Genomic DNA, 57,671 nt, shown 5'->3' on the forward strand with positions numbered 1-57,671 from the left:
CGGATATATTGCCGGTATTAAGGCATTTACGGCCGCCGTTTTGGGTGGTATCGGGAGCATTCCCGGGGCGATGTTAGGCGGGCTCCTTCTGGGAATGGTTGAAAGCCTGGGAGCAGGTTATATTTCAAGCGAATATAAGGATCTTTTTGCATTTTTGATATTGATTCTGGTTCTCCTCTTCAGACCTTCCGGTTTATTGGGCTCTCCTCTTAAAGAAAAAGTGTAGGAAAACGAGCGTTGAAAACAAATGCAGCCTACACTATTATCGGCATTCCTCTTTGGTTTGGCCTGCTGGGTCTCCCCTTCTTAGGCGTTTCAGGAGGGATAAAGCTCTCCCTCGGTGTTTTGTTGCTTTTGGTATCGATTCGCCTCATTCGAAAAATCCCTACCCGGAACTTTAAACGAACTGCGTTTTACGGTATCACCTCAAGTCAGAATATACCTTATTTATGGGAGAGGATAAAGTGGCTCCTTGCTCTTTCTCTGATTATCGTTCCCTTATTTCTCGACAACTATCAGCTTGACGTGATGACCATGGCCGGACTCTATATTGTTCTAGCTCTCGGACTCAATGTCGTGGTCGGCTTTGCAGGTCTCCTTGATCTGGGGTATGCCGCTTTTTATGCCGTAGGGGCGTATAGCTATGCGCTCATGTCGGTTCATTTTCACATCAATTTCTGGCTGGCCATTCCTCTGGCAGGCATATTAGCGGGAGCTTTCGGCTTTTTGCTCGGTGTGATCACGCTTCGGTTGAGAGGTGACTATCTTGCGATCGTGACTCTTGGATTTATTCAGATTCTCCATCTCGTGCTCAACAATTGGGACTCCGTGACACGAGGACCTAAAGGAATATCAGGAATTCCCCATCCTAAAATAGGAAAGTTCATCTTCTATCAGCCGATCGATTACTACTACCTTATATTGGCCATAGTCGTGGTTGCATTATTCTTCATTCAACGAATTAAATCTTCCAGAATCGGTCGAGCCTGGGACGCGATCCGTGAAGACGAAATTGCCGCCGAAGCGATGGGAATCCATACGACGCAGATGAAAACTCTCGCGTTTGCCATTGGAGCGGCCTGGGCGGGCGTCTGCGGGACTTTTTTCTCGGCTAAATTCGGTTTTGTTTCGCCCGAAAGTTTTACTTTTTTTGAATCGATTTTGATTTTATCTATGGTAGTATTGGGTGGTATCGGGAGTATACCGGGGGTTATTTTGGGCGCGTTGGTCTTAATGATTCTGCCAGAAATGATGCGGGGATTTTCCAATTACCGAATGCTCCTTTTCGGATTGGCCATGATACTCATGATGGTCCTTAGGCCGCAGGGAATTCTCGGCAATTTTCGAAGAAAAATAGAATTATCATAAGAGAAAGGTCAATTTGACAGGCGAGATGGGGTTAGCTGCCCCCTGCCGAGGACTTCCGATATTGGATTTTCGTTGTGGGTCGCAGAGCCACAGGAGCGAGGAAAATGGAGCGTACAGATTCGGTACGTGAATATTTCCGAGTGATGAGAACGTAGCAGATGATCCCATATCGCCTGTCGGTGCTAATGATGGAATGTGGTGCGGTTGAGCGGGACCATCCCCTTGCTTTCAAAAGGGAATTCTCTTTTCGTCCAGAATTTCGATAAAACAACTTTCCCGGTTAGCTTATAATTCACGTCGCTTTCTCCCAAAATTGTTCTAAGAAGATGGGAAAGACCGTTAATCGAAGTTGAGAAGGGGAGTGTAACCACTTCGGACCCAGATTCCTTTAGAGAAATGGGGGTTATGAGTTCGCCGGCGCCGAGCGTCTCCTCATTTAATTCGAGACGATAATTCAATTTATCTACCGTGACCCCCACAGAATTGGGATTGGTCACTTTGATCAAAAAGGCAAGATCAATCGAAGAAAATGAGACGCCGGTCAGCTCAATTTCCTGGAGTGCCAGATCGGGCTTGATTAAATTCGGTGAGCAGCCGCCTGACGCAAGGGAAAGAAATAAAAGAGATAGGTAAAACCGTCGGACCATAAGGAGATACCCTATCAGATTTTTGCAAAACATTCAAAGCCGGATAGATAATTCATGACCGATCAAACGGATGATAAAATCAAAACGATTATGCAGCTCGCCATGGCAGAAAAGTGGGAAGAAGCCAGGTTCAGGGTTCGAGAATTGATCCAGAACGCGCCTCTGGATCCGGGAATCAAGGTCCTTCAGGCAGATATCGAAAATATATCCGGAAATGAAAAAGAAGCCTTGCGTCAGCTTAAGGAGATTTTGAGAGCCCACCCGGAATACGGTCCCGCTCATTATAGTACTGGCGTCCTTCATGCACGCCAGGGGCGATGGGACCAGGCAAAATCTTTTTTTATCAAATCGATCGGCCTCTTCGACCCAGATCAGAGGGAAATGCTCTCGGATGCCTGGCTTCAGTTAGGGGTGGCGCATTGGGAACAGCGGAATCCCGGCGAAGCCATTGAAGCCTGGTACCGCGCGCTTTCTTTTAATCCGGCTCAATGGAAAGCAAGAGAATACCTCGAAGAGTTTACTCCCGACTACAGTCAACCCAAAATGTTAGGAGCTCCGGAATATTTTCGGAAATTTCAGGAGATTCAGGTCCAAAGCTATCTTGTCCAACACGGTAAAACCGAATTCGACTCATTGGAAGAGGCCGATATGCTTTTTCGAAAAATGACGGAAGCCTGGAATGCAATTCCGGAAAAATGGAAACTTGAAGATCTGGCCGAGATTGAAAGGACGCGATATTTCAGATCCGTGACTTTAATTTGAAGCAAGTACTCAGGAGTCTCTTCTGGACACTCTGCTCGAAATAAAAAATCTTTCCAAATCGTTCGGAGGCCTCACTGCGATTTCAGAAGTCGACGCGAGTCTGAAGAAGAAGGAAATTACCAGCCTGATTGGTCCAAACGGAGCAGGCAAGACCACCTTTTTTAACTGCGTGACCGGAATGGTTCCTTTTTCGGCTGGAGAGATCATTTTTCAAGAGAAGAATCTCAAAGGCCTGAAACCGTTTCAGGTGACGAGAGCAGGCATTGCGCGCACCTTTCAAAATATCCGGCTCTTTGGTGGCCTGTCTGTTTTGGAAAATGTCATGGTCGGGGGAGACATTCATAGCCGGTATGGTCTGATTGCCGCCTTATCCCGTTCGGCGGAATCCCGGAGATTAGAGAGGGAACGGGTTGAACAGAGCACAGACCTCCTCGAATTTGTCGGTCTGGAAAATCAAAAATCAAAAAGGGCGCGGGAACTTTCCTATGGAGACCAGCGTAGACTTGAAATTGCCCGGGCACTTGCGACCGGGCCATTACTCCTTCTACTGGATGAGCCCGCCGCAGGCATGAATCCGAGTGAATCGAGGCGCTTGATGGATTTTATGCTCAAGATTCGAGAGAGGGAGATTACACTTCTTCTGATTGAACACGATATGAAAGTGGTCATGGGAATTTCAGATAAAATTATTGTTCTGGATCATGGTGTCAAGATAGCGGAAGGAAAACCCCGGGATGTCCAGCATGATCCAAAAGTGATTGAAGCCTACCTGGGAGGAGGGCTCTCTTCGCCATGCTGAAAGTGGAAAATCTTCGAGGAGGATATGGCGCCATCGAAGTATTGAAGGGAATAGACCTGGAAGTTGCCGAAGGAGAGACAGTTTCAATCATTGGTGCGAATGGCGCAGGCAAGTCAACCGCCTTAATGATGATCTCGGGAATATTACCATATCAATCCGGAAAAATTCTATTTAATGGAAAAGAAATTTCTGGGTTTTCGCCTTCTAAAATTGTATCATTAGGCATTTTGCAGGTTCCCGAAGGAAGAAGAATCTTCTCTCGACTGACCGTTCTCGAAAATCTTGAACTGGGAGGATTCGCTCTTAATAGAAAAAACGCATCCAAAAACCAATTTGAATATGTTTTTGCCCTGTTTCCACTTCTCTTTGAGAGAAAAAACCAGCTTGGGGGGACTTTGAGCGGAGGCGAGCAGCAGATGCTTGCGATCGGAAGAGCCCTTGTGGGACAACCGAAGTTACTGATTATCGATGAACCGTCTCTTGGATTAGCCCCCCTGATGGTGGAGAAGATTTTTAAAATGATCAAAATGCTGGGGGCGGAAGGATTGACCCTGCTCCTGGTTGAACAAAATGCGCGGCTCGCCCTTTCAATTTCCCAAAGAGCCTATGTCATGGAAACGGGACAAGTGACCCTGCAGGGAGAATCCGCCCAATTATTAAATGACCCAAGAATCAAGACAGCCTATTTAGGAGAATAAAAAAGTCGATTCATGAACCGGACGCCGCTTTTCGAAATTCATAAAAAATTGAATGGCAAATTAGTCGAGTTTGGAGGATGGGAAATGCCCCTCTTTTATTCCGGCGTCGTCGCGGAGCATAAAGGGGTCCGGACAGATGTGGGGCTCTTTGATATCTGCCATATGGGGAGATTGATCGTCCAAGGGGCTGACGCGGAATCTTTCCTGCAAAAAACGACGGTTAACAATGTCGCATTGCTTGTCCCGGGCAAAGCCCACTATTCGCTGGTCTGTAATCTTCAGGGAGGAGTGAAAGATGACATCTTCATTTACAAAAAAGGGGACAGTGATTTTTTTATCTGCGTGAATGCGTCTAACCGGGAAAAGATCTTTCGCTGGTTCTTAGACCAGAAAGGGCAATCCCGGGTTTCAATCGAAGATGCAAGCCAAAGGCTGGGAATGCTGGCGCTCCAGGGGCCAAAGGCGCCGCGACTTCTTGAAAAAATTCTGGGGAAAAAATTCCGGCCGTTAAAACATGCCGAATTTTTCGAAGAGGAGATATCAGGCGTTTCCGCAATGATTGCAAGGACCGGTTATACGGGAGAACGGGGTTATGAATTTTATTATCCGGCCTCCGAATCCGAAAAATTATGGGCCCTCTTTATGAAAATGGGCCAGGACGAAGGGATTATCCCGGTCGGCCTAGGGGCGAGAGATACGCTCAGGCTAGAGATGGGCTATGCCCTCTATGGGCATGAACTGGGAGAGGATATTTCTCCCCTGGAGGCCGATTTGGCAAAATTCGTCTATTTTGACAAGCCCTTTATTGGAAAAGAGTCTCTGCAGAAAATGCAGGAAAAAGAACTTTCGAGAATCTTAATCGGTTTCGAATTAAAGATAAAAAATGTTCCACGCCAGCATTGCCGGCTTTTTCAGGGTGACCAGGAGATCGGCGAGGTCACCAGTGGAAATTTAACTCCCTCTGTTCAGAAAGGAATAGGGATGGCCTTTATCCAGACCTCCTGGGCTCGCGAAGGGACCGAGTTTTCGGTTTTAATTCGAGACAAGAAGATTCCGGCGGTGGTAACCAAAAGGCCGTTTTACAAGAAGAAATAAAGGAAAAATCATGTATACACCTCATACAGAAGAAGAGATCCAGTCGATGCTCCAAATCATCGGGATTCCATCGATGGAAGGACTTTTTGCAGACATACCAAAATCGGTCCGATTAAACCGTATCCTTAAGACGGGCCGTCCCTTATCTGAACTTGAAATCCGTCAGGAGATGGGAGATTTGGTTCGGAAGAATTCACATTTGGAAGAATATACGTCTTTTCTCGGAGCCGGGTCCTACGATCATTATATTCCCGCGCTCATAGGACCCATTCTATTCCGATCGGAATTTTATACAGCCTATACCCCCTATCAAGCGGAATTGAGCCAGGGAATGTTGCAGGCCATCTATGAGTATCAAACCGCGATCTGTGAGTTGACCGGAATGGAGGTAGCAAATGCCTCGCTTTATGATGGCGCGTCTGCTCTGGCCGAAGCTGTTTTGATGATGGTTCGAATAGGTAAAAAAAGATCAGAGATTCTGATTTCAAAAACAATCCATCCCTTTTACCAGGATGTCGTCAGGACTTATTGCAAAGGGTTGGATCTTAAATTTATTGAGGTGGAATATCAGAATGGACAGGTTTCCCTCGATCAGGTCAAGAAACAAATCACGGATAATACTGCGGGCCTGCTTCTTCAATATCCCAATTTCTTCGGTTGTTTGGAGGAGATTCCGGAACTCATTCAGCTTGCGCATGATAAAGGAGCGAAGGTGGCTGTATCGGTTGATCCGATCGCATTGGGAATACTCAACTCCCCGGGAGAGCTTGGAGCCGATATTATCGTGGGAGAGGGACAAGGCATGGGGAACAGCATGAGTCTTGGCGGCCCCTATGTCGGTTTCTTTGCCACCCGGACAGAATTTATCCGACAGCTTCCCGGGAGAATTGTTGGGGTCGCCCATGACAAGGAGGGGAGGAGAGGATATACGTTAACGCTTCAGACGCGGGAACAACATATCAAGCGCGAGAGAGCCACTTCGAATATTTGTACGAATGAATCGCTAAATGCCCTTGCCTCTCTTTTCTACATGGTGACGTTGGGAAAAAAGGGGCTTGCGGAAGTTGCACGGCAATCGACTCTCAAGGCGCACTTTCTTCAAGATGCGTTGAGCCGTATCCCCGGCGTTGCTATTCCCTGGAGTGCCCCTTTCTTTAAAGAGTTTGCCGTGAAACTCGATCGCAGTCCGAAAGAGATCAACGAAGCATTATTAAAAGAGAGAATCATAGGCGGACTTGATCTGGGGCGGTATTATCCCGAATTAAAACAGCATTACCTTCTCTGTGTGACTGAAAAGAGAACAAAATCGGAATTGGAGAGACTTGTCGCTCTGATTTCCAGGAGATAAGGAGTTTATTATTTGGCAGAAGCAAAACGAGATAAATTAATTTTTGAAAAAAGTGTATCAGGACGAAAGGCTTATGCCCTTCCCCCCCTGGATGTACCGGAATCCTCCTTAGAATCGCTGTTTCCGTCAAAGTTCCTTAGAAAAGAGCCGCCCGGCCTTCCGGAAGTCAGTGAGCTCGACCTGGTGCGCCACTATGTCAAACTTTCTCAAAAAAATTTTTCAATCGATTCCGGTTTTTATCCTCTCGGGTCCTGTACCATGAAGTACAATCCGAAAATAAATGACGAAATCGCGAGACTTCCTGGCTTGGCAGCCCTCCACCCGCTCCAGCCAGAGGAGACCCTTCAAGGAGCGTTAGGACTTCTTTATGCGCTCGAAGAGCTTTTAAAAGAGATACTTGGATTTGACCGGATTTCCTTTCAACCGGTGGCCGGTGCACAGGGTGAGATGGTCGGCCTGATGATGATCCGCGCTTATCTTCAATCGAAAGGGGAGAACCGCCACAAAGTGTTGATTCCCGATTCAGCCCATGGCACGAACCCGGCAAGCGCCATGCTCGCCGGATTCGAAGTGGAAGAAATCCGGTCCAATAGCCAGGGATTGATCGATCTGGATGATTTAAAAAAACATATGGACCGGGATTGCGCTGCGCTGATGCTGACCAATCCCAATACGTTGGGGCTCTTTGAAAAAGATATCATCGATATCTCGAAGGTGGTTCATGAGGCAGGTGGCCTGATGTACATGGATGGGGCAAATTTAAACGCACTTCTTGGTTTGGTACGTCCCGGTGACATGGGGTTTGACGTCGTGCATTCCAATCTTCATAAAACTTTTTCAACACCCCATGGTGGCGGGGGACCGGGAGCCGGGGCCGTCGCCGTCAAGGCATTTCTCGCCCCCTTTCTTCCGAAGCCGACGATTGAAAAGAAGGGGGAACGCTATGTCCTAGACGACAACCGGCCCGATTCAATCGGAAAAGTGAGCACATTCTACGGAAATTTTGGAAATCTGGTCCGGGCCTATGTCTATATCCGGTCCAATGGGGCAGAGGGTTTGGCCAGGATCAGCCAAATGGCCATCCTCAATGCAAATTATGTCCGGTCAAAACTGGAGAAGGTTTTAAAAGTGGCTCAAGACCGGATCTGCATGCACGAGGTCGTATTTAGCGCGAAAAAATTTAAATCGAGAGAGATTCACGCCCGCGATATCTGCAAAAGACTAATGGACTATGGATTCCACCCCCCAACGGTCTATTTTCCTCTCATTGTCGAAGAAGCTCTGATGATCGAGCCGACTGAAACGGAATCTAAAGAGACCTTGGATTCCTTTTGTGATGCGCTCATCTCTATTTCGAAAGAGATTGAGTTGAATCCGGAACTTCTACTGAATGCGCCTTTCACCACCCCGGTCGGCCGGCTGGACGAGACCGAAGCGGTCAAAAAACTCAATGTCAGATGGAAGAAAGGCTGATAAAAAAAGGAATTCATGAAGTCTATTGGAATTTTATTGAGCCTTTTGGTCAGTGCAGTTGTCATATATTTGACATTGCAGAATGTCCGTTCGAGTAGTCAAAGCGTTGATCCATTGGGTTTAGTCGTACCGATCGAAAAGGCAAAAAAGGTTCAGTCGGCAATCGATCTTTCAGCCGTTCAGACGGCAGTGCAAAATTACCAGGCCCAGCAAGGGAGTTTTCCCAAAAGCCTCTCCGAACTGGTTAGTTCCGGGCTCCTGACCGAATCGCAATTAAAAGGGCTCGAGTACGATTCAGAGACCGGTAAGGTTACGTCGCGATCAGAATAATTCCCGAATGCCGAAAGCCTCTATTTCGCCAGTTTGGGTTCCATCAGCTATAATGACATATAGGCCATAAATAGAGAAGGGCTTGATTCCATGCTCAATTTTGATTTAATTATTGTCGGCGCAGGACTTTCTGGAATGAGAGCGGCCCTTGCAGCGGAACCGTCATTAAATGTCGCGCTAATTTCTAAAGTTCATCCGGTTCGAAGCCATTCCGTCGCTGCTCAAGGTGGAATTAATGGGGCGTTGAGTCCAAACGATTCCTGGGAAAGCCATGCGTTTGATACGATTAAGGGGAGCGACTATCTTGGCGATCAGGATGCCATTGAAACCATGTGTCAGGAGGCTCCGGCTGAAATTCTCGAGATGGAAAAAAGAGGTGTCATTTTTAGCCGGGACGAGCAGGGGAATATCGCCCAAAGGCCTTTTGGAGGCGCTGGGTACCCTCGTACAGCCTATGCGCAGGATCGGACTGGCCATGCCATGCTCCATGCGCTTTATGAACAGATATTAAAAAGGAAAATTAAGGTATTTGAAGAGTGGTATGTGACTTCCCTGGTGGTTGAAACGGGAATTTGCCGTGGCATCCTTGTACTAAATATCCTGACGGGCGAACTGGAGATGATCGGAGCCAAAGCGGTCATTCTCGCAACGGGCGGATATGGCAGGGTCTATTCAATCAGTACCAATGCAGTGATCAATACGGGGGACGGGATGAGTCTTGCCTATCGTTCGGGAGCTCCCCTGATGGATATGGAATTTGTACAGTTTCATCCGACTACGCTCAAAAAAAGCGGAATTCTGATTACGGAAGGGGCTCGCGGTGAAGGGGGATTTCTCATCAATTCTCTTGGAGAACGATTTATGGCCAAGTATGCCCCCAATGCCCTGGAGTTGGCAAGTCGCGATGTGGTCTCAAGAGCAGAAGGCGAAGAAATCGAGGAGGGAAGAGGGATTGACGGATGCGTCCTCCTTGATTTACGTCATTTGGGAAGGGAGAAAATCCTGGAACGATTGCCCCAGATTCGTAGTCTGTCGATTAGTTTCGCAGGAATCGATCCGATAGAAGCTCCGATTCCGATCCGTCCGGGGGCGCATTATTCCATGGGAGGGATCAAGACGAATGTCTGGGGAGAAACTGAAATTGCAGGTCTTTTTGCGTCAGGTGAATGCGCCTGCGTGAGTGTGCATGGTGCAAACCGGCTTGGCGGAAATTCTCTTCTGGACACTTTGATTTTTGGAAAAAGGAGCGGACTTCGGGCATCGGAGTATATTCAAAAATCGGCCCCACCTCCCCCTTCAGTTCAGTTCTTTGATCGGGAAAAGCAGCGATTGAACCGTTTGAAAGGGAGAAAAGCGGGTGAAAAAATCTGGACGATCAAAACAGACCTTGGCAATCTGATGGGCAGCCATGTCGGAGTCTTCCGCTTTAAAGAAAAACTGGAAGAAGCCGGACAGATGATTCGTCAATTGAAATTGCGTTACCAGGATATCGCCATTCACGATAAAGGAAACATCTTTAATACGGAATTGATCGCCGCGCTGGAACTCGGATCAATCCTGGACCTGGCGGAAGTCATTGTAAAAGGGGCCCTGGGACGGGAAGAATCGAGAGGAGCGCACTTCCGAAGGGATTTCCCTAAGCGAAACGATCAGGAATGGCTTAAACATACGCTGGTTTACTACCATGAGGAGACCCCTCGAATAGAATATGCGCCGGTCACCTTGACCAAATATCCTCCCAAAGAGAGGACCTATTAATGCGAATACGTCTCAGTATTAAACGATTCCATCCGGAAATTGACCGTGAGCCTCAGTTCAAAGAATATTTTCTGGAGATTCGTCCCGATTTAACCGTATTGGAACTGTTGATTCAACTTAAAGAAGAAGAGGAGGGGGGACTGGCCTTCCGTTATTCTTGCCGGAGTTCGATCTGCGGTTCCTGTGCCATGCGGATTAACGGAAGTGAAAAACTCGCCTGCCAAACTTCTGTGAGGGAGGAGTATGAAAAATACGAAAGCCTCCGAATAGAACCTCTTGCGAACAGCGCGGTGATCAAAGACCTTGTGGTCGATATGAAACCCTTCTGGGAAAAGGTAACTGAAATTACTCCCTGGCTCCATCCTGATTCAAAATCTGGCACTGGAAAGGCCAAAGGAGTATTTACCCAGGAAGCCTACCAGGCGCTCCACAATGTGGACGCCTGTATCTTATGTGGGGCCTGTGTCTCTTCCTGTAATTCCTTGGAGGTTTCCAGGGGTTTTGTCGGTCCCGCGGCGCTGGCAAAAGCGTATCGGTTTATAGCCGATCCGAGGGAATCGGATCAGGAAAAAAGAGAACGTCTGGAAGCGCTGATACTGCCGGATGGTATTTGGGACTGTGTGAGATGTAATTTTTGCGTCGAGGTCTGCCCGAAAGATGTTAAACCCATGGAGGCAATCGTGCGATTGAGGCGGGAAGCGATCAAAGCAGGGATGGCCGACTCTCCGGGCGGTCGGCATATTACCGCGTTTGTGGAGATCGTTAAAAAAGAGGGGAGATTGAACGAAGCCCAACAGCCGATGAGAATGCTCTGGAAATCCCCCCGACTTCTTCTTCAAGCGATGCCGGTCGGTTTAAGAATGGGATTGAAAGGAAAGCTTCCTTTTCTCTGGCACTTGCCGATCAAGGGAATCAAACAGATTCGAAAGATTTTCAAATCCCGGGGGTATCAATGAAATACGCATTTTACACAGGCTGTGCAGCCAAAGGTGCCACGCCTGAACTTTATGTCTCAACCCTTTTGGTTGCAGAAAGACTCGGAATCGAACTGGTCGAACTGAGGTCAGCTGCTTGCTGCGGAGCAGGCGTTATTACCGAAGCGGATCCGGAACTGGCTGTTGCACTGAACGCCCGGACCTTTGCGATGGCAGAAGCGGAAGGTCTTGATATCATGACCATCTGCGGAACCTGTCAGGGGGTCATGTCCCAAATGAATAAACAGCTGACTGATGATCCGGGACTTTTAAAAAGAATCAATCTCTTCCTTGAAAAGGAGGGGCTTCATTATAGCGGGAAAGTGAAAGTGAAACATTTTCTCTGGATCCTGCTGGATGATATTGGAATGGAATTATTAAAAGAAAAAGTGACGACACCGTTAAAAAAACTCCAAATTGCGCCATTTTATGGATGTTATATATTAAGGCCCTCCAGTGCGTTAGGTTACGATGATCCGAATAATCCATCATCGCTGGAAACCGTGATCGAAGCATTGGGGGGAGAAGCGGTAGAGTACGAAGGGAGAAATAAATGTTGCGGTTTTCCGGTTATCCTGGAAAATCCGGGTCTTGGATTGGCCATGACGGGAAAACGGCTTGGAGAGGCCAAGAGCGCGCATGCTGATGTCATGGTCACCCCATGTCCGCTTTGCCACATGAACCTCGATCTTCAGCAGGAACGGGCCGAGAAACATCTCAGTCAATCATTTGATATGCCGGTTCTCCATCTTCCTCAATTGGTGGGTTTGGCGATGGGATTTTCTCCGGTGGCCATGCAGATGATGCGCCATTTTATTCCCCTCGATTCCCTTGTGGCCAAGCTGAAATAAACAAGTCATTCCTCCATCTCGCCTGGTTTACAGCTCTTCGACGATTTTCAGAAGATCGTAATCGGTCAGAATGCCGACCAGTTTTCCATTATCGACGACTGGCAGACAGCCAATCTTTTGGGTGCGCATGAGACGTGCGGCATCTTGAATACTGGAGGAGGAACTGATAGAGGTGACCGGACTATGCATAACGGCCTGAAGAGGAATCGTACGTAATTTTTCAGCTCGTTCAAAAGTAGAAATATGGTCTCCGACTGATGATACGGAGGCGGCAAGAAGGTCACGATGACTCACCATTCCCACCAGTTCCTCCTTCTCGTTCACAACGGGAACGTGACGGCAATGTGCCCAATCCATCAGTTCCTTCACCACGATTAATTTCCTGTCAGATTTTATGGTAAAAACCTTTTTCGACATATATAAAAAAACAGACTGAAAAGTTGAAGTTTGGAGCATTGCCATATTCCTTTTCCTCCTCTATTAGAGATTCCGAGTGAACAGTTTAAAGTTAGCTCAAAAACTTGAATTGGTCAAACGAGACTGGATTGACAAGAGGCGGCGTGATAGACAGTCAATATTCATGGTAATACGTTAGATTCGCAAGATGTCGCAGAATTTTTTTGCGACATCCCTTTTCGCGGTTTGATGGAAGGAAACAAGTTTTATATCCAGGGGTATCAAAAAAATGGTTTAAGCTTGTCGAAGTGCAGGTACTAATTCCTTCTGGGAATGACCGTAATTCTTGGTAATGACCACTTTTTTAAATCTCTTGCTAAATCGGTTTGTTCTTTATTCACCCAGGCCATGATGTAATATGGCCCCGCTGGTGTCCCTGCCGGTAATGTTACGATGACCTTTCCCCTTTTGCCGGTACCGACATCCAATTTATCCAATTGCATTTTAGGAAAAAGAGGTATGTCGTCCTTATCTCCAATCGCTTTGTTCTTGGTTAGGAGAAATTCAATTTCCGATGCGGATGCGGTCGAACCCCCCCGATTATAAATCATGGCCTCGATCGCGAAATCCTCTCCACTCCGAACCTTTGAAACTTTGGTTGATAAGCTGGTTACCACCAAATCGGGTAAAGGAATTGTAACGGTATTTGAGGTGCATGCCCAATTATTCTCTTCATTTGATTCGGCCACACTATTATGGGCGTCTGCGATGGCACAAATATGATAATTACCTTCCGGCATATTTTCAGGAATTTGCATTAACAATGCAATCTTCTTCCTTTCTCCGGAATGCAAATGACCTAATTCGTTTTGGGTCCTGGATACGACATTATTCAAATTGGCAAATATCCCGCTGGTTGACAGGTAGAATGAAACGACAGAAGGTCCAGCAGCACCATTCCCTTCATTTAATAAAGTCAAGTTAATAGGAATCGAACTACCGGCAGATCCTCGTATGACCGAGCTGGTGATTGTGTTCACAATTAGGTCGGGCCGACGGACCACGATTTTTGAATATGAACAGAAGATATTGTTCTCCTCATCGGATTCGTTGATCCTGTTTTCGGGGTCTGCCTCGGAGCAGAGAAAATAAGAATTGCCCGGTGTATTCGGAGGTATTTCTAAAAGAGTCGTTGAAGTGTCCGATGTGTCCTGTCCAAGGGAATCGATTGCCCGAAATGAAGGCAGATCGATATAATCGGAAGGGTGATCAGACATGCTCGCCGAAAGATGATAAGCAATTGAAAATCGCTCGTTAATAGCGGTACCGTGATTTGTGACTTCATCCACAATGGACAAACGGCTTCCTGCATCGATGGCCGACTCATTTGGAATAGTCGATGTCACTTCAAGATCAGGCATAAATGTATTCAGATTAATCGTTGTGGCCTCGGAACGGGTTTCGATTTTTGGGAAATGCTTTTTGGGACTCTCACCGTCGCTGCTTCCAGGAACATTCTGATTCAAGATCCCGCCAAACGCGAAGTTTTGGATGATTTTCCCCCCTGCTGATACACTAATTCTTGCTTCTTGTTGTCCCAAAACTGGATGCCAGGCATGTATTTCATATTCTCCCGGAGGAATCCCGTCAATGCTAAATGTTCCGTCCGCACCTACGATCGCATAATAGGGATTTTCTACCGGATAATAGTAGCTGTTCATATAACTGTGTTGGTCACACTGCAAATGAAGAATGCTCTCTTTCTTCCGGATAATCGTCGGTTTGTTAATGACCTGGTCCTTGTTTGGAAGCGGAAGATTAAAAATTGTTGAGCTCGAAGAACCAGTTTCTTCAAACAGATGAGGGTTATGTAGTACGCCTGTGGATGTTTTAGGATCAGCCGGATCGGCATCCAGATTCCTGACACGGAATTCCGCCTTTTTTACCGCAACCCCGACAAATTTCGAGGGCGCTCCCTGTACCAGAAACCGGCAGATATCAGCATTCGTATCCGTTCCGGAAAAATTGAAAGGTTTCCCTTTTTCTACATGTTCGATCGCAACCACCACATCCTCTAACGATCCATCTTTTCCGACATTCACATCATGCAAAAGGCGATGTCCCTTTCCATCGTTATCTTCCTTTCCGCAATATTCTGACTGCGGGAATTTATTGAGTTCAAATGATTTAGGAATAGGAGCAAATCCGATGTAGGTAATCTTTCCTTTAACAAAACCGCCATGAACAACCGCCGTCACTTCATATCCAAATGTTCGAAAGCTCGTCAGGACGACGAACAGGACAGCCAGGAAACATTTTGAAGCAGGATTATATCGATGCATCAGGCATTCTCATTTCAATAGCAATTGAAGGCTTTTATTCTACCTTTATTTTGCGGGATTTCCGGTGAAAAGGTCAAATCAAAAAGCAGGACGAAATCCGAAGTAGGTCACATTGGAAAGCGATCTGCGGATGCTTCGGTGCAGGAAAAAATGAAAGTGACCTGAATCCGCCTATAAAGAGAAATGAGGTGACTCCGGAGTACTGGAAAAAGCCTTCGTGGCAGGAATTTAGGACAGGACCCGAATTTACATATGAGTATTACGTAGAGTTCGAAAAAAGCGATTTTGAGCGACGAGATCAAACATTCAGCGGTGGAAAATTAATACGAAGGGAGCATAGAAGGATTCCCGTAAGAACTGTAGAATTCAAGAATTAGATTATTCCAGTTAGCATAGGCTTCTTTAAGCTGAAATTGAGACGACTCCAGATCGTCTCTTAATTTATTCAAGATTTCAATACGGCGGTTTTCCAGGGAACTTTTTACAATCTTATATTCGACCTTCATTCGATTCCACCGTATGCCGGCTGCCAGAAGTTTCTCATGGGCCTGATTGAGTCTTTGTTCGAGTGCTTCGGGAAGGGTCTTTGAAAATCGATTCATGTTCTGCAAAACTCTTTCTCGTTGGACAAGAATCCGGGCTCTGAATATACTCTCATCAGATGCCTTTCTCAGTTTCTTGACAAAACGGAACGCTTCGAGCAGTTTAATCATCCATTTGGTGGGATCCCATTGATACCATTTAATCCCGTTCCGGTAGTCGAATTGGAATTGATGGTGGTAATTGTGATATCCCTCACCAAAGGTCAGTAGGGCCGTAAGCATGTTGTCGCGGGCAGAACTCTTGAGAGAATAAGGCTGTTTCCCTAAGTAGTGACTGAGCGAATTGATGAGAAATGTCGAATGATGGACCAAAACAGTACGGACAAAACCACCCCAGAGCAATCCGCCCCAGGGATCGTGATAAATCATACCTAAAAGAAAGGGAATTCCAAATCCCATCAATCCTGCAATGGGAAAATAATGGCAGTGTTGCCACCAAACCAGCTTGTCTTCTCGAAGATCTCGAACGTTTTCAAAGGTGCTTTCCCGATCTTTAAAAAAGACCCAACCGATATGAGCGTAAAAGAATCCTTTCTGAATACTATAGGGGTCATTCAGCTGGTCTACAAAACGGTGGTGATCCCGGTGATCTGAACACCATTTTACAGCTGACTTTTGAAAAGCCGCCGCGCCAAAAATGAGAAAGAAAAATTTGATCAAAGCATTGGCTTCATAGGATCGATGGCCAAAAAGCCGATGATATCCTCCCGTGATCGATAACCCGGTTGCCGCAAAAAATAATGCGCATAAAATCAAGTTGTTCCATGAAAAGCCGACGATTGCGAGATGGAGAGGAATTCCGATGAGAGAGACAAGGGGTGTTAGGATCAAAAAGATGCCGTTAAGCCAGTAAATATCAGAAGCTGACGGAAGTTTTTCGCCTGTATTGGACTTTTTGTTCATCTTTTTGTTTCCTTTCAAAAGGAGCAACTCTTTCTATCATACCACTTAATGGGTATTTATGCCATGGGAGAAAAAGAGAAATATCAAGAATGGGAAAATCCAATCCTGATCATAGCGGGAGAATCGGATTAAGGTCTGTAAAGTTTCAGGGCGTCGGGAAGCCAGGCCTTGATCTGGTCAATTCTTTTCTGATCGGCAGGGTGGGTCGATAAGAATTCAGGCGAATGATTTTTGTTTTCGGCAGACATCCGTTGCCAGAATGGGATCGCTGATTCAGGATTATAGCCGGCCATGGCCATAAGGTTAAGTCCGATGTGGTCTGCCTCCGATTCCTGCGATCTTTCGAAAGGGAGCATGACTCCGACATTCGTTCCGATTCCAAATGCCTGATGAATGACGCCTCTTTCCTGATCATTACCCGAACCCCCGAGTAAAATTTCCAATCCGGCGGCGCCAAGTTCCGCGAGTTGTCCCCGGCTCATTCGTTCGACGCCATGTCTGGCGATGGCATGGCCGATTTCATGTCCCAAAACTGTGGCCAATCCGGACTCATCTTTTGTAAAGGGGAGAATGCCTGTGTAAACGACCACTTTCCCCCCGGGGAGCGCAAAGGCATTGACGGTTTTAGGATCATCGATCACCGTGAATTCCCACGGATAGTGGGGAGGGACAGACAATCCGATCAGTCTTCCTTTTGCCGGGTCTTCGACGATTGCGGCGATCTTTTTTCCCACGCCTGCGACGAGATCCATTGTCTTCGGGTCCTTTGAAATGGGCCCTTTTTTTACAACGTCATTGTAGGCTTGTATCCCCATTCTGATTTCACTTTTGGAGTCGATTGTGGGGAGAATAAACTGGGAGCGGCCGCTGACAGGTGCCGTGGAACAGGCGTTAAGGAGTTCTAGAGAAAGCAGGGGGAAGAGAAAAAAGCGTGATAGGTTGATGGAAGTCATTCTTGTGAACAGAGGACTATTTCTTGGGTGATTTTTTCTCTTTGGGAAGAGGTTTGACGTAGAGTTTTTTGATAACAACTTTTCGAGCGACAATTACCCCTTTAATTCGTTCATATTCCAGGTGAACCGTTGACTGGAGCGGAATCTCCTTGAGTAGAATATCCTTTCCCTGGTATTGAATCAAGGTTTTACTGTTGACAATGGCCCTGACGGAACGAAGGCCCCCTTTTTTACCGCTTTTCTTAACCTGAATCGTGGACGACAGGAAGTGAATTTCAACCAGAGTTAATTTTCCCGTTAGCGATTGCAGTTCGGTCTCGGATGGCTCCTGGGTTCTTCCTTCAATCGGCTGGGAAATTATGAAAAGGAGGGAAAGTGCGATGAAGCTCGCTAAAGCATTTCGTATCATTGTTGTAAGTATATAGGCAAACCGTTTCTTTATCAAATTCGGTAGAATAGGTAAAACTTGACACCGGCAGAAACCGCGTTCTATGATGAATTTGATATTGTGCGCAATTGAAGCGGGTCTATTGGATAGACTCAACTTAAATTTGGAGATGGAATGGGAACCCACATGACAGAAGATTTAGTAATGAATTCATTGAAAAAGGTGATTGAGCCCGAGTTGTTTAAAGATATCGTTACCCTGAATATGGTGAAAGATCTCAAAATTAATGGCAAGGACATTTCATTAACCATTGTTCTGACGACCCCTGCTTGTCCCTTGAAAGGGGAAATTCAAAATCGAGTAGAAAAGGCGGTTAAAGAGGATTTCCCGGACGCGGGCAAGATTGATATTCACTGGACCTCCAATGTGACTTCTGGAAAAGCGGGAGGAAAAGAGAATCTCATTCCGACCATTAAAAACACGATTGCCGTGAGCAGTGGAAAGGGAGGCGTCGGTAAATCGACAGTTACAGTGAATCTGGCCGTGGCTTTGGCGCAAGCGGGCGCAAGAGTCGGCTTGCTCGATGCCGATGTCTATGGTCCGAATATTCCGTTGATGATGGGAGTTTCGAAGGCGCCTGTATCCGAAGGGGGAAAACTGGAGCCTGCAGAGAGCCACCAGGTCAAATTTATTTCGATGGCCTTCATGGTTGAAGATGATACCCCGATTGTCTGGCGCGGACCGATGATTCACGGAGCAATTCAGCAATTTCTTCGGGATGTGAACTGGGGAGAACTGGATTATCTATTGATCGATCTTCCACCTGGAACAGGTGACGCACAGCTCAGTATTACTCAACTGATTCCATTGACCGGGGCGATCATTGTGACCACGCCACAGGATGTGGCGCTTCTCGATTCAAAAAGAGGTCTCGCCATGTTTCAAAAGGTCCATGTTCCTCTTCTGGGAATCGTGGAGAATATGAGTTATTTCTGCTGTCCGCACTGCCACGAAAAAACTGAAATATTCAGTCGTGGGGGTGGTAAAACTGCAGCTGACAAGTTAAAAGTCCCGTTTCTTGGAGAGATCCCGATCGATCCGGCTATTCGGGTAGGGGGAGATACTGGCCGTCCGATTGTCGTTTCCGACCCCGACTCGCCCCAGGCCCGATCGTTTGTTCAGATCGCTGGTCTGCTGGCGGCCCAGATCAGCGTGATGAATGCAAAAGGATCTACGCTAAAAATCGTCACGGTCTGATTAAGCCAGTTTAAAAGATAAGGTCTGGTCGGCCGCATCGACTTTGACCTTGTTTCCTTCTTTGAATTCACCCGAAAGAATTCTAAATGCCAGAGGGTTCAGAATATCTCTCTGAATCAGTCTTTTTAACGGTCTGGCTCCATAGACCGGATCGTATCCTACTGATGCAAGATATTCTTTTGCCGCATCGGTCAGCGTAATCTCGATTTTCTTTTCTAAAAGGCGCTTCTTAAGTTGAACGAGCTGGATATCGACGATTGTTTTTAATTGTTTCATCGTGAGCGGGTGGAAAATAATAATATCGTCGATCCGGTTTAAGAATTCAGGTCTGAAATGCTCCCGTAGAACTCCCATAACCCGGGTTCTCATTTTTGTTTCGTCTTTGGCCAGTTCTGAAATCTCCTGGCTCCCGAGATTGGAGGTCATGATGATAACCGTGTTTTTAAAATCGACCGTTCTTCCCTGACCGTCTGTCAGCCGTCCATCGTCTAACAGCTGAAGCAGGACGTTGAAAACATCGGGATGCGCTTTTTCAATTTCATCGAATAACAGGACCGAATAAGGTTTCCGGCGGATCGCTTCCGTGAGCTGACCCCCTTCATCAAATCCGACATATCCGGGAGGCGCGCCGATCAGCCGTGAAACCGAGTGTTTTTCCATATATTCCGACATATCGATCCGGATCATCGCTTCATCCTGATCAAACAAAAATTCCGCTAAGGCCCGAGCAAGTTCTGTTTTCCCAACTCCGGTTGGACCGAGAAAAATAAATGAACCCAGTGGCCGATTGGGGTCTCCGACTCCCGCTCTTGAACGGCGTATTGCGTTAGAAACCGCTTCAATGGCCTCTTCCTGGCCGACGACTCTTTGTTTTAGCCGTTCTTCCATCTGAACCAGCTTTTCAATTTCCCCTTCCAGCATTTTCGAAACCGGAATGCCGGTCCATTTGGAAAGAATATGGGCGATATCCTCTTCATCCACCTCTTCTTTGAGCATTCTCTTGTCAAATCCCTGCAATTTCAGATTCGCGTTCTCAAGCGACCGGGTTAATTCAACCAGCCGGCCATATTTTAGTTCTGCGGCCCGGCCGAGATTACCCTCCCGTTCGGCCTTTTCGGCTTCCAGCTTTGCGTTTTCAATCTCCTCTTTTCTCTTCCTGATTTCCTGGATGATTTCTTTTTCCATCTGCCATTGAACTTTTAATCCGCCGCTTTCACTCTTGAGGGAGGCGATTTCCCGGCCAATCTTATCCAGTTTTTCAAGTGATTCAGAGTCTTTCTCTTTTTTAACCGCTTCCCGTTCGATTTCGAGCTGGAGTATTTTTCGCTCGATTTCATCCAGATCCGTTGGCATGCTGTCGATCTCCATTCTGAGTTTCGAAGCCGATTCATCAATCAGGTCAATTGCTTTATCAGGAAGGAAACGGTCTGAAATATAACGATTTGAGAGTACCGCTGCGCTGACGATTGCCGAATCCTTGATGCGTACGCCATGGTGGACCTCATAACGCTCTTTCAAACCCCTCAAGATGGAAATTGTCTCTTCCACGGTGGGTTCATCGGCTACGACCGGTTGAAAACGGCGTTCCAGCGCGGAGTCCTTTTCGATATATTTCCGGTACTCTTCAAGTGTGGTCGCTCCGACACAACGAAGTTCTCCTCTTGCCAAAGGGGGTTTGAGCATATTCGATGCATCCATAGCCCCTTCTGCGGCACCTGCTCCCACCAGCGTGTGAAGTTCGTCAATAAAAAGTATAATTTCTCCGGCCGCATCGACCACCTCTTTTAAGACGGCTTTCAGGCGTTCTTCAAACTCCCCCCGGAATTTAGCGCCGGCAATCAGCGCCCCCATATCGAGTGCAACGACTCTTTTATTTTTAAGTCCTTCCGGAACATCACCTTTGGAGATCCGCTGGGCCAATCCTTCGACTATGGCCGTTTTCCCAACTCCGGGTTCGCCAATTAATACAGGATTATTTTTTGTTCTGCGCGATAGCACCTGAATCACTCTTCGAATTTCCTCATCCCTTCCGATGACCGGATCGAGTTTTCCTCTTCGTGCGGCGTCAGTCAGGTCCCGGCTGTATTTTTGGAGCGCCTGATATTTGTCTTCTGCATGCGGATCGGTAACACGCTGTGAGCCCCGCACCTCTACCAGTGCTTTTAAAATAATTTCCTTGTAAATGCCCTGCGAACGAAGAATCTTTCCCGCTGCGCCCTGGTCTTCGGACGAGGCGATCAAAAGATGCTCGGTGCTGATATAGTCATCCTTGAGGTAATCCGCTTCTTTCTCAGCCTTTTCAAATGTTTGTAACAGACGTGGTGCGATAAAAATTTGTCCGGAAGAGATCCCTGCACCGGTGACTTGCGGCAGTTTTTTTATTTCTGATTCCAGATCCTTCTTTAATTTTTCGATGTTCGCGCCGAGTTTTTTAAGAATCGGGAGGATTATTCCGCCCTCCTGATCGATCAGGGTCAAAATAAGCTGTTCGAGGTCAAATTGCTGATGGTTTCGCTTTTCCGCCTCTTTTTGAGCATTTTGAAGCGCTTCCTGTGTTTTGACGGTGAGTTTCTCAGGCCGTATCATCTTGTTTTCCTTCCATTTTCAAGTCATAAAAAATACACTCATTCACTCTGTATGATAATGAGTATTTGAGGCTGAAATCCGGAAAGTCAAGGAACGAAAGATTAAATTGCACTTTTTGAGAGATTTAAGTACCTTATCTTCGATGAGCGGATCGTTTGACGAATTAGTGGACATCATGACGCGCCTGAGAGGTGAAAAGGGTTGTCCCTGGGATCAACTGCAGACCCACAAAAGTCTCATCCCCTATCTTATCGAAGAGAGCCACGAAGTCATCGAGGCGATCGATTCAGAGGATCGAGGTCATCTGACAGAGGAGCTGGGAGACCTTCTGCTTCAGGTCATATTTCACGCCGAGATCGCGAGGGAGAAGGGGGAATTTTCAATTGAGGAGGTACTGAAGGGATTGATTGAAAAATTAAAGTCGAGACATCCTCATGTCTTTGGTGATACCAAACTTCATTCCGCGGAACAGGTTCTTATGAACTGGGAAAAAAACAAAATGATGGAAAAAAGTGGAAGCCGGGAATCCTGTCTCGACGGGGTTCCTCCTTCACTTCCGGCGTTGATGCGGGCTCAAAAAATTCAGAAAAAGGCATCCAAAATCGGTTTCGACTGGACCCAAAAAAAGGAAGTTGTTGCCAAATTCGAAGAAGAGTGGAAAGAATTTAAAGGCGCGTTGGAAACAAATTGTTCTGAGGAGATTGAAGACGAAGCAGGAGACCTCTTCTTTACTCTGGTCAATCTCGCCAGAAGTTTAAAACTCGACTCCGAACAACTCCTGCGAGGATCAACGGAAAAATTCATCAAACGCTTTCGAAAGATGGAAGATGAATCCAAAAGAAGGGGTGTTTTGCTTGAAAATCTCACAGCCGAAGAATGGGATCAGCTCTGGTTAATGGCTAAGAAACAAGAGGGTTCGTCCTGAAGTTTTTGCCTAAAGTACCCGCCTAACTTGCATTTTCCTGGAATGTCTTCTATACTTTAAAAAAATGAAATACTTAGGAAAATAAACCACTTATGCCTACCTACACCTGCCGTCTCGCCACGGCAGATGGAATCATTAAAGAAGAAAAATACGAAGGTGTTAGCGAAGAGACTTTAAAGGAGTCCCTGGAAAAAAAGGGATTCCTTGTTTTTTGGGTTAAAAAGGAAGCGGGATTTAGCCCCAAAAATATCCAGTTTCTGTCGAACAAGAAAATCTCGTCTCAGGAATTTCTGATTTTTAACTATGAATTGTCCGCTTTGATCCGTTCCGGTCTTTCTATCCTGAAAGTATTTGATCTTCTCGAAGGAAGAGCGCTTATTCCCGGCTTTAAGCTGGCCCTCCAAGGCGTTCGAAAGGAGATTGCAGGAGGCTCCACCATCTCGGACGCGCTTGCGCATTATCCGCGCTATTTTCCTGAAATCTATATCTCTTCGATCCGGGCTGGAGAAAAAAGCGGAAATCTGGTTGAAATTTTAAATCGGTATATTCTCTTTTATAAGAAGATTCTGGCGGTTAGAAAAAAGATTGCGACCGCTTTAACCTACCCTCTTTTCTTAATGGTAGTTGGCGCGGGGGTCATCCTCTTCCTTCTGACGTATGTTTTGCCGACGTTTTCCGAAATATATTCCGATGCGAGACAAGAGCTCCCGTGGATCACCCAGGCGCTTATTTCGTTTGTTCATTTTTTAAAAGCCCGGTTCATCTGGATTATTCTCGCAGGAGGAGCATTTTTCTTTATTTCGAAAAAGTGGTTTTCGACGGAAAAGGGAATGGAATTGAAAGATACACTTATTCTCAATGTTCCTACTCTCGGAGAGATTGTCAAGACGCAGCAGGTGGTTACGATTGGACGTACGCTGGCGACCATCCTGAGCGGAGGAATAACCCTGGTCACAGGGCTGGAAATGGTCGCGCAGTCGCTCAACAACAGGAACTTTGCGAAAAGAGTTCATTTTTCCATCCAGAAAGTCCGTGAAGGATCTACGCTCTCGGCGGCCTTTGGTTCAGCAAACCTGATGCCCAAAATTGCGCTGGAAATGATCGATGTCGGCGAAACGACCGGATCGCTTGAAGATATGCTAAACCAGATCTCCGATTTTCAGGAAGAGTTGTTAGATCAGAAACTGACTCGAATTACGACCTGGGTTGAGCCGGTTTTACTACTCGTCATGGGCGTATTGGTTGCCATCATCCTTGTCGCGATGTATCTTCCCATATTCAATTTGGCGGGGACCCTCAAATGAGAATTGTACCGAAAAGCAGCGATTCAATCGTTAAAAAATTAATTGAAAAAGGATGGGTCAAAGAAGAGACGATCCAGACTCTTTTTCCTGATGGCGTCGGGGGCAAAAACATCAACGTCGTTGAAGAGCTTCTTAAATCTGAAACGGTCTCGCAGGAGCAGATGGCGACACTCTTTTCAGAATTGTTCCAGCTCCCTTATGAACCGCTCAAAGACTTCAGAATGGACCAGAAATTTTTCCAAACGATTCCGGTGGAGCTGATGTACCGGTACCCATTTGTCCCCTTTGAAGAAAATGACGGCATTTTGACCATTGTGATTTCGAATCCTATTCATGCGTCTGCCCTGGATGAATTAGAACTTGTCTTGAATAAAAGCCTGAAATTTAAAATTGGAACCCGGCAAAGTATCCTGGACACGCTTAAAAAATCGGAAGGTTCAAGCCAGGTTTTGAGAAAAATTGAGGAAGATTTTAAGCCCCAGCTAATTCGGGAAACGGACGAAGGGGAAGAGTCCCTTTCAATTGAAAAGCTTTCCAAAGATTCCAGTCCGGTCATCCGGTTGGTCGACACGATTATTTTAACGGCACTTCAGAAAAGGGCCAGCGATATACATATTGAAGCTTCTGACCGGCAGGTGGAAGTCAAATACCGAATCGACGGAGCCCTCTATCAGGCCATGGAACCGCTTGATGCTCAGTTTCATGCCCCTTTGATATCCAGAATCAAAGTTATGTCGGAACTCGATATTGCCGAAAGAAGAGTTCCGCAGGATGGCCGGTTTAAACTCAAACTGGATAATAAGAAGGTCGATTTCCGGGTGTCAATTTTGCCCAGCATTTTCGGTGAAGACGTGGTGATTCGAATTCTCGACAAAGAATATATTGCGACGGATATTAACGAACTCCGCCTGGAACGTCTCGGGTTCAATCCGGGAGATTTGAAAAAATTCCGAAAAGCCATCATCGAACCCTACGGCATGGTTCTTGTCACGGGACCGACCGGAAGCGGAAAGACGACCACATTATATGCCGCGATCACCGAAATCAAGAGCTCCGAAGATAAATTTATCACAATTGAAGATCCTGTCGAATATCAGTTGGGCCATGTCGTACAGATTCCGGTCAATGAGAAAAAGGGACTGACGTTTGCCCGGGGACTTAGGTCGATCCTCCGGCATGACCCGGATAAGATCATGGTTGGAGAAATCCGGGATGCTGAAACAGCGCAGATCGCAATTCAGTCGGCATTAACCGGTCATCTGGTTTTTACAACTGTTCATGCGAATAACGCGTTTGACGTGGTCGGTCGATTTACCAATATGGGAATTGAACCATACAATTTTGTGTCATCGCTCAATTGCATTCTGGCCCAAAGACTGGTCCGAACCCTCTGCATGGATTGCAGGGAAGAGGCCCCGATCTCAAGTCAGTTGATGGAAGATTCCGGATTAACACAGGATGTCGTATACACCCACAAGTTTTATCTTGCGAAAGGCTGCCCGGAGTGTAATGGAACCGGTTTTAAAGGAAGAAAAGCCATTACAGAATTTCTGGACCTCTCGGATACCATCCGGGAGATGATTCTTGTCCGTAGGCCGGCCTCTGAAATTAGAAAAGAAGCGGTAAAAGAAGGAATGACAACACTTCGGCAATCCGGTCTGGAAAAAGTATACCGGGGAGAGACCACGCTGAGAGAAATCAACCGGGTGACCTTTATAGAATAGGCGTTTGTTGAAAAGGCTTCATTTGCTTTGTTCTCGTCGCTCGGTAATCCTCACGTACGTTTTATGTGCGCTCCGGTTGCCTCGTTCCTGCGGCCTCGCAACTAAAGCCTTTTGATCAAGCGCTTTTCCAGGCACGGGATAAATCTATCTAAAATGATTAAACCTGGTTACATTTTAATCAGAAGCTTTTTGACAAGTTTGAAGAATTGAGTTGTATTTAGTGAGGTATAAAACATGACGCTCTTTTCATCCTTAAAAGCAGGATTGCATATTGGCAAGGATTACCTTTCTTTTGCTATTTTAAAACAGAAAAGAGGAGGATTCGAGATTCAGGATTTCGAGCTGATCTTTCTATCCAAGAATGCGGTCCGCCATTCGCCAACCGAATCAAATATTTTAAGCAGCCAGGAAATCCGGGATCATCTTCAGAAAGTATTTGCTGACCGGCCGGAAATCAAATCAATCTCTTTGAGTCTTCCCGATCTCAGTTCCCGTATGGTGCTCATTGAAATCAAGAACGAAATTCCTCCTCTGATTGAATTGAACCAGATGATTAAATGGAATATGGAGCAAAAATTCGTCACGGAAATCGGAGAATCCCGCTTCTCCCATCAGCTGATCGGCCAGTCGGACAAAAGTTTTAAAAATAAGGCTGAATCGGGAATTTCAAAAAAATACTTCCTTATTCTTGGAACCGCCGTTTTAAAGAATATCCTTGCTGAATACGAAGGCCCGCTGCTTTCATTTCAACGGATTCCAAAAGTCATCAATTCTGCATCGCTCAATATCTTTAACCTTTATCATGATCTCATCTTCGATCAGTATAAGAGCGAAAACTTCCTTTTTTTATCCGTATTGGACAACTATTTTACATTGATGGTTTTCGAAAAGAAAATTCTACAATATATTCGGACCGTCGGATTGCGGAGCTCCGAAGACGGTATGGAAGGAAAGATTGATGAGAACAACCAGCTCAAAATCGTCAATGAAATTGAAACCGCCTTGCAGTATCATTATCGAGACGCAGAGTTAATTTCCGAAGTTCAACTTTATATGACCGGTCTTCGGGAAATTCCGAATTCGGTTTTGGACGCCGCCGGGCGGCACCATTTAAAAGTCTTATTATTGACGCCGCGGCTCTTTCCCGGGTTGGATAGAAATGAACTGATTAGAAATGGGGATATGTTTCAGCTCTCTCCGGCCATTGCCGCTGCGGCAGGAGCAATCATTTGAAGTTTACGACCAATTTTTCAGAATTTCCCAACCGTTCAAAGCAAGTGTCGAAATGGGTTCTCGCAGTCCTGGCTCTGGTCACGGTCGGCTTCCTCTACTATTCCTATCGGCTATCGGAATGGAACCGGTTTGAGACGAACCACCTTCAGGCCAGCATCGATCGTCTACAACTTTTAATTGAAAAAGAAAAGAGTGGAGAAAAAGGGACCTCCGATGCCAAGAAACTCGACCAGAAAGTGGCATTGGTCAATGAAATTATCATAAAAAAGTCATTTTCTTGGACAGGGTTTCTAAATAGCCTTGAGAAAGCGACACCGAAAGACATCTCCATTAAGAAAATCGAACCGCATTTTAATGATTTTTCGGTTAACCTGTCGGGCGAGGCGTTGACTTTGAAAGAACTTACTAATCTGATTCTTTCCCTGGAGCGGAAGCCGCAATTCAGCAATGTCTTTCTATTAGATCAAAAACAGACGATCAACAACCGGACCGACTTTTTGATTCACCTGAATTATAAAGAAAAAGATAAAATATGAATTTGTTTAATCGTTTTGAAATGTATAAGAGAGAAGCCGTTGTCGCAATTATATTGATTGGGATCATATTTTTTTCCTTCTTTTTCTTTTTGCAGGCTTCAAAACAATCTCTTGAAAATAAGGAAGTACAATGGAAAGAGACGCGGAAACAGATGGATGCTGTTCTGCGGAGAAAAAAGGTGGAACGGGACCTCGACCAATTTGTCAATCTGCTTGAAGATCAGCAGAATTATGCGGACGTGATTAATCGGCCGATGGTCATCGCCAAAAAATATCATCTGACGGTTCCTTCGGTTATTTATCAGAAAGAGAAAGTGGAACAAGAATTCCTGCGGGTTTCTTTTGCTTTCTCGGTTATTGGCAAATACGAATCGATTCGGGAATTTATTGCGGATATTGAATCAGCTAAATCCCTCTATGTGATTGAAGATATGAATCTTGGTAAATCGAGCAAGGAGGGGAGCCTGCTTGAACTTCAATTGAAAATGATCACGTTGTTAAAAACAAATAAAATATGACACAGACTCGAAAAACGCTGGCACTCCTGTTTCTCATGGCACTCTGGGTGGCGGTATTTATTTATCAATACAACCATCAGCTGGAGGAGAAACATCTCCCTTTAAAATATAAAAAAGGAGATGTTTCTCCTCCAGCGGCTGTTTTCAATTCTACAGACTCCACGGTCCGCCTTGACCTGCTCAGGGCGTCCCCTCAGCCATTGACCATCACGAAGAACATATTTGAACCGATTCATATTTATGTTCCCCCTCCGCCCAAAGTGGAGCCTCCTCCTCCCCCACCTCCAGTTTATGTCCCCCCTCCTCCGACTCCTGAGGAGATTGCCAGGGCACAAGCAACAAAAAGTCTCTCGGAATTTAAATATTTGGGCTATCTCGACAGGGGAAAAAGCAAAGAACAAGGATTCTTTTCCCGCGGGGGTGAGCTTTTTAATGTCGGCAAGGGCGAGACAATTGTGGGGAGTTTTATCCTGAAAGATCTAAATCCCAATCAAGCTGTCCTAAGAGATAAAGCGACCGGCGTAGAATCGACGTTGATCCTTTCTCAATAAACCACTATGACCGAGTTTATTGTCATTTTGATTACCTGTCCATCGTCGGAAGAGGCCGAAAAAATTACCAGGATTCTCGTTTCGGAAAAACTAATTGCGTGTGGAAATATGATATCCGCGGTGAATTCTCTTTTTTACTGGCAAGGAGAAATTTCTCAAGAAAAAGAAACGCTGATTGTCGCAAAATCGGTAAAAAACCTCTTTCCTGCGATAGTTCAAAGAGTAAAATCGCTTCATTCCTATACGGTTCCGGAAATTATTGCACTTCCTCTGGTTGAAGGGTCGGAGGAGTATTTACACTGGATTGAAGAAACACTGCTATGATTTTGGATGCTCATTGAAACACCGCAGGCTGCCTACCTGCGTCAAAACTGCACCTACGAATCGTGTATTGAGAGTATGGACCAGAGTTGTGGAATTCTGGAAGAAAGAGAATATCCGGTTGCGGTTAGAGACTTAACATTTTCTGTCTTGGGTGGTACTTATTAATAGCTTGTGTTTTTGGTCCGAAGTCGATTATTCGGAAGCAGAATTTACTTCTGCGCGACATTAAATGAATTCATTTTTGGAACAAATGCTCGACGCTCAATAACGGTGGGATATTTAGTCTTATCGTCATCATTGGCAACATAATCCAGGTAAATATCCACCTCTAATTGTTTTGTGCCATGAATAATACTCAAGTAGTTTTGTTCATTAAAATAAGTAGTAATGATTTTGGTGTTATGGGGTGGTAAAAATATACTGTGATGAATATCGGTCTCAGCGTGATTATCTAAATTAATAACCAGGCGGGTTTTGACAAAAGCGCCGATAGCTCCGGAATTTTCAAGGATATTTACTAATTCGTACAGTCCCCCTTTTGTTTTCATTTCCGTTTTCAAAACATATACGTCTGGCTTGTCCTTAGATTTCGAAACAATTCGAGGGGACTTTTGACGTCGTTTTATTAACAAGCCTTGATTCGTCGCAGTTAGACTTTGAACGAAGTTATTTCTCTCCTCCAATTGATTACTTAATTGCACGTTGTTATTTTCTAGTTTTTCTGCCTTTATTTCAATTCTTGCAATCTCTTTATTTTTGTCCTGAATTTCTAATTCGTGTTCGCTCCAGGAAAAATAGGAAGAAAAAACAAAATAAATAGTAAATCCAAAGAACCAAAATAACATCTCATTAAGCTTTGGAAAGCTAAAATATTTTCTGAAAAAACGATTATAAACGAAGGAAATTGTTCCAAGGCTTATTAACGTATATATCGTATGCAGATGCCATACAATTGATTTGAGCCACAATTTGATCTCATATAGGTGTTGTAGCATCTTGGAATAGTACCAAAACCTTACCAGTGTATCAAAGATAATCACTTCTAACCTACACTGTTTATTGACGGAACAGGACTGAAGAGGTCTGGAAGAACTAAAATATTCCATCTTTTAGCTCCAGTTAATGATATTTAAAACTTGTTGGGAAAATAAAAGCTTTTCTAAAACCAAAAAATATATCATTCTGTTCAAGTAATACATTGGGGAATCGTAAATGAAGAAGAGTAGATGTTATTTCTTTTTGGCTATTCGCTTGGCAATTGTGTTTCTGATTAGTATTCCCTTTCCCAGAATGATAAGGGCGGGTGTCTCCAACAATGATTTAATCGCATCTGGAAGCGCTCACACATGTCGGACTCAATCAAGTGGGATAGTGGTCTGTTGGGGAGACAATCGGTATGGACAGCTTGGTGATGGATCAATGGTAAACTCATTAGTGCCTGTAAAAGTTATCGGATTAACTGAAGCTGTTGCAATTGCTGCAGGGGATTGGCATTCTTGTGCGGTGCTAAAAAATGGGGAAGTAAAATGTTGGGGAGCGAATAAATTGGGTCAGCTGGGATATACTGGTTCCCTCGAGCCTTCACCAAAGCCTATCTCAGTTCATATAAATTCGGCCACTCAAATTGTTGCGGGAAGAACGCACACCTGTGCTTTGTTAACCGACGGGACTGTTTCCTGTTGGGGGGACAATAGAAACAGCCAAACTGGAGTTCAAAGAGAGTCCATGGCAAAACCTTCTTTACCTGTCATCGTTCCTAAAATTATGAATGTTGTTTCGATAGCTGCTGGGAATGAACATTCCTGCGCCGCACAGTCAGATGGAAGTCTATTCTGCTGGGGAGATAATCATTTTGGGCAACTAGGTACAGGTATCCAAGCCCATCAATTTTTTCCACCGAGTAAGGTTCCGATATCTGGAGAAGCTCTTGTAGTTACGGCAGGGCGTCGCCATTCCTGTGCCCTGCTAAAGGATCATACAGTACAATGTTGGGGAAAGGGATTTGAGGGGCAGCTCGGCGATGGCAGAAAAAAAGATTCACTAACTCCTGTCAAGGTAACAAATCTAAATCCTAATGGAGTTTTAATTGCATTCAATCATATTTTGACCATTTCATCCGGGAGCCAACACACCTGCGCACTCTTGGAAAACCGGGAGGTTCATTGTTGGGGTAGCAATTATTCTGGTCAATTAGGCACATTTCATGAAGATTTTTCTCCCCAACCAGTGTTTTCAGGTCTATCCGATGTAGTCTCCTTGAGCGCAGGAGGATGGCACACCTGCGCGATTTTTTCAAATGGAGAAACTAAATGTGTTGGCAAATTACAACCAACAGGCCCCGAGGACTAGGTATCCTGGATTCAAACTTATAAAAGCCAAAAAAGACATGTGACGTTGCCATTTCCAAAGTTTCATGTGTTGTACACACATAGAATTGTCCCTAACATGGTCGCATTACCTCGGCCTTCCAGATATCGCTCGTTGTTGCGCAATTTGAAGTATTTCGATGTTTCATTTCCTTTTTCCCAATCGAATGAAATCACTTAATCTGCCCAATTAACGATTTCATAGCATTGTTTTCTTCCTTAGAGGTAAAATAATTGTAAGCTGAGATTTTCGCTATGGACGATATAGACCGTATACTTCAGAAGGTGAAAGAGGCTAGGGATTATATCGCAGAAACTAAATCCGGAGGCCTTAATTTCAGAGATTCTCCTGAGTTCAAAACCTGGTGGGACAGCACATATAAGTGGTTAAAGAAAGGGGCTGATCTCACCTCTAATGAATCAATCAGTTTTGCCAATCTTGACTTTACAGGTAAGACTAGCCACTTTCATCATGATCCCAAAAACGAACTTAAAAATTATCAAGAGGCTTGTGACAAGGCCAGGATTTACCTCAAATCTGCGATTGAAAATATTGAAAATAATCTTGCTGATAGACGTTCAGTGCATATTCAGTCGTCAGGCAAAGTTATTATTGGCGACCATAGCATCATTAAATTTGTACAATCAATTTCCATTGGTGAAATTTTAGAAGCTTTGGAAAATGAGATTGAAGCTAAAGTCTCAGATCCAGGGGAGAAAAAAAGCCTTCAAGAGAAAATCAAAGGGATTTTTCAAAGCCCTTTAAGCAATTCCGTGCTAAATCAATCTCTCTCTGAGTTTCTAAAAAAATATTTTAGCTGATGAACTGTCGCCCCTGGCATTTGAACAACCGAATTTGTCTTAATAGTGTGTCCACTTTTTATGGGACAAAGCGGAACGACTGAGTAATTCCCGCTATCAATCCACTTAATATTCAAATCTGGACCGATGCCAAGTACAGGGAGAATTTACCGGTTAAAGTTACGCTTATTGGCGAATCCTGCACTGCACATTGAGTTATTCAACAGGGGGTATAGAAGAGAGGTTCTTCAAAAGGACCGGCTTGGTTGATTCGTAAAACCCGAAAAGGAGTTCGTTTCCGAGATCAAAGATCGGGTAGCGGATTAAATCGGGGTTTTCCATTTGGAAGATGACGATCTTTTCTGGAAAAAGTTCCCGCGCAATTTCAGGGAGCCCGACCTTTCGGGCTCCTTTGGTGGCATAAAGATCAAAAATCCCATTTGGGACCTTTTCCGCAAGCTCTAATAGTTCTGTCCTGCCAAGCGGCTCTCTGAATATATCCCGAAACTGATAGGAGACTCCTTTCAGTTCAATCCATTCGATAGCGTCTTTGCACATGGGACAGCCGTCCCGGCCGTATATTTTAACCATAAAAAACCTAACCCCTCACGAATTGCACGTCCTGTATTAGGTCAGTCTACCTGAAGGACCGACGGGAATCATGTGGTAACGGAGAAAATCAAAACAGAATTCAGGATTACTTTGGGAAAGCCTGCTCCAAAATAATGATCGGTCCAAATCTTTAGCATGTAATGACAGAAGGAATCAATTCCAGGCTCATTTCAATTCAGTTCACACAATTATTCAAAACATAATAAAGACTTGGATGTCGGATAACAAAGAATGCGTGTGGAAGACTTCGACGAAATCAATTTTAACGAATTTCTTGATATTAAAATGGTCTCACTTAAAAAACAGGAATGCAACTTGTTCTTTCGTAACCCTCTGGTATACTTTTAAAAGATTCACTTTTACGAGGGTTATTTATGAATGAGAATAAAAACAGACGGGCTCACGAAAGAGTCCCCTATCATGAGTTTGCCGAAACAGAGGAAATGCCAGGCAAAAGAACAGAGATCACCAAACCATCCAAGTTTATACAAATTGCCTCCGGAAATGATCATCTCTATGCTCTAGACGAATTGGGAAAAATTTGGTCCTATAATCAATTAGAGAAAGTGTGGGATCGAGTCAGTGATATTAGAAAATTGTGACACAGGGAAGAAATACTTTAATCGACAGAAAATACCTGTTCCAACTAGACCTCCTTGCAGCATTAGCCTCCCATTCAATTCAACCTATTTAAAGTTCAGATTGTTTTAAGAAACAGTTTTATAGTAGCATTCGTGTCGTGTTACTTAAAATCGGAATGGTGACAAATTATGGAAAAGATAAGGAAATTTTGATGACTTACAAACAAATTATCATGAAACCTGACAAAAAAATCGCCCTGGTCGCGCATGACAATAAGAAACGAGATATCATAGAGTGGGCCAAATATAATCGAGACCTACTGGCCCATCACAGTCTGTATTCTACAGGGACCACAGGGACCATGCTCGAAAGGGAACTTGATATAAAAATCATCAAACTTCAAAGCGGACCTTTAGGAGGCGATCAGCAAATCGGGGCCAAGATTGCTGACGGAGAAATCGATTTTATTATCTTTTTCTCGGATCCACTTGAACCCATGCCCCATGATCCTGATGTCAAGGCGCTCTTGCGCATGGCTGTGGTGTGGAACATTCCGATTGCCTGCAACAGGGCTTCCGCTGACTTTATGATCTCATCTCCTCTCATGGATGGGGAATATTTTCGTTTGGTTCCGGACTATGATGAGTACCGCACGAGAAACATCAACAAGAAAGAGTGAGGTCGGTACCTACAGCATTGCTCCGGGTTTTTTTAGGGTGAGATTGAACCTCCGCAAGAAGATCCTGATCCCGCCGTACACCCATAGCAATGATTTCCGGTCACAATGCGTCTCCGTTCGAGTCGAACATTTTCAAAGTCCCTGATATGTCTGGGAGCATCGTAACCGACCGGAAGTTCCAGCATCTGGTTGAAATCACAATCATAAAGGGTCCCATCCCAACCAATCGAAATCATGTTCCGGCACATGACTCCTTGAGCGGCAGATGGATTAAAGGCATTTGCCAGACGGCCCATGTAATGTTCAAAGTTTCCGGTTTTGAGGAGAAATTCCAGAAACCGGCTGATTGGCATATTCGTAATGGTATAGAGTTCGTTAAAAAAAATGCCATAACGGTTTGCGAGATCCTTCCTAAACTGCGCTTCGACCTCTTTCTGTTTTGGAGGAAGAAACGCCCCGACCGGGTTATAAACCAGATTCAGCACCAAGCCTGAATCCTTAACTCCGTAACCCAGGCGATTGAGGAGTTGTAGCGCTAAAATTGATTTCTCAAACACCCCTTTTCCCCGTTGGGCATCCGTTTGCATCGGATGGCAAGACGGAAGAGATGCGACAATCTCAACAGAATGTTTGGCAAGAAATCCCCCCAGGTCGGCTTGTGAGGGAAGGAGAAGAACGCTTAGATTACATCGATCCATAACATGTCGTTCGAGATTTCGCGCCTGTTCGATCAGCCATCGAAAATTAGGATTAAGTTCCGGAGCGCCCCCGGTAATATCCACTATGGGGATCTCTGTCTCTGCCAGGGCATGGATACAGGCTTCGGCGGTTTCGCGCGTCATCATCTCCCGGCGATCCGGAGAAGCATCGACATGACAATGCCCGCACGTCTGGTTGCAAAGCTTTCCGACGTTGATCTGAAAAACACTTATTCCGGTTGAATGAAGCGGCTCCATCCCCGACTGTCCCAGCACATCATCAAATGAAGTACAGGCTGTTGTACCGCTCAATATCCGGTTTTGTTCCTCGGCTGATGCCAGCGGATTGGATCGGGCATTCAGGCTAAGTTGAGTTAATGCCATCGCTTTTTCTCACATGGAAAGTTTTTCTGCGACTTTACGCATTTGGACACCGTGAACCAGAGAGGCGCCGCCCCGGATTGCACAGGCGACATGAACCGCCTCAGTCATCTGTTCGACATTTGATCCCTTGTCGAGACAGGCTTGCGTATAGGCGTCGATGCAATAAGGGCATTGCACGGCGTGGCTGACTCCCAAAGCGATGAGTGCCTTTTCGCGCTCGGTTAGAGCACCTTCACTGAAAACAGCACTGTAATAACTCATGAATTTCTCCCATAACTCGGGATTCCCTTTTCCCATTTCAGCAAATTTTCCCAAGTCAGGGGGGTGGTAGTAAGTATCCATTCGTTCTCCTTTATAAATGGTTATAAAATGGCTGACAAATATGAATTCCTCAAAAATCACCTCAAAAGTTCATCTTGCTGCGACCTTAAAGCGTTGCTTAAAAATCTCATACTCCTTCAATGGAGTCAAGACGTGTCAGCCTGATATTGATTAAGTAGACTTCCTCCTTTCCCTTCCCTTCTTTGACAGAAATTCGACCCTCGGCTATCTTTTATTAAAAGCGGGCTATTTATTGTCTAAATTCAATACAGTACGAAAATCATAGGAAAGATATACAGAATGGCCGTACCGAAACCCAAAAAGAAAATGCTGGGAGAGATGCTCATCTCCGCCGGTCTTTTGACGCCTAAACAGCTCGAAAACGCCCTTATGGAACAGAAGACAAAAGGGGGAAGAATAGGCGCTATTTTAAAGAGCCTGAAATATGTGACAGAAGAAGAGATCATTAAGGTGCTAGGTAGCCAGATGGGGATTCCCCATCTTTCCCTGGAGAACATTATGATCGATCAGGATATCCTGAAGGAAATTCCCGAAACCACCGCCCGTCGTTTTCAGGTTTTTCCCATTTCAAAAAAGGGAAAAATCCTGACTCTTGCCATGGCCGACCCGCTGAATCTCTTTGCGATTGACGATATCAAGAAAATGACCAATCTTGAAGTTCAGGCGGTCGTCAGTACAGAAAATGACATTTCCCGAACCATCGAACGATTTTATGGTATTAACGGTTCGTTGCATGAAGCCTTGAAAGATGTTCAACCCCAGTTTCAATCATTAAGCGATCTGGATGGAAGAACCCGACTTGACAATCTTGTCGAAGATGCGCCAGTCATCAAGCTCGTCAATTCGATTATTCTACAGGCTGTTCAGGAAGGGGCAAGTGATATCCACATCGAACCTGAAAATGACACCATTCGGATCCGGTTCCGGGTGGATGGACTCCTTAGAGAAGTGATGCAGTCGACCAAGAACCTTCATGCAGGACTTTGTTCCAGAGTCAAGGTGATGGCGAGTCTCGATATCTCTGAAAAAAGAATCTCGCAGGATGGAAGAATTCAGATGGTCCTCGGAGGTAAAGAAATTGACATCCGTGTGAATACCCTTCCGACGATTCATGGTGAAAAAATCGTTTTGCGCATTCTTGATAAAGGGACCCTCTTTTTAAGTATGGAGACGCTTGGTTTTTCAGAAACCGGCCTCGCAAAGTTCTCGAAATTACTGAATATGCCCTATGGCCTAATCTTGGTAACCGGTCCGACCGGGAGCGGAAAAACGACGACCCTTTATGCTTCGCTCAGTCAGATCAACTCCATGGATAAAAACATCGTGACCATTGAAGATCCGGTGGAATACCAGTTAAAGCGAATCAATCAGGTTCAAGTGAATCCCAAAGCGGGGGTACTATTTTCAACCGGATTGCGGAATATCCTTCGACAGGATCCGGATATCGTCATGGTGGGCGAGATTCGGGATAAAGAGACCGCCGCAATTGCGGTCCAGGCCGCACTGACGGGCCACCTCGTATTATCCACACTTCATACGAACGATGCCTCAAGTTCAATTGCTCGCTTAATGGATATGGGGATCGAACCTTTCTTAATGTCGTCCGCTCTTTTAGGAATTTTAGCGCAGAGACTGGTTAGAAAAATCTGTGCCGTCTGCAAGGAATCCTATACCCCGACTGACGAAATAATAGAAGAATTTCAACTTCCTGCCGGAGCTTTACTGGCAAAAGGAAAAGGTTGCAATGCATGTCGTCAGACCGGCTACAAAGGAAGGACCGGTATTTATGAACTATTGTTAATCGATGACTCCATTAGAAGTCTGATCATATCGAAGCCGGTTTCCAGTGAAATCACCTCTTTGGCGAGACAGAACGGAATGGAAAACATGCGACAACACGGGTTGGCCAAGATTTTGGCCGGCGAGACCACACTCGAAGAAGTTTTGAGAGTTACCGAAGAAATCTATTAGCAATGAGGTTGAGATGTTAACCCTATTTTTAGGTTGGTCAAAATGCTCCAACTCCAAGGCCGCAGTTTCAAAGACGATCGAGGCGTACGAAATCGGTACGTTGAGGAGGCTTTGGAACGAGAACGTAGGAGTTGGGCTTTTTCACCAACCTCGAAAGACAAACAATGCCTGTATTTGAGTATCGCGCGAGAGACCACAGCGGTGGTCTCGTGACTGGTTCCATTGAAAGTCCCCGTCGGGAAGATGTGGCGCTTCAACTTGATCATCTCGGGTATATCCCTGTCGGGATTAAGGAGATGGCGTTTGCCGGGCCGTCTCTGTTCAAAAGAGATTTTTTTCATTCCAACACGATCAATCAGGATGAGTTAATTGTCTTCACCCGTCAGCTCCATACCCTTTTTTCAGCCGGCCTTTCGATTACCTATGCCTTTCAGGCGTTGATGGATCAGACAGACAATGCCTGGTTCAAAGGAGTCATCGCCCAGATGCTTGCGAGCATCGAAGGAGGGAGCTCTCTTTCCGAATCGATGGAAAGACACCCAAAAATATTTGACCCTCTATATGTCAACATGGTGAGGGCAGGGGAAGCGGGAGGTATACTTGATACAACGCTTGACCGGCTTGCCCAGATGCTGGAGCATGCCAAAGAGACCCAGGAGAGAATCAAGGCGGCAACACGTTACCCCAAAATAGTCGTGATTTCGCTACTTATTGCTGTGGTCATATTATTGACTTTTGTGATTCCACAATTTGTCAAACTTTACTCCGGATTTAAGGTCGCTCTTCCTCTTCCGACCCGCATCCTGATCGGTGTGAATAATCTCTTTCATCAGTTTTGGCCATTGTTTTTGCTCCTGGGAGCGGGGGGCGTTTGGGGAGTCAAAGCCTATCTTAAAACCGATTCAGGCCGGTGGAAATGGGACAGTCAGAAAATAAAACTTCCGGTTTTTGGTCCCATATTTCTCAAATCTGCCTTATCTCGCTTTGCCCGGGTATTCGGAAATTTAACGCGAACCGGCCTGCCTATCCTTCAGACGCTTGAGATGGTTTCGATGGTGGTTGGAAATGTGGTGATCGCGAAACTGGTCGGTGATATCCGTGATAGCGCCAGAAAAGGGAAGGGTCTCGTTGAGCCGATGAAGGGGAGTAATATTTTTCCTCCTATTGTGATCCAGATGATGGCCATTGGCGAAGAGACGGGTAAAGTCGAAGAGATGTTGATGAAAGTCTCGGAATATTTCGACCGGGATGTGGAGTACGCCATTAAGAACCTGTCGGCCTCTTTAGAGCCGATTCTTCTGGCGAGTGTTGGGGGGATGGTCTTGTTTTTAGCTTTGGCGATTTTCATGCCATGGTGGAATTTAATCTCAGTATTTAAAGGAGGTCATTAAATGATGACAAATTTATATAGCTACTCAGTGAGCAAGGCGAACGAGAGGGGGAGGCTCCATGCGGCTCCGCCGCTGGAGGGGGCGACGCGAACCCCTATTATAGACAATCAAAGAGGTTTTACGTTGATCGAGCTTCTCGTCGTGTTGGTCATTATCGGAATCCTAACCGCTATTGCTGTGACGCGTTATCAGGATCTCACCACTGAAGCCCAAATTGGCGCAACAAAGGGAAACCTGGCAACGATAAAGGGTGGAATTAGTCTCTTGCACGCCCGGTTTTTATTGGCGGGTTACGGAGGAACAGCACAGGAATGGCCATCCGTCGCAGAGTTAAATAATAACTTAACCGCGGGAAGAACCGCAGCCTTGAATGGTCTTAAAATCATCGAAGGCCCTTCCACGGCGACCTGTGCAAGCTGTATGCCTCCGGATTCTGTGATTTCAAACGCAAGGACGGTGACCGCGGTAACCACCGCGAATGCGGACGCCCGAAGTGTATCGGCTGGGGCCGGGATCGGCTGGGACTATGATCCCGTATCCGGCCAGATTTATGTTGCGGCCACCACGCCAAGCGATTCGCTGGGCACTCCGGCCAACTTGTGGTAATTCAAATATCGGTTATACTTTATTGAAAGAGGGGGTGAGGGTCAGGAAGTGATCGGGTAGTGTCAAGTAGTAGGGGCGATTTTTGAATCGCCCTGGATCAGGGCGGTTGTTGAACCGTCCCTACACGCTAAAATTATATAACCATAACTACAAAAGGAGAATTATAGATGAAGGTATTAAAAAATCAGAAAGGTTTTACATTGATTGAGCTAATCATTGTAATCGTCGTATTAGGTGTGTTGGCGGCTGTTGCCATTCCTCAGTATGTCAATATGGTCGATGACGCCAGAGCGGCAGCAAATACAGGCTACGTTGGAGGATTAAGAAGTGCTATGGCCATCAGCACGGCAAATTATACCCTTAAGAGTGCTTCCTGTGTCCCCAATATTATGACGGCCGCAGGTGCGATTACTTCAACAAATGTGGAGGCCTGTGTCAGTGGATCGCGTCCAGCTTCATTAACTGCAAACGGGGCTTCTCCCGGACAATGGGTTGGATTTGCTCCCAATCTTACTTCTGGAGGTGCAGTTGGAACCGTAACTTGGAATGTCGTTCTGGCAACAGCGGCTCTTCCTGCAACAATAACCTGCACCGGATCGGCCACTTATCAGTGTTAATAGAAAATAGACCGCAGGATGTTTTCCTGCGGTCTATTTTATTTTCGGAACTTAATTAATGAGAGTTTACTCACTCTGGAGCGATCGATGGGCGTGTTAAGGAATCAAAAAGGCTTTACATTGATTGAGTTAATCATTGTCATCGTTGTATTAGGTGTGCTGGCGGCTGTTGCCATTCCTCAGTATGTCAATATGGTCGACGATGCCAGGGCGGCAGCAAATACAGGCTACATCGGAGGATTAAGGAGTACGATGGCCATCAGTACGGCAAATTATACTCTTAAGAGTGCTTCGTGTGTTCCCAATATTATGACCAGTGGAGGCGCGATCACGGCGACCAATGTCGAAGGATGTGTCAGTGGAAGCCGCCCCGCTTCATTAACTTCAAATGGTGCGACTTCCCCTGGACAATGGGTTGGATTTGCTCCCAATCTTACTTCTGGAGGTGCAGTTGGAACCGTAACGTGGAATGTTGTCCTGGCAACAGCGACTCTTCCTGCAACAATAACCTGCACCGGATCGGGCACCTATAGATGCTAAAAAGCAGATGTATATTGGAAATAATTCTAAGCACTCAGAAAAGCAATGTTTGTCTAATTTGAAATTTTGTTTATTAGATTTTCGATCTTGGTTCGAAGTTCCGGATCGTGAATTATTGTCAAAGCTTCCTTTAGAAGAGGAAGCGATTCTCTCGTTGCTTTATCGGCAGCCCCTTTTTCAAATTCAGCAACCGCAGTTTCAAAATTTCCGTTCTGTAAGAAAAGACTCCCAATATTAAAATGAATGGCGGTATTTCGAGGATTTCCCTCATAAGCCAATATATATTCTTCCAGGGCCTTTTTTGGCAATCCCTGAAACTGGTAAGTTCGTCCCAAATTTTGATGTAGTTGGGATGGGTTCGGGTCGACCATTAAGGCCTCCTTAAAATAAATCTCAGCGTTTTTATAATCCCCAAGTTTAAGACAAAGAACCCCGAGGTGATTGAGGGGTTCAAGTGCGTCGGGATTAATCTGATTTGCTTCCAAATAGGCCTGTCGTGCCTCATCCGGATTGCTTGAGCTTTCATAGAGCTCTCCAAGATACAGGTACCCTTGTACCAGTTTTGGAAACTGATTCAAGAGTTCTTTGGTTTCCTTTATTCCTATTTCTGGGCCTAGCAATTGACCGTGTAAATTCGCAAGGTTATAACGTGCAATGAAAAGATTTTGGTTAAGCGATATGGCGGTCATGAATTCACTTTCGGCTTTTCTGATTTCTCCCTTTTTTAAAAGTACTGACCCATAGTCATTGTGGGCCAGGACTTCGTTGGGATTGAGCTCAAGAGTTCTCACATATTCTTTTTCGGCCAGGTCAAGGTCGTTTTCGTCTTCATAGGCCTTTCCGAGATTAATATGAGCGCGAAAGGAATCCGGAGATCTCTTGACTGCTGAAGCCCAAAGGGCAATCTGGCTAAACCAGTCTTTGTTCCTTTCTATGGTAAAAACCGATTCGAATAAGAGAGATATCAGAAAAAGGACCATTCCCATTCCTTTCAATATTGGATAGGGCCATCTCCTGAAGAGGTAAGAAATTCCGGATACTGACGAGATAAATATACCGATTGACGGGAGATAAAGCCGGTGCTCGAATACCAAATCGATCGGAATAAAGGTCGATTCCACGAGAAGATTGATAAAAAACCAGAGGATTCCAAAAGATATAAACGGGAATTTCTTTGCGTTTTTTATGGACCAACTAATAGAGGCGACGATGAGAATAAGTGAGAAAAAAGTGGATAGGGGTTGAAATAGATTTCTTGAAATCGGAACAAAATAGTCTATCGAAAGGCGATCAGGAATAGGATAGGCTAATAAAGAGAAATAATAGACCAGGACCCTCCATTCGGTCATTACTCTTTCCCAGATTGTAAATTCCTGGGAAGCTGAGCGATGACTAAAGAAATCATTAATTGCCGGATGAAAATAGATATAGGCGATAATCAAGACTGAAACAAAAAAATAAAATGGAAAAGATTTCGAAAATGTATCTTTGAATTTATTCCATCTGAACTTCGAAATGAAATAATAATCTATCAAAAGGCAGGTGATCGGAAAAAACACCGTATTTTCTTTTGAAAGAAGCGCGAGACCACCACAAACAAATGTGAGAAAAATCCAGTAGAAATTCCTTGGGGTGATGGAATGTCTTGCTTTTATATAAGCAATCAATCCGGTGAGATAAAAAAGGCAAGCAAGGAGTGTCATCCTTTGAACGATATAATTTACAGACTGAGTTTGAATAGGGGAAGCGGCCCATAATAGAGAAATGGCTGATGCCAAATAGCGAGATTGAGAGATCATCAATTCTGATTCAGCGAGCTTAATGAGAAGATTTAAGAAAGTGAAAAGGACGACAGTGTTCAGAAGGTGCAAAAAAATATTCACGAGATGATAACTTTTAACATCAAGCTTTCCAAAATAATAGTTCAGCCCAAAGGTAATGTTGGAAATAGGACGGTGAGAAATGAGACTTCTGTAGAATGTGGAAAAAGATAGGGGTTGCTGCCAATGAAGAGATCTGTTTTCAACGATGTTTGGAATGTCGTCAAAAATGAAGGGACCTTTGAGGGTATTTGCATAAAGAATGGCAACGAGGAGTGTTGAGAAAAGAAAGAAAATAATGGAAGGGCGAATATTAGAAATGGAGGTGAGTTTGTTTAGCATGGATACCGGTGAATTTAAACGAAATAAAGGGGCCTTGCAACCCCAATTGAGAGGCTTGACGATAAACAGGGGAGAGGTACACTTAATTAAAGAACTTAATATTTAACAGGAAAGTGATGATTAGAAGAAAAAACGGATTTACGCTAATAGAACTTGTCATTGTCATGGTGATTGTGGCGATTCTTGGAATGATGGTCAATACGTTAACTGGTAATAATGCGTCTACCAAGGCCTCTGGCACCGTTCGGAAGATTCAATCCGATATCATTCTTGCTCAGGAATCGGCGATGACTCAACGAGTTCATTACCGGATCCAGTTTACCTCCCCTTCGGGATACAATATGAAATGGTGCAATTATCAGGTGACAACCTGTTCAAACCCGGCAAACTGGACAAACGCCATAGATCCTTCTACAAATACCACTCCCTTTAATGTGACCCTCAACAGCGGAAATTATTCGGGGGTTACTTTGGCTCCTCCGACATTGAATTGCTATTATCTGGAATTTAATTCTGCAGGCGTCCCCCTTGAAGATACTACCGGGGGGGCGTGTACGACTGCCCCCAATCCCTCGGTCCCCGTAGCAACCTTGCTATCCAGATTGGTAACCGTTAATCCCGGCGGGTTAACAGTCACAGTTCAATCGGGAACCGGGAAAACATCTATTCCCTGAATTGTCTCCTCCTTTTTTCTGATTTTCCCACGCTTGACGATTTCTACATCCGCGTTAAACTTTAACTATGACCCCTAATCATCGTGGATTCACTCTAATTGAAGTGATTATTAGCATTGTGTTACTGGCGATTTTATCTTCCGGTCTTATGGCAATGTTTACCACATTTTCAAAAAGCAATGGGGATCCCTCAGTCAATATACTGTCATCCGAATTGGCGCAGGAGAGGATGGAGCAAATTATTGCCGATAAAGAGAATCCTGCTAGGGGATTTCCATATCTTACGAATGCCAATTATCCCGTTGAAAATCCGGTAACGGGATTTCCCAATTTTAGCAGAAGTGTCAGCATTATTTATGTTGATCCGGCTGGGAATCTATCGGTTGCGGCGGCTGGGACAACCAACTACAAGAATATCACAGTCACCGTAACCAGTTTAACCGGAAGTTTGACTACTTCTTCCCTGGTAGGAAGTTTTTAAAGATGATGATTCCCAGGGCCGACTTAAAAGTTCGATTCGATCAAAGAGGATTTACGATGGTTGAACTTGTAATCGTCATCGTTTTGGTTGGCGTTATTGCGATGACAGCGAGCATTTTAATTGGACAGGCGGCAAAAACCTACCAAAGCAGTGATAATTATTCCGCCATTTCAAACCAGGGAAGACTCGCGCTGGAAATGATGGCACGGGAAATCAGACTCTTGAGAAGCCCGGCCGATATCACTTCGTCCTGTGCGGCGGCAACTACGGCTTTGAATTTTACCGATACCAACGGAACCCCGGTAACTTATAGCTTCGCCGGTTCGACGCTCTCAGCCGGCGGCGTTCCCCTTGCGGACAATCTGACCGCCTTTACCATTACCTACTATGATAAAAGCAACAGTCCGACGAATATCTGTGGTTCTGCCTGGAGCATTGCGGTATCGCTCACAGCAGCCCAGGGGAGCGATTCTCTGACGATGAGAACGAGAATCCATCCGAGGAGCTTTTAAACGATGCAAAATTTTAATCAAAAAGGGATTGCATTGATGGCGATCATTTTTCTCCTCGTTGTGATTTCCTTCACCGGAATTATTTTTATTTCACTGTCATCAAGCAGTGCGACTCAGGCGGTAAACGAAGTCAGATCGAATCAGGCGTTTTATATCGCTGAAGCGGGTATGGAAAGAACGCGGGGATATCTGGCAGGAAAAGATGCATCTTGCCCGGTTGGAGGCTGTACCTGCGCTTCGATTAACGGAAATGCGCTCTTTACCAATAAATCAATCGGTTCAGGACAATTTACTGTAACGGCGACAACAATTGGAGGACAATGCACGCTCACTTCGACCGGGGGTGTTCCGACGATCGCTTCCGGAACTACTCAACGGGTTGTGACCTATACCGCCATTACGACCATTCAAGATGCCTGGGCAGTAGGGTACAACGTGACCGGAGTTAATCGTCCCTTTATGGCCCATTGGGATGGAAGCGCCTGGACCAATCTGACGGCATCGGCTCCGAATATTGGTGGGAACAATTTAATGGAAGTATCGATGATTTCCAGTTCCGAGGGTTGGGCTATTTCAAATGCGGGAGATTTTATTAAATATAATGGTTCAAATTGGGCGCTCTCTGGCGTCTTCAATTCTACGGCAACGCTCAATTCTATTTACATGAACGCAACGAACGATGGTTGGGCTGTTGGATCAAGCGGCGAAATAGATCGATTGGACGCGGGAGGAGTCTGGTACAAATATCCTTATGTGGCTCAAGGCTCCAATAATGCCGCGATAACTCTACTCGGAGTCTACTGTATGAATTCTTCTTACTGTTGGGCGGTAGGCAATCGAACCTCAAGTGGCTCAGGCCAATCTAATATCTATTTTTGGAACGGTACAAACTGGAGTCCTTCGTCTACAGCAGGCATTAATGGGGCAAATTTTCGCTACGTTTCGTGTGTGGATACGACCCATTGCTGGGCGGTGGGCAGCAGCGGAGGAGAAATTATCTTTTGGAACGGCGCCAGTTGGGCCTTTCAGGATAACGGAAATTCTTCATTATGGGGAGTGGACTGTGTTGATACTACTCGTTGTTGGGCAGTGGGGAGAACCCTGAATGGCGGTAATCAGGTGAATTCTTATACTAGCCCAACTTGGGTTCTTCAAACTCCTCCGACGGGACAAAACCTGACTTTTGTGAGTTGTGTTTCACTAACCGACTGCTGGGCTTCTGGGGCTGCCGGCGTGCTCATTCATTGGAATGGTATTTTGCCTTGGACTTTAACGACCGTAGGGACGGTTCAGATTAATAGTCTTTCTCAGTTTCGAAGTGGAAACTCAACCACCTCATGGAAGGAAGTCATACAGTAAATAGATGACTTGACAGATTTAGAATCAGAGGTACCCTTTATAAGAAACCAACTGAAAAGTTGGTTTTTAAAAGCAGACAACCTTAGAAAAATAAACTTAATTTTGTCTTCAACTTTCATTAAATGAATCTATGAGAACATCCGAAATTTTGGAAAAAATACAAATTCCCCGCCATAAACTTTATTACCTCGAACAGAAGGGCTATATCTCGCCTAAAAGAATTCCGATGGGCGACCTGGAGTCACGCGATTATTCCAGGGAAGACTTTTTAAAAATTCAGGCAATTTGGAAATTTTTGCAAAAAGGTTTTAAACATCGAACGGCTTATGAGCAGGCAATGAAAGAGCTGATCGGAGAAAAAAAGTGAATCTCTCGCGTCCATTAATCGGCATGGATATTGGCGAATCAAGCATTAAACTTTCGGTCATATCAAAGCAAGGCTCAAGACTCTCTCTCGACTATGCGGATAGGCTTCCGATTCAGACTTCAAAAGGAGACCTTCTCTCAGAGTCCGAAAAAATGATCGGTCTGAAGAATCTTTTTAGCAAAAATTCTTTTAAGAAAAATCCGGTTGTCATGAATTATACCGGGAATGCCCCGGTGATTCGTTATCTGAAATTACCGGAGATGCCGGAGAATGAATTAGCCGAGGCGATCCAATGGGAAGCCAAAAAGGTGATTTCCGAACCACTCGAATCCAAAATTATCGATTATGCGATCCTCCGGAAGGTCTCTGATGGTGGAAAGAATACACTTGAAATTATTCTTGTTGCAGTTGATAAGGGCGATGTTTCGGAAGGATTGGGCATTATTCGAAGAGCCGGCGTCTATCCCGCCTTGATGGATGTCAATCCCCTAGCTCTATTAAAAGTTGTGGCGCTCAATCATTCCAGCGAGATCGGCCAGGATCTGATCTTTATCGATATTGGTTCTTCGAAAATGGAAGTGAATATCTCAAGGGATGGTGTCCTCCGGTTTACACGACAGATTGGGAGGGGCGGAAACAACCTTTCTCATCTCATTATGGAAAAGAGGTCACTCTCTTTTGAAGATGCCGAAAAAATCAAGAAAGAGGAAGGGTTTTCCGCGTCTGAACTCGATGAGACAATCAAGGAAGAAGTGGACCGGATGGTATTAGAAGTACAGCGGTCAATTGATTTCTACCGGACGCAATTTCGAGATATTTTAATAAAAAAGATTATTTTGATGGGAGGGACCCCTTTAATGCCTGGCTTCAGAGACTATTTTGAGACACAGTTTGATTTTCCTGTTGTTCTGGAGAATCCCTTTTCGTTACTGACCGGTCCCACCCATTTATTGAAAGAGCTGAATCCGGTCAGCTCGATCTGGACGGCGTCCATCGGACTCGCATTGAGAGGGAAGGTTCATTGACACTATGGCCTTGTAAGGGTGACTTTCTGGTCTGCCAGACATGGGATTGATTGCAGGAATAGGAATGAAACGAGAAATTAATTTAATCACAAATGAATTTGCTTTTGATCCGTTAGGAAAAATCAAACCGATCATTTTAGCTGTTTGGCTGGGAAGTCTGGTGTTGCTTCTGGGAGGTCTGATTTTGGCGAAAGAATTCGAGATTAGGAACACCCGGTTGGAATCGGCCCGTATTTCCGAACAGCTCTCGCGAACATCGCTGGAAGAGAACGACTTGGAGCAATTCATACAGAAGAACGGTCAATCGGACACCGGCGTCTTATTTCAAAATGCGATTCCGTGGGTCGATATTCTTTCAACGATCGGAACCATTGTGCCGGAAGGAACCTGGTTAAAAACCTTCGATGGCGGCATCAGGCAGGAGGGGAAAGATCAACCTCCCGTGAAACAGATGAAATTGGCCGGGTTTGCCTATTCACATGCCCCCATTACGCTTTTATTATCCCGACTGGAAAGACAATCTCTATTTTCAGATATCCATCTGATCTATACCCAGAAGGGGGAAACGCTTGACGATCGATATGTCCATTTTGAAATTACCGGGAGAATGAATTGACCACACTGGCTGAACTGACGCAAAGAATCGGATTGAAACCGGGTTCATGGGTGAATAAAGGGATCAAAGATCCGGTTATCCAGGGCGTGGTCCTGACCATCATTTTCTTAGCCATTGGCGGAACCCTCATGAGCCAAAAATCAAATGAGCTCATCCATCTTAAGAAAGATGTGACAGCGAACAGGGAACTCTTAACTCAGAAAGAGAAACATCTCTTTTTTCTCCGGGATGAAACAAAAAATATCAACGCCCGGCTTCAGAAGAAATCGCTTGCCGGCGGTCAATTAACAGCAAATGAGAGGAAGATGTCATCTGTCTTGGAAAAAACGGCCCTGTTGGCTGCAGGCAGAAAAGTCGAGATGGTCTCATTCCGGCCTGAATCGGTGATCGAAGGGGAAAAAGATAACCTGTTGACGGTAAAAATCAAAGTGAAAACCGATTTTAATGAATTAAAGGAATATATCTCGCGATTAAAACATTTTCCAAGCCCCATTAAGATCGATTCGGTCAAAATTGATACTTTGGAAAATGAAACGCCGATGGTCTACGGAGATCTGGTCGTCATGACACGAATCATGAAGGAAAAAAATGAAAAATAATCTCTCCCTATTATTAACTGGTTTTTTTCTCATTGCCATGATCTCCCTGGCAATTGGCCAGTCCGATTCTGGAAAATCGCAAACCGAGATCGACCAGGCTGAATCAGACAGCGTCACGGCTGACGAAGCGGATCATGAAGATGAGAATACCGTTTCCGGGCCTCATGACCCGTTTCATCTTCCCAGGAAAAAGAATCTGAATCATCAAATTCCGGGCGGGGTGCGGGTCGGGCAATGGCATTTAACGGGGATTATTGTCGGGGGTTCCGGTGAGCGTCTTGCGATTGTGAACGATCGTCTTGTTTCCGAAGGGGATAAAGTGACCGGAGGTCAGATCGATCGGATCTATCCAGATGTCGTCGTAATTAAGGGGCCATTTGGAACCCGGGAGCTTAAAATGCTCTCCTTTTCATCCGAGAGTCAAGGGGATTAATCGGGAAGCTATTAATGAACTTGTAAGATAGGGAATCATATGATTAAGCCAACACGGATCTTCAGATCTATTTTTTTAGCGGTTTTGTTCCTAACTGCCCCAAAAGGATGGTGCCAGGGACAGATCGTCCCGCTCTTTCCAACGGATTCCAATGTATCCGGGGGGCCGAAGTTTTCTCTGGAGTTTAGAGATGCGGATATAAAAGATGTCCTTCGCGCCATCGGCCAGGAAAATCACGTCAATATCATTATCCGGGAAGAAGTCAAAGGGAAAGTCACGCTCAGTTTCAAAAATGTGACCCTGGATGAGGCGTTCTCTGCGATTTTGAAAAATCAGAACCTCTGGGCGAGCAAGACCGATTCGATTGTAACCGTCTCCCGGCCCTCTACGTCGGAAGGAGAAGAAGATTCGATCACCCGGATGATACCGGTCAATTACGCAAGTGCAAAGGAACTGCAGGATTCTGTCAGGGGATTAATGAGCAAAAAAGGGACCGTTTCTGTCGATGGCCGTTCCAATACATTGATTATTAAAGATAGCCCCGAGGGCGTAGACCGAATTGCGAACCTGGTCAAATCACTTGACATGAAGACGCCCCAGGTCATGATTGAAGCCCGAGTAGTCGAAGCGAGCACCAATTTTACGCGCGAACTCGGTATTCAGTGGGGAGGCGAATATGTGAACGGTAATTATCTGGTCAATGGAGGTGCCTTCAAGACCAATTCCACGGACACTTTTCTGACTCCTTTAACCGGAGGAATTGGGGCAAGCGGTGGACCCTTTGCAGTCAATTTACCCGCAACAGTCGGTCCCGGGTCCGGAGGATCGATTGGATTATCGTATATCGCAAGCAATCTTCTTCTGGATTTACAGCTTTCTGCCATGCAAGATACGGGAAAAGGGAAGATTCTATCCAATCCGAAGATCTTAACGCTCGATAATAAAGAGGCCCGGATTTCAAGCGGGACTGAAATTCTCATTCCAACGGCAACCCTTGTGACAAACGGAACCTCGACAGGTGGGACGGCGACAGGATCATCGGCGACAAGTGGGGTGACCACGATTCAGGCCAAACTGGAGCTTGTCGTTACCCCCCACATTACCCCTGATCACCAGATTCTGATGCATATCAAAACCGAAAAAAAGGAGCCAGATTACAACCGTCAGATTCAGAATATTCCCCCTTTAGCGACTCGTACGGCTGAAACCGACCTGATGGTCAAGAACGGAGCGACGGTTGCGATCGGTGGTATTTATACCAAGAATGAGTCATTAAATGAAAACGGAATACCCTGGCTGGAAAATATTCCGATTCTCGGATGGTTGTTTAAAAAGCAGAACAAGGGGGATCAGCAAGCTGAGCTCATTATCTTCATTACTCCGACTGAATTTCAAGACGGCGGTCCGTCGGAAAAAATTGCCTATCATTTGATCACCCCCGAATCCCTGAATGAAGATCAAAAATCGGTGAAGCCTGGCAAAGAGTAAGATTCAACCTCGTATTTACCCGATTTTCGTTCAAAATTGACAAATTTTGTCAGTTTTTGCAATTTTGACAATTATTTCTTCGCAATAATTCAAAAAGTTAGAGGATCAGCCGTCAGGCATGTTCCTTGCTTTTAATATCAGGTAAGTCTTTCTCTATCTCTTTATTGAATTGTTGCATAAATGTAAACGAAATCATCAGGCAGTAAAGGGAGAATTTGATTCAACTTGACATTACAAAAATTCGTATGCTAGTGTCAGCCCCGTTTGACCAGAAAATTGAAACGGGTTGTTTTTAGAGGAAAAGGAACTCCAGGAAAGCTAAGAAAGCGAATTTGAAAACTTAGCTCCGCTGCAAAAACACTTCAGGCAGCAAGCTTGGAGAGGAGGAAAAAAGAAAATGGAAAAACATGAAGAATCATATACGATCATGGTGCTTCCAAGCCCGACATCCAAGACCTATCGGTTTTGTATCAGCAAGAAAAGCCTGAAAAGGATCGTGGGATTTACTTCGTGCGCGCTTCTTTTACTGATTTTCTTTCTCTTTCAGTATTTTTATCTCATTGGGGAAACCTGGGAACTCAATTCTCTTCAAAAAGAGACTGTCTCCCAGAAACTTCAAATTCAGATGTTCTCCAACCGGATCGAAGAGCTAAAGAAACAGATGGTCCGGTTAAGAGAGTTTGATGCCAAGCTCAGAGTGATTGCCGATATCGGTCCCTCTAAAGTCAATACCGAGTTTCTCGGAATGGGAGGAGCAGAGGCGGCAAGTCCGATCGAGAAATTGCTTGAAAACAAGGAAAATCCAAATGGGATGATGAAAAAAATGGAGCAGGATATTTCCATGCTTCATTCTGCGACACTCCAGCAGGAGGTCAGTTTTCAGGAATTAAGTGATGTGATGAAAGAACATCGGTCACTCTGGACAGCCACTCCCTCAGTCTGGCCTGTCAAAGGATGGCTCACTTCCGGCTTTGGAAATCGGGTCTCTCCTTTTACGGGTGAGGTGGGACTTCATAAGGGGATCGACATAGCCGCCCGGCCTGAAACCCCGATCACCGCTCCGGCATCGGGTATTGTTCGGTACGATGGATTCGAAAGCGGATTTGGAAGGGAAGTTCGGGTCGATCATGGTTATGGGATGGAAACGATCTATGGACACATGGCGAAATCAGCGGTCAAAGTCGGACAGAGAATCAAAAGGGGTGATATTATCGGTTATGTGGGGAATACAGGCCTTTCGACAGGTCCGCATCTTCATTACGAGATCCATGTTAATGCCGTTCCGGTTAATCCGCTTAAATACATTATAAATTAACCGGCCTCTCCAGTCACCCGATCTACGGGAGCTTCTTAATAAACCTGAAGGTTCAGAAAATTCCTTCAGGTTTTTTATTTTTCCGAAATGATTTTTCACCAGAACTGTGTTATATTTCTTAAAATTCTCTTCTGCCTCTAAACCCGTTGAAAATGAATGTTTGACATCATCAAAAAAATAGTCGGGACTAAAAACGACCGTGAATTAAAACGGCTCTGGCCCCTAGTAGAAAAAGTGAGTACTTTCGAACCCGCTCTCTCCCCTCTTTCCGATAACGAATTGAAATCCAAAACGGCTGAATTCAGAAAAAGGCTCTCAAACGGGGAAACTCTGGATCAAATTCTCCCGGAGGCCTTCGCGGTTGCCAGAGAAGGGTCCAAGAGAGTCCTGGGCATGAGACATTTCGACGTACAGATATTAGGGGGAATCGTTCTTCATGAGGGGAAGATTTCGGAAATGAAAACGGGAGAAGGAAAAACACTGGTTGCGACTTTGCCGGTCTACCTCAATGCTCTGGCCGGGAAAGGGGTTCATGTGGTGACCGTGAACGATTACCTTGCTCGTAGAGACAGCCAGTGGATGGGTCAGCTCTACCAGTTTCTGGAACTGACAGTGGGGCTGATTCAACATGATCTGGATGATCCGCAGAGGCAGGTTGCTTACGGTTGCGATGTGACTTACGGAACAAATAATGAATTTGGATTTGATTATCTGAGAGACAACATGAAATTTGATGTGGCCAATTTTGTCCAGCGTGAATTGAATTACGCCATTGTCGACGAGGTTGACAGCATCCTGATCGATGAAGCCAGGACGCCTCTTATTATCTCCGGACCCTCCGAGGAATCGACCGATCTTTATTATAAAGTCGACAAAATTATTCCATCTTTAAAGGCGGAATCGGACTATACGATCGAGGAGAAAACGAAAACGGCCGCATTGACCGATGAGGGGAATATCAAAGTTGAACGATCTCTTGGCGTACAGAATTTATACGATTTATCGAACATCTCCCTCGTTCATCACGTCCAGCAGGCGTTAAGAGCGCACGTTCTCTTTAAGAAAGATGTTGACTATGTCGTCAAAGACGGGGAAGTCCTGATTGTTGATGAATTTACTGGGCGACTCATGCCCGGAAGAAGATGGAGTGACGGCCTTCACCAGGCCATTGAGGCGAAGGAAGGGGTCGAAATTGCGAGCGAAAATCAGACGCTGGCCACGATTACTTTCCAGAATTATTTCAGGATGTATCAGAAGCTTTCCGGAATGACCGGGACTGCCGATACGGAAGCCGCGGAATTTAATAAAATCTATAACCTTGATGTGGTGGTCCTCCCCGCGAACCGGCCAATGGTGAGGCAGGATTTTCCCGATGTCATTTATCGGACCGAAGCGGAAAAGTTCAAGGCGATTTCGGAAGAAATAGAACTTCTCCATCAGAAGGGTCAACCGGCATTGGTCGGAACAATATCGATCGAGAAGTCGGAGAGATTAAGCGGGCTTCTCAAAAGAAAAGGGATTAAACATTCTGTTTTAAATGCCAAGTACCATGAAAAAGAGGCAGAAATTATTGCCCAGGCGGGGAAAAAAGACGGCGTCACCATTGCCACCAATATGGCGGGACGTGGAACCGATATTTTATTGGGCGGCAATCCGGAGTTTATACTGAAAAAGGAGCTTGAAAAGTCCGAGGAAGCTTCTGCTATTGCGATTGAAGAAAAAGGCCGACAGTTGAAAACCGAGACGGAAAAAGAGAAGCAGGAAGTCGTCTCTCTCGGCGGACTTCACATTATCGGAACGGAACGCCATGAAAGCCGTCGTATCGACAACCAGCTGCGAGGCCGCGCGGGCAGGCAGGGAGATCCCGGTTCGTCGCGATTTTACCTTTCGTTGGAAGACGATCTCCTCCGTATTTTCGGATCCGAGCGGATATCCGGCATTATGGGGCGTCTCGGGATGGAGGAGGGGATTCCGATTGAAGCGCGAATCGTTTCCCGGGCGATCGAAAACGCACAGAAGAAAGTCGAGGCGCATAATTTTGATATCCGCAAACAGCTGATTGAATATGACGATGTGATGAATAAGCAGAGAGAAGTGATCTACGAACAGCGGAAGCAGGTTTTAAAGGGCGAAAATCTAAAAGAAGAGCTCTTTGAGCTTGTTGACGACCTGATCGAAGAAACAGTTCTGAACTACTGTAGTCCGGAAGTTTATGCGGAAGAGTGGGATCTGAAGGCACTATCTGATGCGGTACAGAGAAATTTTCTCGTCTCGCTTGATTTTGAAAACGATACGACTGAGCCTGCAGGTCCGGAGTCGTTTAAGTCCAGAATTCGGGAAGGGATTCAGAGTCAGTATGAGGACAAGGAAAAAGAGGTTGGAGCCGAGATTTTGCTGAGAGTTCAAAAACAGATCATGCTTTCGGTGATTGATTCCCAATGGAAGGACCATCTCCTGGGCATGGATCATTTGAAGGAGGGGATCGGTCTGCGGGGGTATGGACAAAAGGATCCGCTGGTAGAATATAAAAAAGAAGGGTTTGAAATGTTTTCGTCGATGATTGACCGGATTAAACATGATATGGTCGAAAATTTCCTTAAGGTTAAATTCAGAAAAGAGGCGATTCCCGCTCAACAGGTGGCCATGCCCTCAAGAAAAATGGTCCTTAACCGGGGAGAAGAGCGAATTTCCCGTCCACCACAGAGAGTTGAAAAAAAGGTAGGTCGTAATGACGAATGCCCGTGCGGCAGCGGCAAAAAATACAAAAAATGCCACGGCCAGTAAAACGGCTCTAAAGAGCGTTCAGTTTAAAGAAGAAATCAAGCAGCTAAAGAATGCCCTGCGTCAGAAGGAGCGCGAACTGTCGTTTTTTTTCAATGCGGGGAAGCTTTTAACCTCTTCGCTTGAATTCCAGAAGGTTGCGCAGATCATTCTGGATCAGGCACACCTTCTTGTTCTTGGACAGATGTGGACCCTTCTCCTTTTCGACGAAAACACGAAAGAATTAAAATTTGAAATGATTAAAGGAAAGTTCAAAAAGGGGTTTAAACCTTTTCCAATCAAGCTGGGGCGCGGCGTTCCCGGTGCTGTGGCTAAAACCGGAATGCCGGTTCTCATTCCCAGCGTTAAGAACAATTTAAAATATTCTACCGAGATCGAAAAAAAGATCCTGATTAATCCGACGACGATCCTGGCGGTTCCGGTCATCAATAAGAAGAAGACGATCGGCGTTCTGGAAATGGTCAACAAGGAGGATGGGACACCCTTTAATTCAAAAGATCTCGAGTTGATTCTGAAATTGGTGGATCAGGCGGCCATCGCGATTGAACGTTCATTTCTCTATCAACGGATGTCGGACCTGGTGGTGACCGACGATCTGACGAAGCTTTTTAATTACCGTTATCTTGAGCAGACGCTCGATATCGAGCTTCGCAGGAGTCAACGGTATAAATCCGAAATTAGCCTGGTTTTTCTCGATATCGATCATTTTAAAGAGGTCAATGATACCCACGGGCATCAGGCAGGCAGCCAAGTCCTGATCGAACTTGGGAAAGTTCTCATTGAAAGCCTCAGAGATGTCGACATTATCGCCCGCTATGGCGGGGACGAGTTTGTCATTGTACTCCCTGAAACAAGCGTGGATACGACCCATCACATCGTCAAACGTCTTCAGAAAAGTATTCGCGAATTTAAATTTCTTCGAAAGCGCGGACTCAAGGTAAAGTTGACAGTCAGTTTTGGGATCGCGGGATACCCGCGAAACGCCAAGAACAAAGAGGATTTAATCAAGGCCGCGGATAACGCTATGTATTTTGCAAAAAACGCGGGGAGAGATCAAATCTTCCTCGCCGGTAACTACTAGAGAATCCCCGGTTTTGAGCGCCGCTGAGTCGATGACACGGCTCGAACCGGGAGCGTCGAGACGATTGATCAAAGGCCCCCAAATATCATTGGGGTGAGTCCGTTTGTTTTTGATCAGCGAGCAACGCGAGCGAGAGGGGGAAGCTTCATCCGGCTCTGCCGGTGAAGGGGGCGACGTGAGTCCCTATTATAGATGCACGCCGAAGTTAAGATAGTAATGTATGATCCGTTCCCCCGGAATTGATGATGAGATCGGATAAGCGATCTGAAAGTCGAGACTGGTTGGGTAGGCGCCAAACAAATCCAGCTCCTGATGGACTCCTGTTCCAAAATCCGATAAGTATTGGTTAAATAAAAAGAGATTATGTTCTTCGGAAGCGTTTCCGGCATCGATAAAGACCTTCCCTTGCAGCGTATGAAGAAGCGCAAGACCCACGATATTTTTGTCCAGCTCATATAAAACAGGAAAGTTATATTCCAGCGAGAAGATGGCCATATTGCTTCCTGATATGGAGGACTCGGTATAACCCCGGAGTCCCATTCCCGCTCCGGCAAAGATTGGCGCATTAAGCGGACCGCTTGACTCGGTCATTCTTGTAATAAAAGACAAGGTTTGATAAGGAGACCATCGTTTCTCATTCGTGGTATCGAATCGAACTCTGCCGTTAAAAGGATGCTCCGGTCCCGTAAATTGTTGATTATATTCAAAAGTTAAATTATAGGTGAGGTATCCGATTTGGTAATCGAGTGTAAAACTTCCCCTGGTTTCATCTTCCTGGCTTGGTAGAGAAACCACTTCCGTCCTAAGGTTTCCACCCGTACTCTGGCTGAACAAATCCCCCTTTTGTTTTGAAAAAGTGTGGGTATAATCCGCGCGGACACCCCGAGCTCCTTCCAGTTTATAGTAGTAGAATCCGAAGATATTGTTATTGTCGTACAGTCTCCTAAAGGATCCTCCGAATTCAATTTGGGGAGAATGGGTTTGAAAATCCATCGCTCCGTTAAACTTGTCGAGAAGAAATTTCCATTGATGCGGGTTTCGATTGTTAAATAACTCGGGGTCGTTGGTGAGATGTTCAGGATCCAGTTCTACGATTTTGACCGGTGAACTGCTTTGAAAAGTGTAGGTGACATTCGGCTGTTCGATCAGCTTGGTTATTTCAAGTTTTGAACGGTCAGAAAGTGTTGCGCGCACGGTCAACGGTTCGATTCCTTCTCCCTCTTTTTTGACCTGAATCGTGGTTGTCAACAGATGATCCGAGCGCTCTTCGGTTACTTTCTGAAGGCTGAAATCGGGTTGCGGATAACTGATTAGCCATTGTTGATAAAACCATTCGAGATCCCGGCGGGACAAATATTCGCTTAACTCGATGAAGGACGGCTGTTCTCCTTTTCGAATCAAATCGAGATAAGCGTTAACAATTTCCACAGTCTTTTCTCTTCCCAGAAGATTTTGAAGCTTAAAAAGAATTCCGGTTCCTTCCGCTCTCGGCGTATTATAAAGTCGGATGTTTTCACGGAAGGGGAGCGGTTTGCCTTCTTTCAAAAAGATCTCACGGAAAGCAGGATTTGGGGTATACAAAATTTCGTCCACAATCGGCAGAAAAGCAAACGGCTTTAAGAATTTCTCAATGCCTTCGAGGGGATGGTTTAATTTTTTAAATAAGTAGGCCTGGCTCGTGTGGTCTGCGAGCATCTGAATGATCCAGTCGTCTGCCCATGGAATCTGCGCCCTCCAGAGATATGTGTAAATACCGTGAATCAGCCGTGCTTCGTGGTAGGTCTTGAGGGGGGGGAGAAGTTTATAGAGAACATGGCTTACCAGGACGATCCCTTCTCCCTCTTCGAAAAGATCTTCATAGAGGTAGGCTTCGGCCAGCCGAAGAATTATCGCATTGGAGACCCCATGTTCTTCTTCAAAAAATTGAAGCGCTCCATCGGCGGTCTTCAGTACCTTCGAAGCGTATTTCATATCTTTTGCAAAATAGGAATAATAGATAATGTGATTTGGTTTTTCCAAAATCATATCCCGATACTGGTTTGAAAAGATTAGGGATAAAAATCCGCTATTCCCCGATCTCAAAGAAAGCGTTTTTGAATTGTCAGCAAGCGTCTTTTCGATAAGGACCCCGGTGTGGTTGAGTTCATATTTAATAGGGTATTCCAGATGAAGCAAAAAATGAGATAGAGGCGGAGGCTTATTGATCTGCCAGCTGTTCCCGACCAGATTGGGAAGATAGGGGTGCCATCCCCCCGCAAGCGAAACAGTTGATTTAAAAAACCCGAACTCTCCCAGACGCTCTGGAATCAGGGTTGTAAAGGAAAGGGAGAGCGTGGTAAATTTGCCTGGAATAATTGGTTTAACCAGTTGAATTTCGCAAACCACATTTTGTCCCAGAGTTGTTCCGGGACATTGAATTGTAAGAAGTCTCCCTGAAGAATCCCGCGCATCAAAAAGATCCATCTTCCCTCGGGAAAAGCGTTTGGGAAACGATCGGTTATAGATCTCCTGAGGGAGTGCGGAAGGAGGGGTCAGATACCGGTT

At 45.4% G+C, this 57,671-nt stretch carries 56 protein-coding genes (2 of these 56 running past the window's edge); 43 read left to right on the top strand and 13 right to left on the bottom strand.

The window, feature by feature from the left end; translation table 11 throughout:
- Together HY200_05010 and HY200_05015 are read left to right on the top strand one after the other, a co-directional pair.
- Positions 1-226 carry the final stretch of a branched-chain amino acid ABC transporter permease gene (locus HY200_05010; GenBank protein ID MBI3594298.1) on the top strand. 677 nt of this gene lie to the left of the window's left edge, so only the last 226 of its 903 coding nucleotides appear in the window; the start codon falls outside the window, past its left edge; it ends in the stop codon at positions 224-226.
- Between the two features lie 302 nt (positions 227-528).
- Complete coding sequence (locus tag HY200_05015; GenBank protein ID MBI3594299.1) at positions 529-1,368, top strand: branched-chain amino acid ABC transporter permease; 840 nt, start codon at positions 529-531, stop codon at positions 1,366-1,368.
- Positions 1,369-1,550: 182 nt separating this feature from the next.
- Here the strand turns inward: HY200_05015 and HY200_05020 are convergent, their stop codons facing one another.
- Positions 1,551-2,015 (bottom strand): LEA type 2 family protein, encoded by a 465-nt coding sequence (locus tag HY200_05020; GenBank protein ID MBI3594300.1) that lies wholly within the window; start codon positions 2,013-2,015, stop codon positions 1,551-1,553.
- Positions 2,016-2,069: 54 nt separating this feature from the next.
- On the opposite strand from HY200_05020, the gene HY200_05025 reads away from it, so the two are divergent.
- The 10 genes from HY200_05025 to HY200_05070 all read left to right on the top strand — a co-directional run bounded on the left by HY200_05025 (position 2,070) and on the right by HY200_05070 (position 12,103).
- Positions 2,070-2,777 (top strand): tetratricopeptide repeat protein, encoded by a 708-nt coding sequence (locus tag HY200_05025; protein MBI3594301.1) that lies wholly within the window; start codon positions 2,070-2,072, stop codon positions 2,775-2,777.
- Positions 2,778-2,799: 22 nt separating this feature from the next.
- A complete protein-coding gene (locus tag HY200_05030) occupies positions 2,800-3,576 on the top strand; it encodes an ABC transporter ATP-binding protein (GenBank protein MBI3594302.1) in 777 nt (258 codons plus the stop codon).
- Positions 3,570-4,274 (top strand): ABC transporter ATP-binding protein, encoded by a 705-nt coding sequence (locus HY200_05035; GenBank protein MBI3594303.1) that lies wholly within the window; start codon positions 3,570-3,572, stop codon positions 4,272-4,274. The genes HY200_05030 and HY200_05035 overlap by 7 nt, the downstream gene beginning before the upstream one ends.
- Before the next feature lie 12 nt (positions 4,275-4,286).
- Complete coding sequence (gene gcvT / locus HY200_05040; GenBank protein MBI3594304.1) at positions 4,287-5,369, top strand: glycine cleavage system aminomethyltransferase GcvT; 1,083 nt, start codon at positions 4,287-4,289, stop codon at positions 5,367-5,369.
- A 7-nt stretch (positions 5,370-5,376) separates the two neighbouring features.
- Positions 5,377-6,717 carry an aminomethyl-transferring glycine dehydrogenase subunit GcvPA gene (gene gcvPA, locus HY200_05045; GenBank protein ID MBI3594305.1) on the top strand — a complete coding sequence of 447 codons (1,341 nt, stop codon included), beginning with the start codon at positions 5,377-5,379 and terminating at the stop codon, positions 6,715-6,717.
- Positions 6,718-6,729: 12 nt separating this feature from the next.
- A complete protein-coding gene (gene gcvPB, locus HY200_05050) occupies positions 6,730-8,190 on the top strand; it encodes an aminomethyl-transferring glycine dehydrogenase subunit GcvPB (GenBank protein ID MBI3594306.1) in 1,461 nt (486 codons plus the stop codon).
- Positions 8,191-8,205: 15 nt separating this feature from the next.
- The gene (locus HY200_05055) at positions 8,206-8,520 is read left to right on the top strand and encodes a hypothetical protein (protein ID MBI3594307.1); all 315 of its coding nucleotides are present in this window, start codon (positions 8,206-8,208) and stop codon (positions 8,518-8,520) included.
- Between the two features lie 90 nt (positions 8,521-8,610).
- Positions 8,611-10,278, top strand: coding sequence for an FAD-binding protein (locus HY200_05060; GenBank protein ID MBI3594308.1), 1,668 nt, complete (start codon positions 8,611-8,613; stop codon positions 10,276-10,278).
- Complete coding sequence (gene sdhB, locus HY200_05065) at positions 10,278-11,234, top strand: succinate dehydrogenase iron-sulfur subunit (GenBank protein ID MBI3594309.1); 957 nt, start codon at positions 10,278-10,280, stop codon at positions 11,232-11,234. Before HY200_05060 ends, sdhB begins: the two co-directional genes overlap by 1 nt.
- Complete coding sequence (locus HY200_05070) at positions 11,231-12,103, top strand: CoB--CoM heterodisulfide reductase iron-sulfur subunit B family protein (GenBank protein ID MBI3594310.1); 873 nt, start codon at positions 11,231-11,233, stop codon at positions 12,101-12,103. Before sdhB ends, HY200_05070 begins: the two co-directional genes overlap by 4 nt.
- 27 nt (positions 12,104-12,130) lie before the next feature.
- On the opposite strand, the gene HY200_05075 is transcribed toward HY200_05070, so the two are convergent.
- The 5 genes from HY200_05075 to HY200_05095 all read right to left on the bottom strand — a co-directional run bounded on the left by HY200_05075 (position 12,131) and on the right by HY200_05095 (position 17,708).
- Positions 12,131-12,565, bottom strand: coding sequence for a CBS domain-containing protein (locus HY200_05075; GenBank protein MBI3594311.1), 435 nt, complete (start codon positions 12,563-12,565; stop codon positions 12,131-12,133).
- 251 nt (positions 12,566-12,816) lie between these two features.
- Entirely contained in the window at positions 12,817-14,841 is a 2,025-nt protein-coding gene (locus tag HY200_05080; GenBank protein MBI3594312.1) for a hypothetical protein, read from the bottom strand.
- 320 nt (positions 14,842-15,161) lie between these two features.
- Positions 15,162-16,346 (bottom strand): fatty acid desaturase, encoded by a 1,185-nt coding sequence (locus tag HY200_05085; protein MBI3594313.1) that lies wholly within the window; start codon positions 16,344-16,346, stop codon positions 15,162-15,164.
- 128 nt (positions 16,347-16,474) lie between these two features.
- Positions 16,475-17,299: a M48 family metallopeptidase gene (locus HY200_05090; GenBank protein MBI3594314.1), complete on the bottom strand. Its 825-nt coding sequence runs from the start codon at positions 17,297-17,299 to the stop codon at positions 16,475-16,477.
- 16 nt (positions 17,300-17,315) lie between these two features.
- Entirely contained in the window at positions 17,316-17,708 is a 393-nt protein-coding gene (locus tag HY200_05095; protein ID MBI3594315.1) for a hypothetical protein, read from the bottom strand.
- A 153-nt stretch (positions 17,709-17,861) separates the two neighbouring features.
- Between HY200_05095 and HY200_05100 the strand changes: the two genes are divergently transcribed.
- Positions 17,862-18,944 (top strand): Mrp/NBP35 family ATP-binding protein, encoded by a 1,083-nt coding sequence (locus HY200_05100; GenBank protein MBI3594316.1) that lies wholly within the window; start codon positions 17,862-17,864, stop codon positions 18,942-18,944.
- On the opposite strand, the gene clpB is transcribed toward HY200_05100, so the two are convergent.
- Positions 18,945-21,527: an ATP-dependent chaperone ClpB gene (gene clpB, locus HY200_05105; protein ID MBI3594317.1), complete on the bottom strand. Its 2,583-nt coding sequence runs from the start codon at positions 21,525-21,527 to the stop codon at positions 18,945-18,947.
- Between the two features lie 145 nt (positions 21,528-21,672).
- Between clpB and mazG the strand changes: the two genes are divergently transcribed.
- The 8 genes from mazG (at position 21,673) to HY200_05145 (ending at position 28,645) form a co-directional block, all read left to right on the top strand.
- Positions 21,673-22,455 carry a nucleoside triphosphate pyrophosphohydrolase gene (gene mazG, locus HY200_05110; protein ID MBI3594318.1) on the top strand — a complete coding sequence of 261 codons (783 nt, stop codon included), beginning with the start codon at positions 21,673-21,675 and terminating at the stop codon, positions 22,453-22,455.
- A gap of 92 nt (positions 22,456-22,547) precedes the next feature.
- Complete coding sequence (locus tag HY200_05115; GenBank protein ID MBI3594319.1) at positions 22,548-23,759, top strand: type II secretion system F family protein; 1,212 nt, start codon at positions 22,548-22,550, stop codon at positions 23,757-23,759.
- Positions 23,756-25,483, top strand: a complete 1,728-nt coding sequence (gene tadA, locus HY200_05120; protein MBI3594320.1) for a Flp pilus assembly complex ATPase component TadA — start codon at positions 23,756-23,758, stop codon at positions 25,481-25,483. The genes HY200_05115 and tadA overlap by 4 nt, the downstream gene beginning before the upstream one ends.
- 234 nt (positions 25,484-25,717) lie before the next feature.
- Positions 25,718-26,716 carry a hypothetical protein gene (locus HY200_05125; protein ID MBI3594321.1) on the top strand — a complete coding sequence of 333 codons (999 nt, stop codon included), beginning with the start codon at positions 25,718-25,720 and terminating at the stop codon, positions 26,714-26,716.
- Positions 26,713-27,252 (top strand): PilN domain-containing protein, encoded by a 540-nt coding sequence (locus HY200_05130; protein MBI3594322.1) that lies wholly within the window; start codon positions 26,713-26,715, stop codon positions 27,250-27,252. Before HY200_05125 ends, HY200_05130 begins: the two co-directional genes overlap by 4 nt.
- The gene (gene pilO / locus HY200_05135) at positions 27,249-27,770 is read left to right on the top strand and encodes a type 4a pilus biogenesis protein PilO (GenBank protein ID MBI3594323.1); all 522 of its coding nucleotides are present in this window, start codon (positions 27,249-27,251) and stop codon (positions 27,768-27,770) included. The genes HY200_05130 and pilO (HY200_05135) overlap by 4 nt, the downstream gene beginning before the upstream one ends.
- A complete protein-coding gene (locus HY200_05140; protein ID MBI3594324.1) occupies positions 27,767-28,321 on the top strand; it encodes a hypothetical protein in 555 nt (184 codons plus the stop codon). Before pilO (HY200_05135) ends, HY200_05140 begins: the two co-directional genes overlap by 4 nt.
- Positions 28,322-28,327: 6 nt before the next feature.
- Positions 28,328-28,645 (top strand): divalent-cation tolerance protein CutA, encoded by a 318-nt coding sequence (locus HY200_05145; protein ID MBI3594325.1) that lies wholly within the window; start codon positions 28,328-28,330, stop codon positions 28,643-28,645.
- A gap of 209 nt (positions 28,646-28,854) precedes the next feature.
- On the opposite strand, the gene HY200_05150 is transcribed toward HY200_05145, so the two are convergent.
- Positions 28,855-29,613 carry a hypothetical protein gene (locus HY200_05150; protein MBI3594326.1) on the bottom strand — a complete coding sequence of 253 codons (759 nt, stop codon included), beginning with the start codon at positions 29,611-29,613 and terminating at the stop codon, positions 28,855-28,857.
- A 451-nt stretch (positions 29,614-30,064) separates the two neighbouring features.
- Between HY200_05150 and HY200_05155 the strand changes: the two genes are divergently transcribed.
- Both HY200_05155 and HY200_05160 read left to right on the top strand, forming a co-directional pair.
- Positions 30,065-30,994: a hypothetical protein gene (locus HY200_05155; GenBank protein MBI3594327.1), complete on the top strand. Its 930-nt coding sequence runs from the start codon at positions 30,065-30,067 to the stop codon at positions 30,992-30,994.
- Between the two features lie 272 nt (positions 30,995-31,266).
- The gene (locus HY200_05160; GenBank protein MBI3594328.1) at positions 31,267-31,833 is read left to right on the top strand and encodes a hypothetical protein; all 567 of its coding nucleotides are present in this window, start codon (positions 31,267-31,269) and stop codon (positions 31,831-31,833) included.
- 195 nt (positions 31,834-32,028) lie between these two features.
- Here the strand turns inward: HY200_05160 and HY200_05165 are convergent, their stop codons facing one another.
- A complete protein-coding gene (locus HY200_05165) occupies positions 32,029-32,403 on the bottom strand; it encodes a hypothetical protein (GenBank protein ID MBI3594329.1) in 375 nt (124 codons plus the stop codon).
- Positions 32,404-32,798: 395 nt separating this feature from the next.
- Here HY200_05165 and HY200_05170 point away from each other — a divergent pair, with 395 nt between their 5' ends.
- Both HY200_05170 and HY200_05175 read left to right on the top strand, forming a co-directional pair.
- On the top strand, positions 32,799-33,026 hold the full coding sequence (locus HY200_05170) for a hypothetical protein (protein MBI3594330.1): 228 nt from the start codon (positions 32,799-32,801) through the stop codon (positions 33,024-33,026).
- A 191-nt stretch (positions 33,027-33,217) separates the two neighbouring features.
- A complete protein-coding gene (locus tag HY200_05175) occupies positions 33,218-33,685 on the top strand; it encodes a methylglyoxal synthase (GenBank protein ID MBI3594331.1) in 468 nt (155 codons plus the stop codon).
- Positions 33,686-33,717: 32 nt separating this feature from the next.
- Here HY200_05175 and arsS read toward each other — a convergent pair whose 3' ends face one another.
- Both arsS and HY200_05185 read right to left on the bottom strand, forming a co-directional pair.
- Positions 33,718-34,767 carry an arsenosugar biosynthesis radical SAM protein ArsS gene (gene arsS / locus HY200_05180; protein ID MBI3594332.1) on the bottom strand — a complete coding sequence of 350 codons (1,050 nt, stop codon included), beginning with the start codon at positions 34,765-34,767 and terminating at the stop codon, positions 33,718-33,720.
- 9 nt (positions 34,768-34,776) lie between these two features.
- Positions 34,777-35,109, bottom strand: coding sequence for a carboxymuconolactone decarboxylase family protein (locus HY200_05185; GenBank protein MBI3594333.1), 333 nt, complete (start codon positions 35,107-35,109; stop codon positions 34,777-34,779).
- Between the two features lie 279 nt (positions 35,110-35,388).
- Between HY200_05185 and gspE the strand changes: the two genes are divergently transcribed.
- From gspE to HY200_05210, 5 genes are all read left to right on the top strand, one after another.
- Positions 35,389-37,080, top strand: coding sequence for a type II secretion system ATPase GspE (gene gspE / locus HY200_05190; protein ID MBI3594334.1), 1,692 nt, complete (start codon positions 35,389-35,391; stop codon positions 37,078-37,080).
- Positions 37,081-37,244: 164 nt separating this feature from the next.
- Complete coding sequence (locus tag HY200_05195; protein MBI3594335.1) at positions 37,245-38,471, top strand: type II secretion system F family protein; 1,227 nt, start codon at positions 37,245-37,247, stop codon at positions 38,469-38,471.
- Between the two features lie 96 nt (positions 38,472-38,567).
- A complete protein-coding gene (locus HY200_05200) occupies positions 38,568-39,077 on the top strand; it encodes a type II secretion system protein (protein ID MBI3594336.1) in 510 nt (169 codons plus the stop codon).
- 167 nt (positions 39,078-39,244) lie between these two features.
- The gene (locus HY200_05205; GenBank protein ID MBI3594337.1) at positions 39,245-39,694 is read left to right on the top strand and encodes a prepilin-type N-terminal cleavage/methylation domain-containing protein; all 450 of its coding nucleotides are present in this window, start codon (positions 39,245-39,247) and stop codon (positions 39,692-39,694) included.
- Between the two features lie 87 nt (positions 39,695-39,781).
- Entirely contained in the window at positions 39,782-40,234 is a 453-nt protein-coding gene (locus HY200_05210; GenBank protein MBI3594338.1) for a prepilin-type N-terminal cleavage/methylation domain-containing protein, read from the top strand.
- Positions 40,235-40,287: 53 nt separating this feature from the next.
- Here the strand turns inward: HY200_05210 and HY200_05215 are convergent, their stop codons facing one another.
- Positions 40,288-41,583 (bottom strand): tetratricopeptide repeat protein, encoded by a 1,296-nt coding sequence (locus HY200_05215; protein MBI3594339.1) that lies wholly within the window; start codon positions 41,581-41,583, stop codon positions 40,288-40,290.
- A gap of 929 nt (positions 41,584-42,512) precedes the next feature.
- Between HY200_05215 and HY200_05220 the strand changes: the two genes are divergently transcribed.
- The 13 genes from HY200_05220 to HY200_05280 all read left to right on the top strand — a co-directional run bounded on the left by HY200_05220 (position 42,513) and on the right by HY200_05280 (position 55,127).
- Complete coding sequence (locus tag HY200_05220) at positions 42,513-43,070, top strand: type II secretion system protein (GenBank protein ID MBI3594340.1); 558 nt, start codon at positions 42,513-42,515, stop codon at positions 43,068-43,070.
- A gap of 103 nt (positions 43,071-43,173) precedes the next feature.
- Entirely contained in the window at positions 43,174-43,551 is a 378-nt protein-coding gene (locus tag HY200_05225) for a hypothetical protein (GenBank protein MBI3594341.1), read from the top strand.
- A 2-nt stretch (positions 43,552-43,553) separates the two neighbouring features.
- A complete protein-coding gene (locus HY200_05230; GenBank protein ID MBI3594342.1) occupies positions 43,554-44,063 on the top strand; it encodes a prepilin-type N-terminal cleavage/methylation domain-containing protein in 510 nt (169 codons plus the stop codon).
- Between the two features lie 3 nt (positions 44,064-44,066).
- Positions 44,067-45,422: a hypothetical protein gene (locus tag HY200_05235; protein ID MBI3594343.1), complete on the top strand. Its 1,356-nt coding sequence runs from the start codon at positions 44,067-44,069 to the stop codon at positions 45,420-45,422.
- Between the two features lie 130 nt (positions 45,423-45,552).
- Positions 45,553-45,789 carry a MerR family transcriptional regulator gene (locus tag HY200_05240; GenBank protein ID MBI3594344.1) on the top strand — a complete coding sequence of 79 codons (237 nt, stop codon included), beginning with the start codon at positions 45,553-45,555 and terminating at the stop codon, positions 45,787-45,789.
- Positions 45,786-46,814 (top strand): type IV pilus assembly protein PilM, encoded by a 1,029-nt coding sequence (gene pilM, locus HY200_05245; protein MBI3594345.1) that lies wholly within the window; start codon positions 45,786-45,788, stop codon positions 46,812-46,814. Before HY200_05240 ends, pilM begins: the two co-directional genes overlap by 4 nt.
- 64 nt (positions 46,815-46,878) lie before the next feature.
- Positions 46,879-47,430 (top strand): PilN domain-containing protein, encoded by a 552-nt coding sequence (locus tag HY200_05250; protein ID MBI3594346.1) that lies wholly within the window; start codon positions 46,879-46,881, stop codon positions 47,428-47,430.
- On the top strand, positions 47,427-48,029 hold the full coding sequence (gene pilO / locus HY200_05255; protein ID MBI3594347.1) for a type 4a pilus biogenesis protein PilO: 603 nt from the start codon (positions 47,427-47,429) through the stop codon (positions 48,027-48,029). Before HY200_05250 ends, pilO (HY200_05255) begins: the two co-directional genes overlap by 4 nt.
- Complete coding sequence (locus HY200_05260) at positions 48,019-48,462, top strand: hypothetical protein (GenBank protein MBI3594348.1); 444 nt, start codon at positions 48,019-48,021, stop codon at positions 48,460-48,462. The genes pilO (HY200_05255) and HY200_05260 overlap by 11 nt, the downstream gene beginning before the upstream one ends.
- 39 nt (positions 48,463-48,501) lie before the next feature.
- Positions 48,502-49,950, top strand: a complete 1,449-nt coding sequence (gene pilQ, locus HY200_05265) for a type IV pilus secretin PilQ (protein MBI3594349.1) — start codon at positions 48,502-48,504, stop codon at positions 49,948-49,950.
- A 397-nt stretch (positions 49,951-50,347) separates the two neighbouring features.
- On the top strand, positions 50,348-51,265 hold the full coding sequence (locus HY200_05270; protein ID MBI3594350.1) for a M23 family metallopeptidase: 918 nt from the start codon (positions 50,348-50,350) through the stop codon (positions 51,263-51,265).
- Between the two features lie 156 nt (positions 51,266-51,421).
- Positions 51,422-54,049: a preprotein translocase subunit SecA gene (gene secA / locus HY200_05275; GenBank protein MBI3594351.1), complete on the top strand. Its 2,628-nt coding sequence runs from the start codon at positions 51,422-51,424 to the stop codon at positions 54,047-54,049.
- Positions 53,994-55,127 (top strand): sensor domain-containing diguanylate cyclase, encoded by a 1,134-nt coding sequence (locus HY200_05280; GenBank protein ID MBI3594352.1) that lies wholly within the window; start codon positions 53,994-53,996, stop codon positions 55,125-55,127. Before secA ends, HY200_05280 begins: the two co-directional genes overlap by 56 nt.
- A gap of 186 nt (positions 55,128-55,313) precedes the next feature.
- On the opposite strand, the gene HY200_05285 is transcribed toward HY200_05280, so the two are convergent.
- Positions 55,314-57,671, bottom strand: partial view of a hypothetical protein gene (locus tag HY200_05285; GenBank protein MBI3594353.1) — the 3' portion only. 66 nt of this gene lie beyond the right edge of the window; 2,358 of the gene's 2,424 nt are visible here — the last part of the coding sequence; the start codon falls outside the window, past its right edge; it ends in the stop codon at positions 55,314-55,316.

The sequence above is a fragment of the Nitrospirota bacterium genome, assembly GCA_016194305.1.
Lineage (GTDB): Bacteria > Nitrospirota > Nitrospiria > JACQBW01 > JACQBW01 > JACQBW01.

Excerpts from the sequence above, each read along its gene's own strand:
- HY200_05155 (MBI3594327.1), top strand. The coding sequence starts at position 30,065 with ATGGTAAACTCATTAGTGCCTGTAAAAGTTATCGGATTAACTGAAGCT.
- pilQ (MBI3594349.1), top strand. The coding sequence starts at position 48,502 with ATGATTAAGCCAACACGGATCTTCAGATCTATTTTTTTAGCGGTTTTG.
- HY200_05015 (MBI3594299.1), top strand. The coding sequence starts at position 529 with ATGACCATGGCCGGACTCTATATTGTTCTAGCTCTCGGACTCAATGTC.
- HY200_05160 (MBI3594328.1), top strand. The coding sequence starts at position 31,267 with ATGGACGATATAGACCGTATACTTCAGAAGGTGAAAGAGGCTAGGGAT.
- HY200_05125 (MBI3594321.1), top strand. The coding sequence starts at position 25,718 with ATGACGCTCTTTTCATCCTTAAAAGCAGGATTGCATATTGGCAAGGAT.
- HY200_05230 (MBI3594342.1), top strand. The coding sequence starts at position 43,554 with ATGATGATTCCCAGGGCCGACTTAAAAGTTCGATTCGATCAAAGAGGA.
- HY200_05240 (MBI3594344.1), top strand. The coding sequence starts at position 45,553 with ATGAGAACATCCGAAATTTTGGAAAAAATACAAATTCCCCGCCATAAA.
- mazG (MBI3594318.1), top strand. The coding sequence starts at position 21,673 with ATGAGCGGATCGTTTGACGAATTAGTGGACATCATGACGCGCCTGAGA.
- HY200_05075 (MBI3594311.1), bottom strand. The coding sequence starts at position 12,565 with ATGGCAATGCTCCAAACTTCAACTTTTCAGTCTGTTTTTTTATATATG.
- HY200_05205 (MBI3594337.1), top strand. The coding sequence starts at position 39,245 with ATGAAGGTATTAAAAAATCAGAAAGGTTTTACATTGATTGAGCTAATC.
- HY200_05175 (MBI3594331.1), top strand. The coding sequence starts at position 33,218 with ATGACTTACAAACAAATTATCATGAAACCTGACAAAAAAATCGCCCTG.
- HY200_05220 (MBI3594340.1), top strand. The coding sequence starts at position 42,513 with ATGATTAGAAGAAAAAACGGATTTACGCTAATAGAACTTGTCATTGTC.
- HY200_05145 (MBI3594325.1), top strand. The coding sequence starts at position 28,328 with ATGACCGAGTTTATTGTCATTTTGATTACCTGTCCATCGTCGGAAGAG.
- HY200_05280 (MBI3594352.1), top strand. The coding sequence starts at position 53,994 with ATGACGAATGCCCGTGCGGCAGCGGCAAAAAATACAAAAAATGCCACG.
- HY200_05215 (MBI3594339.1), bottom strand. The coding sequence starts at position 41,583 with ATGACCGAATGGAGGGTCCTGGTCTATTATTTCTCTTTATTAGCCTAT.
- HY200_05210 (MBI3594338.1), top strand. The coding sequence starts at position 39,782 with ATGGGCGTGTTAAGGAATCAAAAAGGCTTTACATTGATTGAGTTAATC.
- gcvT (MBI3594304.1), top strand. The coding sequence starts at position 4,287 with ATGAACCGGACGCCGCTTTTCGAAATTCATAAAAAATTGAATGGCAAA.
- HY200_05165 (MBI3594329.1), bottom strand. The coding sequence starts at position 32,403 with ATGGTTAAAATATACGGCCGGGACGGCTGTCCCATGTGCAAAGACGCT.
- HY200_05170 (MBI3594330.1), top strand. The coding sequence starts at position 32,799 with ATGAATGAGAATAAAAACAGACGGGCTCACGAAAGAGTCCCCTATCAT.
- HY200_05070 (MBI3594310.1), top strand. The coding sequence starts at position 11,231 with ATGAAATACGCATTTTACACAGGCTGTGCAGCCAAAGGTGCCACGCCT.
- HY200_05020 (MBI3594300.1), bottom strand. The coding sequence starts at position 2,015 with ATGGTCCGACGGTTTTACCTATCTCTTTTATTTCTTTCCCTTGCGTCA.
- HY200_05055 (MBI3594307.1), top strand. The coding sequence starts at position 8,206 with ATGAAGTCTATTGGAATTTTATTGAGCCTTTTGGTCAGTGCAGTTGTC.
- HY200_05260 (MBI3594348.1), top strand. The coding sequence starts at position 48,019 with ATGAAAAATAATCTCTCCCTATTATTAACTGGTTTTTTTCTCATTGCC.
- pilO (MBI3594323.1), top strand. The coding sequence starts at position 27,249 with ATGAATTTGTTTAATCGTTTTGAAATGTATAAGAGAGAAGCCGTTGTC.
- HY200_05085 (MBI3594313.1), bottom strand. The coding sequence starts at position 16,346 with ATGAACAAAAAGTCCAATACAGGCGAAAAACTTCCGTCAGCTTCTGAT.
- gspE (MBI3594334.1), top strand. The coding sequence starts at position 35,389 with ATGGCCGTACCGAAACCCAAAAAGAAAATGCTGGGAGAGATGCTCATC.
- HY200_05080 (MBI3594312.1), bottom strand. The coding sequence starts at position 14,841 with ATGCATCGATATAATCCTGCTTCAAAATGTTTCCTGGCTGTCCTGTTC.
- HY200_05060 (MBI3594308.1), top strand. The coding sequence starts at position 8,611 with ATGCTCAATTTTGATTTAATTATTGTCGGCGCAGGACTTTCTGGAATG.
- secA (MBI3594351.1), top strand. The coding sequence starts at position 51,422 with ATGTTTGACATCATCAAAAAAATAGTCGGGACTAAAAACGACCGTGAA.
- HY200_05270 (MBI3594350.1), top strand. The coding sequence starts at position 50,348 with ATGGAAAAACATGAAGAATCATATACGATCATGGTGCTTCCAAGCCCG.
- tadA (MBI3594320.1), top strand. The coding sequence starts at position 23,756 with ATGAGAATTGTACCGAAAAGCAGCGATTCAATCGTTAAAAAATTAATT.
- sdhB (MBI3594309.1), top strand. The coding sequence starts at position 10,278 with ATGCGAATACGTCTCAGTATTAAACGATTCCATCCGGAAATTGACCGT.
- HY200_05090 (MBI3594314.1), bottom strand. The coding sequence starts at position 17,299 with ATGACTTCCATCAACCTATCACGCTTTTTTCTCTTCCCCCTGCTTTCT.
- HY200_05115 (MBI3594319.1), top strand. The coding sequence starts at position 22,548 with ATGCCTACCTACACCTGCCGTCTCGCCACGGCAGATGGAATCATTAAA.
- HY200_05195 (MBI3594335.1), top strand. The coding sequence starts at position 37,245 with ATGCCTGTATTTGAGTATCGCGCGAGAGACCACAGCGGTGGTCTCGTG.
- arsS (MBI3594332.1), bottom strand. The coding sequence starts at position 34,767 with ATGGCATTAACTCAACTTAGCCTGAATGCCCGATCCAATCCGCTGGCA.
- HY200_05100 (MBI3594316.1), top strand. The coding sequence starts at position 17,862 with ATGGGAACCCACATGACAGAAGATTTAGTAATGAATTCATTGAAAAAG.
- HY200_05185 (MBI3594333.1), bottom strand. The coding sequence starts at position 35,109 with ATGGATACTTACTACCACCCCCCTGACTTGGGAAAATTTGCTGAAATG.
- HY200_05025 (MBI3594301.1), top strand. The coding sequence starts at position 2,070 with ATGACCGATCAAACGGATGATAAAATCAAAACGATTATGCAGCTCGCC.
- HY200_05035 (MBI3594303.1), top strand. The coding sequence starts at position 3,570 with ATGCTGAAAGTGGAAAATCTTCGAGGAGGATATGGCGCCATCGAAGTA.
- HY200_05235 (MBI3594343.1), top strand. The coding sequence starts at position 44,067 with ATGCAAAATTTTAATCAAAAAGGGATTGCATTGATGGCGATCATTTTT.
- HY200_05250 (MBI3594346.1), top strand. The coding sequence starts at position 46,879 with ATGAAACGAGAAATTAATTTAATCACAAATGAATTTGCTTTTGATCCG.
- HY200_05095 (MBI3594315.1), bottom strand. The coding sequence starts at position 17,708 with ATGATACGAAATGCTTTAGCGAGCTTCATCGCACTTTCCCTCCTTTTC.
- HY200_05140 (MBI3594324.1), top strand. The coding sequence starts at position 27,767 with ATGACACAGACTCGAAAAACGCTGGCACTCCTGTTTCTCATGGCACTC.